At 60.8% G+C, this 53,361-nt stretch carries 43 protein-coding genes (1 of these 43 cut by a window edge); 24 read left to right on the top strand and 19 right to left on the bottom strand.

Going from position 1 to position 53,361, the window contains the following annotated elements; all coding sequences use genetic code 11:
* Window positions 1-260: 260 nt before the first annotated feature.
* The 5 genes from PMI01S_RS17120 to PMI01S_RS17100 all read right to left on the bottom strand — a co-directional run bounded on the left by PMI01S_RS17120 (window position 261) and on the right by PMI01S_RS17100 (window position 4,766).
* Window positions 261-488, bottom strand: a complete 228-nt coding sequence (locus PMI01S_RS17120) for an MbtH family protein (RefSeq protein ID WP_008033724.1) — start codon at window positions 486-488, stop codon at window positions 261-263.
* A gap of 81 nt (window positions 489-569) precedes the next feature.
* On the bottom strand, window positions 570-1,982 hold the full coding sequence (locus PMI01S_RS17115) for an aspartate aminotransferase family protein (protein WP_084321161.1): 1,413 nt from the start codon (window positions 1,980-1,982) through the stop codon (window positions 570-572).
* Between the two features lie 76 nt (window positions 1,983-2,058).
* The gene (locus PMI01S_RS17110) at window positions 2,059-2,544 is read right to left on the bottom strand and encodes a GNAT family N-acetyltransferase (protein WP_084321160.1); all 486 of its coding nucleotides are present in this window, start codon (window positions 2,542-2,544) and stop codon (window positions 2,059-2,061) included.
* A 216-nt stretch (window positions 2,545-2,760) separates the two neighbouring features.
* Window positions 2,761-4,086 (bottom strand): ATP-binding protein, encoded by a 1,326-nt coding sequence (locus tag PMI01S_RS17105; RefSeq protein WP_084321159.1) that lies wholly within the window; start codon window positions 4,084-4,086, stop codon window positions 2,761-2,763.
* Window positions 4,083-4,766: a response regulator gene (locus PMI01S_RS17100; protein WP_084321158.1), complete on the bottom strand. Its 684-nt coding sequence runs from the start codon at window positions 4,764-4,766 to the stop codon at window positions 4,083-4,085. Before PMI01S_RS17100 ends, PMI01S_RS17105 begins: the two co-directional genes overlap by 4 nt.
* A 153-nt stretch (window positions 4,767-4,919) precedes the next feature.
* On the opposite strand from PMI01S_RS17100, the gene dsbD reads away from it, so the two are divergent.
* The 3 genes from dsbD to dsbG are packed head-to-tail and all read left to right on the top strand — an operon-like array spanning window position 4,920 to window position 8,268.
* The gene (gene dsbD / locus PMI01S_RS17095; RefSeq protein ID WP_084321157.1) at window positions 4,920-6,656 is read left to right on the top strand and encodes a protein-disulfide reductase DsbD; all 1,737 of its coding nucleotides are present in this window, start codon (window positions 4,920-4,922) and stop codon (window positions 6,654-6,656) included.
* The gene (locus tag PMI01S_RS17090; protein WP_084321156.1) at window positions 6,656-7,522 is read left to right on the top strand and encodes a TlpA disulfide reductase family protein; all 867 of its coding nucleotides are present in this window, start codon (window positions 6,656-6,658) and stop codon (window positions 7,520-7,522) included. The genes dsbD and PMI01S_RS17090 overlap by 1 nt, the downstream gene beginning before the upstream one ends.
* A complete protein-coding gene (dsbG, locus tag PMI01S_RS17085; RefSeq protein WP_084321155.1) occupies window positions 7,498-8,268 on the top strand; it encodes a thiol:disulfide interchange protein DsbG in 771 nt (256 codons plus the stop codon). Before PMI01S_RS17090 ends, dsbG begins: the two co-directional genes overlap by 25 nt.
* A gap of 141 nt (window positions 8,269-8,409) precedes the next feature.
* Here dsbG and PMI01S_RS17080 read toward each other — a convergent pair whose 3' ends face one another.
* A complete protein-coding gene (locus PMI01S_RS17080) occupies window positions 8,410-9,222 on the bottom strand; it encodes an alpha/beta fold hydrolase (protein WP_084321154.1) in 813 nt (270 codons plus the stop codon).
* Window positions 9,223-9,425: 203 nt separating this feature from the next.
* The gene (locus tag PMI01S_RS17075; protein ID WP_084321153.1) at window positions 9,426-22,424 is read right to left on the bottom strand and encodes a non-ribosomal peptide synthetase; all 12,999 of its coding nucleotides are present in this window, start codon (window positions 22,422-22,424) and stop codon (window positions 9,426-9,428) included.
* A 388-nt stretch (window positions 22,425-22,812) separates the two neighbouring features.
* Between PMI01S_RS17075 and PMI01S_RS17070 the strand changes: the two genes are divergently transcribed.
* Window positions 22,813-23,361 carry an RNA polymerase factor sigma-70 gene (locus PMI01S_RS17070; protein WP_017339972.1) on the top strand — a complete coding sequence of 183 codons (549 nt, stop codon included), beginning with the start codon at window positions 22,813-22,815 and terminating at the stop codon, window positions 23,359-23,361.
* 126 nt (window positions 23,362-23,487) lie between these two features.
* On the opposite strand, the gene PMI01S_RS17065 is transcribed toward PMI01S_RS17070, so the two are convergent.
* The 3 genes from PMI01S_RS17065 to PMI01S_RS17055 form a co-directional block, all read right to left on the bottom strand.
* Window positions 23,488-24,492, bottom strand: a complete 1,005-nt coding sequence (locus PMI01S_RS17065) for a GNAT family N-acetyltransferase (protein ID WP_084321152.1) — start codon at window positions 24,490-24,492, stop codon at window positions 23,488-23,490.
* A 100-nt stretch (window positions 24,493-24,592) separates the two neighbouring features.
* Window positions 24,593-25,387, bottom strand: coding sequence for a substrate-binding periplasmic protein (locus PMI01S_RS17060; RefSeq protein WP_174602674.1), 795 nt, complete (start codon window positions 25,385-25,387; stop codon window positions 24,593-24,595).
* Between the two features lie 93 nt (window positions 25,388-25,480).
* The gene (locus PMI01S_RS17055; protein WP_084321150.1) at window positions 25,481-26,107 is read right to left on the bottom strand and encodes a TetR/AcrR family transcriptional regulator; all 627 of its coding nucleotides are present in this window, start codon (window positions 26,105-26,107) and stop codon (window positions 25,481-25,483) included.
* A 175-nt stretch (window positions 26,108-26,282) separates the two neighbouring features.
* Between PMI01S_RS17055 and PMI01S_RS17050 the strand changes: the two genes are divergently transcribed.
* From PMI01S_RS17050 to ppnP, 8 genes are all read left to right on the top strand, one after another.
* Window positions 26,283-28,073, top strand: a complete 1,791-nt coding sequence (locus tag PMI01S_RS17050; protein WP_167362935.1) for an acyclic terpene utilization AtuA family protein — start codon at window positions 26,283-26,285, stop codon at window positions 28,071-28,073.
* Window positions 28,074-28,085: 12 nt separating this feature from the next.
* Window positions 28,086-28,955 carry an SDR family oxidoreductase gene (locus PMI01S_RS17045; RefSeq protein WP_084321148.1) on the top strand — a complete coding sequence of 290 codons (870 nt, stop codon included), beginning with the start codon at window positions 28,086-28,088 and terminating at the stop codon, window positions 28,953-28,955.
* A 3-nt stretch (window positions 28,956-28,958) separates the two neighbouring features.
* Window positions 28,959-30,575, top strand: a complete 1,617-nt coding sequence (gene atuC, locus PMI01S_RS17040) for a geranyl-CoA carboxylase subunit beta (protein ID WP_084321147.1) — start codon at window positions 28,959-28,961, stop codon at window positions 30,573-30,575.
* Window positions 30,576-30,599: 24 nt separating this feature from the next.
* On the top strand, window positions 30,600-31,757 hold the full coding sequence (atuD, locus tag PMI01S_RS17035) for a citronellyl-CoA dehydrogenase (RefSeq protein ID WP_084321146.1): 1,158 nt from the start codon (window positions 30,600-30,602) through the stop codon (window positions 31,755-31,757).
* Complete coding sequence (locus tag PMI01S_RS17030; protein ID WP_084321145.1) at window positions 31,754-32,551, top strand: enoyl-CoA hydratase/isomerase family protein; 798 nt, start codon at window positions 31,754-31,756, stop codon at window positions 32,549-32,551. The genes atuD and PMI01S_RS17030 overlap by 4 nt, the downstream gene beginning before the upstream one ends.
* Window positions 32,552-32,689: 138 nt before the next feature.
* Window positions 32,690-34,651: an acetyl/propionyl/methylcrotonyl-CoA carboxylase subunit alpha gene (locus PMI01S_RS17025; protein WP_084321144.1), complete on the top strand. Its 1,962-nt coding sequence runs from the start codon at window positions 32,690-32,692 to the stop codon at window positions 34,649-34,651.
* Window positions 34,652-34,722: 71 nt separating this feature from the next.
* Complete coding sequence (locus PMI01S_RS17020) at window positions 34,723-35,265, top strand: 3'-5' exonuclease (RefSeq protein WP_084321143.1); 543 nt, start codon at window positions 34,723-34,725, stop codon at window positions 35,263-35,265.
* 69 nt (window positions 35,266-35,334) lie between these two features.
* Complete coding sequence (gene ppnP, locus PMI01S_RS17015; RefSeq protein ID WP_017339983.1) at window positions 35,335-35,619, top strand: pyrimidine/purine nucleoside phosphorylase; 285 nt, start codon at window positions 35,335-35,337, stop codon at window positions 35,617-35,619.
* A gap of 72 nt (window positions 35,620-35,691) precedes the next feature.
* On the opposite strand, the gene PMI01S_RS17010 is transcribed toward ppnP, so the two are convergent.
* Together PMI01S_RS17010 and PMI01S_RS17005 are read right to left on the bottom strand one after the other, a co-directional pair.
* Window positions 35,692-36,498, bottom strand: a complete 807-nt coding sequence (locus tag PMI01S_RS17010) for an MOSC domain-containing protein (RefSeq protein ID WP_084321142.1) — start codon at window positions 36,496-36,498, stop codon at window positions 35,692-35,694.
* Between the two features lie 204 nt (window positions 36,499-36,702).
* On the bottom strand, window positions 36,703-37,638 hold the full coding sequence (locus PMI01S_RS17005; protein WP_084321141.1) for a chemotaxis protein CheV: 936 nt from the start codon (window positions 37,636-37,638) through the stop codon (window positions 36,703-36,705).
* Between the two features lie 462 nt (window positions 37,639-38,100).
* Here PMI01S_RS17005 and PMI01S_RS17000 point away from each other — a divergent pair, with 462 nt between their 5' ends.
* The 3 genes from PMI01S_RS17000 to PMI01S_RS16990 all read left to right on the top strand — a co-directional run bounded on the left by PMI01S_RS17000 (window position 38,101) and on the right by PMI01S_RS16990 (window position 40,458).
* Window positions 38,101-38,568 carry a hypothetical protein gene (locus tag PMI01S_RS17000; RefSeq protein WP_084321140.1) on the top strand — a complete coding sequence of 156 codons (468 nt, stop codon included), beginning with the start codon at window positions 38,101-38,103 and terminating at the stop codon, window positions 38,566-38,568.
* A 340-nt stretch (window positions 38,569-38,908) separates the two neighbouring features.
* Complete coding sequence (locus PMI01S_RS16995; RefSeq protein ID WP_084321139.1) at window positions 38,909-39,802, top strand: sensor histidine kinase; 894 nt, start codon at window positions 38,909-38,911, stop codon at window positions 39,800-39,802.
* Complete coding sequence (locus PMI01S_RS16990) at window positions 39,799-40,458, top strand: response regulator (protein WP_084321138.1); 660 nt, start codon at window positions 39,799-39,801, stop codon at window positions 40,456-40,458. The genes PMI01S_RS16995 and PMI01S_RS16990 overlap by 4 nt, the downstream gene beginning before the upstream one ends.
* On the opposite strand, the gene yegS is transcribed toward PMI01S_RS16990, so the two are convergent.
* Window positions 40,442-41,359 carry a lipid kinase YegS gene (gene yegS, locus PMI01S_RS16985; RefSeq protein WP_084321137.1) on the bottom strand — a complete coding sequence of 306 codons (918 nt, stop codon included), beginning with the start codon at window positions 41,357-41,359 and terminating at the stop codon, window positions 40,442-40,444. The genes PMI01S_RS16990 and yegS overlap by 17 nt on opposite strands.
* 225 nt (window positions 41,360-41,584) lie before the next feature.
* Between yegS and PMI01S_RS16980 the strand changes: the two genes are divergently transcribed.
* Window positions 41,585-41,890, top strand: coding sequence for a hypothetical protein (locus PMI01S_RS16980; protein ID WP_084321136.1), 306 nt, complete (start codon window positions 41,585-41,587; stop codon window positions 41,888-41,890).
* A 66-nt stretch (window positions 41,891-41,956) separates the two neighbouring features.
* On the opposite strand, the gene PMI01S_RS16975 is transcribed toward PMI01S_RS16980, so the two are convergent.
* Entirely contained in the window at window positions 41,957-43,144 is a 1,188-nt protein-coding gene (locus tag PMI01S_RS16975; RefSeq protein WP_167362963.1) for a molybdopterin molybdotransferase MoeA, read from the bottom strand.
* 22 nt (window positions 43,145-43,166) lie between these two features.
* Window positions 43,167-43,706 carry a molybdenum cofactor biosynthesis protein B gene (moaB, locus tag PMI01S_RS16970; protein WP_084321134.1) on the bottom strand — a complete coding sequence of 180 codons (540 nt, stop codon included), beginning with the start codon at window positions 43,704-43,706 and terminating at the stop codon, window positions 43,167-43,169.
* Window positions 43,707-43,787: 81 nt separating this feature from the next.
* On the opposite strand from moaB, the gene mobA reads away from it, so the two are divergent.
* Together mobA and PMI01S_RS16960 are read left to right on the top strand one after the other, a co-directional pair.
* The gene (gene mobA / locus PMI01S_RS16965; protein ID WP_084321133.1) at window positions 43,788-44,390 is read left to right on the top strand and encodes a molybdenum cofactor guanylyltransferase MobA; all 603 of its coding nucleotides are present in this window, start codon (window positions 43,788-43,790) and stop codon (window positions 44,388-44,390) included.
* Between the two features lie 77 nt (window positions 44,391-44,467).
* Window positions 44,468-44,689 carry a YgdI/YgdR family lipoprotein gene (locus tag PMI01S_RS16960; protein WP_084321132.1) on the top strand — a complete coding sequence of 74 codons (222 nt, stop codon included), beginning with the start codon at window positions 44,468-44,470 and terminating at the stop codon, window positions 44,687-44,689.
* Between the two features lie 69 nt (window positions 44,690-44,758).
* On the opposite strand, the gene PMI01S_RS16955 is transcribed toward PMI01S_RS16960, so the two are convergent.
* The 3 genes from PMI01S_RS16955 to PMI01S_RS16945 all read right to left on the bottom strand — a co-directional run bounded on the left by PMI01S_RS16955 (window position 44,759) and on the right by PMI01S_RS16945 (window position 46,439).
* Window positions 44,759-45,649, bottom strand: a complete 891-nt coding sequence (locus PMI01S_RS16955) for a pseudouridine synthase (RefSeq protein WP_084321131.1) — start codon at window positions 45,647-45,649, stop codon at window positions 44,759-44,761.
* A 70-nt stretch (window positions 45,650-45,719) separates the two neighbouring features.
* Window positions 45,720-46,040, bottom strand: coding sequence for a transcriptional regulator (locus PMI01S_RS16950; RefSeq protein WP_017339996.1), 321 nt, complete (start codon window positions 46,038-46,040; stop codon window positions 45,720-45,722).
* Between the two features lie 162 nt (window positions 46,041-46,202).
* Window positions 46,203-46,439, bottom strand: a complete 237-nt coding sequence (locus PMI01S_RS16945) for a glutaredoxin family protein (protein ID WP_084321130.1) — start codon at window positions 46,437-46,439, stop codon at window positions 46,203-46,205.
* Between the two features lie 202 nt (window positions 46,440-46,641).
* On the opposite strand from PMI01S_RS16945, the gene PMI01S_RS16940 reads away from it, so the two are divergent.
* Window positions 46,642-48,354: a cation:proton antiporter gene (locus tag PMI01S_RS16940; protein ID WP_084321129.1), complete on the top strand. Its 1,713-nt coding sequence runs from the start codon at window positions 46,642-46,644 to the stop codon at window positions 48,352-48,354.
* Window position 48,355: 1 nt separating this feature from the next.
* On the opposite strand, the gene PMI01S_RS16935 is transcribed toward PMI01S_RS16940, so the two are convergent.
* Window positions 48,356-49,564 carry an ammonium transporter gene (locus tag PMI01S_RS16935; RefSeq protein ID WP_084321128.1) on the bottom strand — a complete coding sequence of 403 codons (1,209 nt, stop codon included), beginning with the start codon at window positions 49,562-49,564 and terminating at the stop codon, window positions 48,356-48,358.
* A gap of 305 nt (window positions 49,565-49,869) precedes the next feature.
* Between PMI01S_RS16935 and PMI01S_RS16930 the strand changes: the two genes are divergently transcribed.
* The 5 genes from PMI01S_RS16930 to PMI01S_RS16910 all read left to right on the top strand — a co-directional run.
* Window positions 49,870-50,184 carry an ElaB/YgaM/YqjD family protein gene (locus PMI01S_RS16930; RefSeq protein ID WP_084321127.1) on the top strand — a complete coding sequence of 105 codons (315 nt, stop codon included), beginning with the start codon at window positions 49,870-49,872 and terminating at the stop codon, window positions 50,182-50,184.
* Window positions 50,185-50,186: 2 nt separating this feature from the next.
* Window positions 50,187-50,576, top strand: coding sequence for a phage holin family protein (locus PMI01S_RS16925; protein ID WP_084321126.1), 390 nt, complete (start codon window positions 50,187-50,189; stop codon window positions 50,574-50,576).
* Window positions 50,573-50,914 (top strand): hypothetical protein, encoded by a 342-nt coding sequence (locus PMI01S_RS16920; RefSeq protein ID WP_084321125.1) that lies wholly within the window; start codon window positions 50,573-50,575, stop codon window positions 50,912-50,914. Before PMI01S_RS16925 ends, PMI01S_RS16920 begins: the two co-directional genes overlap by 4 nt.
* A 124-nt stretch (window positions 50,915-51,038) precedes the next feature.
* Window positions 51,039-52,202 (top strand): EAL domain-containing protein, encoded by a 1,164-nt coding sequence (locus PMI01S_RS16915; RefSeq protein ID WP_084321124.1) that lies wholly within the window; start codon window positions 51,039-51,041, stop codon window positions 52,200-52,202.
* 168 nt (window positions 52,203-52,370) lie between these two features.
* A protein-coding gene (locus tag PMI01S_RS16910; protein ID WP_084321123.1) for a deoxyguanosinetriphosphate triphosphohydrolase crosses the window boundary here: on the top strand, window positions 52,371-53,361 show its 5' portion. The gene runs 338 nt beyond the window's last position; the window shows 991 of its 1,329 coding nt (coding positions 1-991); it begins with the start codon at window positions 52,371-52,373; its stop codon lies beyond the right edge, outside the window.

Below are 53,361 nucleotides of genomic sequence, written 5' to 3'. Positions count from 1 at the left end.
CCCCCGCGGTTACGGATATGTACACCATCAAAACCTGCGTCGCCTGATGCTCAGCCATCGCTAGCAAGCCAGCTCCTACAGGGGTTCAGGGTACATCCGTGAGAACAAAGATCAGCTGTCAGGCCGCCATCGCGAGCAGGCTCGCTCCCACAGAGATCATGGTTTGCTCAGAAAACACACCTGCCAGACAACACAACGCCCAAAGCAAAAAAAGCCCGCTGACCTCCTCGGTCCAGCGGGCTTCTCTTTGCGCGAAAATCTTAGTGAGCCACTGCCGCCTGCTCTTCCATCTTCTTGCGCAAGCTCAACGGACGCATGTCCGTCCAGGTTTCTTCGATGTAAGCCAGGCACTCCTTCTTCAGCCCGCTTTTGCCCACAGTGCGCCAGCCTTCTGGCACGGCTTTGTAGTCGGGCCAGATCGAGTACTGCTCTTCGTGGTTGACCACGACCTGAAAGAGGATGTCCTCGCGGTCGAAAACTGACGTCATGCTGTCTCTCCATCGCTGTTAGGTAGGCTGCACGGCGTGCGCAGCCGTTATGTAGAAAGAACGTTCCGGAGCCCGGAAAATTTAAAGGCTGTCGGTAGCAGCAGCCATGGCCCGACCGAAAATCTCCGCGACCCGATCGATTTCCGCAGCGGTGATCACCAGTGGCGGCAGAAAACGCACCACACCACCATGACGGCCGCCCAGCTCAAGAATCAGCCCACGCTTGAGGCATTCACGCTGCACCAGCGGCGCCAGACGCGCAAAAATCGGCGGGTGACCCTGACCATCCGGCGCGCCCGTCGGGTCAACCAGCTCGACCCCCAGCATCAGGCCGCGACCACGAATATCGCCCAGTTGCGCAAAGTCCCGCTGCAGAATGCGCAAGTGTTCGCTCAAGCGGTCACCCATGGCGGCAGCGTGTTCGCACACCTTGTGCTCGACCAGATAACGCATCACCGCAGAGCCCGCGGCCATCGCCATTTGATTGCCGCGGAACGTTCCGGCGTGGGCGCCCGGCAGCCAGGTGTCGAGCCAGTCGCGATACACCACCACCGCCAGCGGCAAGCTGCCGCCGATGGCCTTGGACATCACCACCACGTCCGGAATGATCCCGGCGTGCTCGAAGGCGAACATCTTGCCGGTACGGGCAAAACCGCTCTGGATTTCGTCGACGATCAGCGCCACGCCCGCCTTCTCGGTGATGCGCCGCACACCGCGCAACCAGTCAAGGTCAGCCGGGATCACCCCGCCCTCGCCCTGGACGACCTCCACAATCACAGCGGCCGGCAATTGCACGCCGGCCTCGGGATCGTTCAGCAAATTATCGAGATAGTTGAGATTGACCTGCACACCCTGCGCGCCGCCCAGGCCGAACGGGCAACGGTAATCGTAGGGATACGGCATGAACTGCACCCCGCTGCTGAGCAACGCACCCAAGGGTTTTTTCGGCCCCAGGCTGCCCATCAGGCTCAACGCGCCCTGGCTCATGCCGTGATAACCGCCCTGGAAAGACAGCACGGTGCTGCGTCCGGTGGCGGTGCGCACCAGTTTCAGCGCGGCTTCCACGGCGTCGGTGCCGGTCGGACCACAGAACTGAATCTTTGCTTCAGCGGCGAGCTCAGGCGGCAGCAGACCGAACAGGTCCTGGACGAACTGGTCCTTGACCGGCGTAGTCAGGTCGAGAGTGTGCAGCGGCAGTTCATCGGTCAGCACTTGCTGGATCGCTTCGATCACCACCGGATGGTTATGCCCCAGGGCCAGCGTCCCGGCGCCGGCCAGGCAGTCAATGAAACGGCGGCCTTCAACATCTTCGACATAAATGCCCTTGGCACGCTTCAGGGCCAGGGGAATGCGTCGCGGGTAGCTGCGGGCATTCGATTCCTGCTGACTCTGGCGTGCCAGCAATGGCGATTCGTTGAACTGATACAGCGTCTCGGTCGGCGCCGGAGTGATCCGGGCCGACTGATCTTCCATAAGGCTGGTAGCGACTGACATCTCTCGACCCCTCAATAAGGTTTTCCTGTTCTGGAAACGCATCAGCGCGCCGAGGATTTAGACCCTTGATCAGCTTTTATGAAGGTGACGTCAGTGCCTTGTGCATGGGGATGGCGTGGAGCCCGGCGACGGTGAAGGTTTCGGCGCAGGGCTGATAACCCAGGTGACGGTAAAAGGCTTCGCTGGTTCGGGTGCTGTTGAGTCGGGCCTGCGCCAAACCGCGTTCAATCAGCCAGCTTTCGAGGTCGTGGACCAGCGCCAACCCGGCACCGCGTCGAAACCATTCCGGCTGCACGTAACAGAACGCTACCTTGCCGCTGATCGCCGCCATCGCAACGCCCACCGGTTTGTCCTGCAACAGGGCGATGTTCAGGTACAACCGTGGGTCGGTCAGCCACGCTTGAATGTGTTCAGTGGTTTTGCTGTGAGTCCAGGAGGAGACGGTTCGCGGGTCGTTGCGATGGTCGAGCGCACAGCCGACGCGGATCGAACGCTCGACGATCCGACTGATGATGCCGGCGTCGGCGGGGGTTGCCTTGCAGATGTGCAGGGGTGCATCCATGGCGCTGTGACCTCAATCCATTGAGAAAAAGCTGTCGGGGACGATAGCGTCGGTGGTGACAGAAATGCCAATGGAGAGAGGTTACATTTGATGTGCAACACAAACCCTTGTAGGAGCCGGCTTGCTGGCGATGGCGACCGCAGGGTCAACATCTATGTTGATTTTGAGGACGCTATCGCCAGCAAGCCGGCTCCTACAGGGGGATTGGGGTGTTGGTCAGACCGGTTGCAACGGCATGCTCAACTCAACCCGCAAGCCATCCGGGCGGCTGTCGAAATGCAGCGTGCAGCCACAACGCTGAACGATCGCCTGGACAATCGCCAGCCCCAAGCCGCAGCCGGTGCTCTGGCCGTTGCGCCAGAAGCGTTGGGTCAGGTGTTGCAGATCGTCTTCGGCAATGCCCGGGCCATGGTCGCGCACCACGAACTGCACACGGCTGCCGGTGGTCTCCAGGCTCAGTTCCACCGGACCGTCGTTCGGAGTATGGCGCAGGGCGTTGTCCAGCAAATTGCGCAGCGCGGCAATCGACAGCACCGCGGGCATTTGCACCGGGGCATGGGAGAGTACCGGCGGCAGCTTGAATTTGATCCGCTGACGATCACCACTGGCGGCATCCTGAATCGCCAGTTTCGCCACTTGCTCGGCGCTGCATTGCACACCATCGTCGAACGACAGGCTGCCCTCGACCCGCGCCAGCAGCAACAGTTGTTCAAGGGTCCGGTGCAGGCGGTCGGCACCCTCCTCCGCCCGGGCCAGCGACTGATCCCGCGCCGCGCCGTCGGTCATGCGCGCCACTTGCAGGTGTGTCTTGATCGCCGTCAGCGGGCTGCGCAATTCATGCGCCGCGTCACCGGTCAGGCGGCGTTCGCGCTCGATGGTCTTGCCGATGCGCTGGAACAACTGGTTCTGGGTATCCAGCAACGGTTGCAATTCGCTGGGCAGCGGCTGGATCTGCAAAGGCTCGAGCGAGTCGGCGCTGCGGCGCATCAAGGCGTCGCGCATGCGGTTCAGCGGCGCCAGTCCCTGGCCGATGCCCAGCCAGAGCAGGCACAGGCAACCGAGCAATGCCACGCCGACCGGCACCGAAGCGGCCAGCAGGATCGACATGTTCAGCGCTTCACGCTCGATCTGCCGGTCAGCGGTGGTGATGCGCAGGTCGCCACGGGCCAGGGTGAAGCTGCGCCACGGCGCGCCGTCGATCATCTGATCGTGGAAGCCCATTTTCTCGGCTTCCAGGGTTTGTTGCGGATCGGTGTGACTGCGGGCGAGGATTTCCCCGCGCAGCGAGCTGACCTGACACGCCATGCCCCCCGGAATATTCAGTTGTTCGGCGCTGAAATGGGTGCCCTCGCCCTTGGTCGGCAAGGCCGGCAATTGCTCCATCAGACCGGCGACCATGCGCGCCGACGCCACCAGCCGCTGGTCGAGGGAAAACATCATCTGGTTGCGCAGGTCGCTGAGCATCCAGGCTGCCGCCAGGGCCCAGATCAGCGCAAATGCGGCGCCGAGTGTCAGGCTCAGGCGCAAACGCAGGCTCATCACTTTTTCACGTCCTCTGCACCATCGGCCGGCCCCAGGCGATAGCCCAGGCCGCGCACCGTCTCGACAATCCCATTGCCGAGTTTGCGCCGCAAGTGATGGATATGCACGTTGAGGGCGTTGCTTTCCAGCTCGTCGTTGAAACCGTAGACGCTGTCTTTCAACTGCTCGGTGGACAGCACCCGGCCCCGGTTGTGCAGCAGAGCTTGCAACAGCGACTGTTCGCGACGGGAAAGGTCCACCGGTTGGCCGGCGAGCATGGTTTCGCGGCTGCTCGGGTCGTAGGTCAGGGCACCGTGCTCGATCAGGTTGACGCTGCGCCCCGCCACCCGCCGCAACAACGTGTGCAGGCGCGCGGCGAGTTCACGCAAGTCGAACGGTTTAAGCAGGTAATCATCGGCACCCGCTTGCAGCCCGTCGACGCGGTCGGTGACCGAATCCCGCGCGGTGAGAATCAGCACCGGAATCTCCAGACCGTTGTGGCGCAACTGCTGCAACAGCTTCAGGCCGTCCTCGTCGGGCAGGCCGAGATCGAGCACCATAACGTCGAACTCGGCGACCTTGAGCATGGCGCGGGCAGCCGAAGCCGTGGCTACGTGTTCGACCGTCAGGCCTTGAGCGGTGAGACCGGCGACAATGCCGCTGGCGATCAGCTCGTCGTCTTCGCAAACCAGTACGTGCATGGTCAACCCTGTTGAAAAAAGCTGATTAGGCCGGTGGCCGATTAAGCGGACATTATGCCGCAAGCGCCACGTCCACAAGGTTATCGCGGTTAATCATCGGTTAATCGCCGCCTCCCATTGTGCACCTCACTTGCAAAGGGATAAGGCTGACCCATGCGTCGACTGTTTTTGTTTTTTGTGCTCTTGATCTCGGGTGTGGCCCAGGCAGGGACCAATCCGTTCGAAACCAAACCTGAGTTCCTGCCGGTGGAAAAGGCGTTTGTCTTCACCTCCGAGCGCCTCGAATCAGGTGAAATGCAGCTCTATTGGCAGATCACCGACGGTTACTACCTGTATCAGAAACGCCTGAAATTCGATGGGTTGCCCGCCGAGCTGCATCCTGCGTTACCCGAAGGCGAGCCTCACAGTGATGAATTCTTCGGCGAACAGCCGGTGTATCGCCAGGGCCTGGAACTGAAGATTCCGGCCGGTGCGACGGGCACGATCAAGGTTGGCGTCCAGGGCTGTGCCGATGCCGGTCTGTGTTATCCACCGCAAACCCAGGTGGTGGATCTGGGCGGCAGTGCTGTCACTTCCGCGACGACCGAAGCCCCGGATCAAGCCCTGGCCAGCAGCCTGCAACAACGGGCGCTGGGCTGGAGTTTGCTGGTGTTCTTCGGTCTGGGCCTGTTGCTGGCCTTCACCCCTTGCTCGCTGCCGATGCTGCCGATTCTCGCCGGTTTGATCGTGGGCAGCGGCGCCACGCCAAAACGCGGGTTTGCGCTGGCCACCAGCTATGTCGTGAGCATGGCGCTGGTGTATGCGGCGATGGGCGTCCTCGCCGCGCTGCTTGGGGCGAACTTGCAGGCGCTGCTGCAAAACCCGTGGTTGCTGGGCAGTTTCGCCGCGGTGTTTGTGCTGCTGGCGCTGCCGATGTTCGGTTTTTTCGAGTTACAACTGCCGGTGGCGCTGCGTGACCGGCTGGAAAACGTATCGCGCAATCAACGCGGTGGCAGCCTGATCGGCGCGGGTGTGCTGGGCGCGTTGTCCGGTCTGTTGGTCGGTCCGTGCATGACCGCGCCGCTGGCGGGTGCTCTGCTCTATATCGCGCAAAGTGGCAACGCGCTGCACGGCGGGTTGATTCTGTTCGCCATGGGCATCGGCATTGGTGTGCCACTGCTGTTGCTGGTGACGGTCGGCAATCGCTTCCTGCCCAAACCCGGTGCCTGGATGAACCTGCTCAAAGGCGTGTTCGGCTTCCTGTTCCTCGCCACCGCGTTGCTGATGCTGCGGCCGGTGCTGGATGAGTCGTTGTGGGTCGGTCTGTGCGGTGCGTTGTTGCTGATTGCCGCCTACAGCGCCTGGAAACAGTCCGAAGGTTTCGGACGCGTCGCGCATCTGTTCGGTGCCAGCTCATTGCTGCTCGGCGTGTGGGGCAGTCTGTTGATGATCGGTGCGGCGGGCGGCAGTGATGACCTGTTGAAACCGCTGCAGGTCTATAGCACTGCCAATGCGAGCAATGTCACCCGCCCGGTCGGCCACGACGCCTTCACCACGATCAAGGACCCGACCGCGCTGCAACGGGAACTAGACGCGGCGCAGGCTCAGGGCCAGTGGGTGCTGCTGGACTACTACGCCGACTGGTGCGTGTCGTGCAAGGTCATGGAAAAACAGGTGTTCGGCAAAGCCAAAGTGCTCGAAGCCCTCAGCGAAGTGCGCTTGCTACGGCTGGACGTGACCGCCGACAATGCCGCCAGCCGCGAACTGCTCGGCCGTTATAAAGTGCCGGGGCCACCGAGTTTTCTGTGGATCGGCGCCGACGGCATCGAGCGTCGCAGCCAGCGCATCACCGGCGAGGTCGATGCCGACACTTTCCTGCAACGCTGGACCACCACCCGAGACGCCCGTTAATGCTGACTTTTACCCTCGGCACGTTTGCCATCGCGCTTAACCACCTGCTGCTGATCAGTGCCCTGGCGCTGGCGACGTTTGTCGGCTGGCGGGCGGCCAAGCGCGGTGGCGAGAATCCCGAGTCGGCGCTGTTCAGCCTGTTTCTGATCGGCATGCTGGCCGCCCGGGCCAGCTTCGTGGCGCTCTACTGGACGCACTATCGCAATGATCCGTGGCAAGTCATCGACTTGCGCGACGGCGGTTTCCTCGCATTGCCCGGGGTGATCGTGCTGTTGCTCGCCGCGTTGTATCGCGGCTGGCGTCGGCCGGGCTTGCGCCGTCCGTTGGGCTTCGGCGTAGCCAGCGGCCTGGCGTTCTGGGTGCTGGCTACCTTTTCGCTGACGATTTACGAACAAGGCACGCGCCTGCCGGACATTACCCTGCGCAATGCCGCCGGTGAAACCGTGCAACTGGCGGACTACAAGGGTGGGCCGCTGGTGATCAATCTCTGGGCGACCTGGTGCCCGCCGTGCCGTCGGGAAATGCCGGTCCTGGAAAACGCCCAGCAACATCGCCCGGACCTGACTTTTCTGTTCGTCAATCAGGCCGAAAGCATGCAAAGCGTCAGCACCTTTCTGGAAACACAGGGCCTGAGCCTGTCCAACGTGCTGTTCGACGGCAGTGGCCGGTTGGGCCAGGCCGTCGGCTCGATGGCATTGCCGACTACGCTGTTCTATAGCCCCGACGGTCGCCTGTTGGGCAGCCACTTGGGCGAGCTGTCGGAAGCCAGCCTGGCTCGCGCCCTGGAAAACTTCGAAACCCCGAATCCTGCCGTACCGGCCACCTCTTCAAGGAAACTGCCATGCCCCGCCTCCGCCACCTGCTGACGCTGACCCTGGGTGCCGCCCTGCTGCATCTGCCGTCGGTACAGGCCGCTGAAGAACTGCCCGAAGCGATCAAGAAAATCGAAGCCAAGGGCGCCAAAATTGTCGGCCAGTTCGACGCGCCCGACGGTCTGCGCGGTTATGCCGCGCAGTACCAGAACCGCGGCATGGCGCTGTACCTGACGCCCGATGGCAAACATGTGTTGCTGGGCAGTTTGTACGACGCCGAGGGCAATGACCTGAGCAGCGCGCCCTTGCAGAAACTGGTTTACGCGCCGATGGCCAAGGAGATCTGGGGCAAGATGGAAGCCAGCAACTGGATCGGTGACGGCAACAAGGACGCACCGCGCGTGGTGTACCTGTTCAGCGATCCGAACTGCCCTTACTGCAACATGTTCTGGGAACAGGCGCGGCCGTGGGTGAAGGCCGGCAAGGTGCAATTGCGGCACATCATGGTCGGTATCATTCGTGAGGACAGTCCGGGCAAATCCGCGGCGTTGCTGGCCGCCAAGGATCCGCAAAAAGCCCTGCAAGACCACGAAGCAGCCGGCAAGGCCAGCTCGCTCAAGGCCTTGAAAGATGTGCCGCCGGCGATTCAGGCGAAACTGGCGGCGAACATGCAGCTGATGGAAGACCTGGAGTTGCAGGCGACACCGGCGATTTTCTACATGGACGACAAGGGTGAGTTGCAACAGCAGCAAGGCGCGCCTTCGCCGGACAAGCTGGTGAAGATTCTCGGGCCGAAGTGATTTTTCCCGACTCTTTAGTGTTTTTGCCGGCCTCTTCGCGGGCAAGCCTCGCTCCTACGGGGTTTATGTCGATCACAATGTTTGCAATCGACATAATCCTGTAGGAGCGAGGCTTGCCCACGAAGGCATCAGCAGAATCAACTAATTTCTCTCAGCCAGAAACTTCAGCAAAACCTCAGTCACAAACAACGGGTTCTCCAGATTGGAGATATGCCCCGCCTCCGGCACCAGCACACACGGACAACCGATCAACCCGGCCATTTCCTGCGCCTCCGACGGCGGCCGCGGCTTGTCCTGATCGCCACACATCACCAGCGTGGCGTCAGCATTCAACTCGCCCAGACGCGGCAACAGATCATCCCGACCAAACGTAATCCGGCCCATCGGCACGATGCTTTGACGCAAGCGCTCCGGCGGCAGCGCGACCAGCTTCGCGCGAAAATCCTGATACAGCGCCGACTGCGGATCGATGCCCGGACGAAAGAAGATCGGCACGACGATGTCGAGCAATTGCGGCGCAATCACCCCGCTGTCTTCGATCTGTTTGAACAGCGAGAAGTAGTACTGGCGGGTCGGTTCCGGCTCGACACCGACGTAGGTGTCCATCAGCACCAGGCCATTGACTCGCTGCGGCGCCGACAAGGCCAGACGCACGCCCCACATGCCGCCTACCGACAGACCGACCAGCGTGACCCGGTCGATGTCCAGATGATCGAGCAACACCAATGCCTGACGGGCGATGTCATCCAGCGATTGCGTGCCTTCGGGTAGCGGGCCTGATTCACCATGCCCCCACAGGTCCAGGGCGATGACCCGGTATTGCTGCGACAGCGCGGCGATCTGCGGCGCCCACATGGTTTGGTCCCAGAGGTAGCTGCCGGCGAGCAGCACCGTGGGGCCGGTGCCTTGATCGATGTAGTGAAGGGGTTGTCCGTCAATCGTAACGAAGGGCATTGACTGGTTCCTTTGTGAAATGGGATTCAGCAAAAAAAGCAGGAGGAAGACTGAGTGGGTCCGAAGCGACAGTCAACGCGCAAATCTGCGCAAATTTCACCGACGCCATCGCGAGCAAGCCCGTTCCCACATTCGAACTGTGTTCGCAGGCCAAATGTGAGAGCGGGCTTGCTCGCGATGGGGCCCTCACAGACGCTGGAGAATCAAAGCCCCTCCAACTCCGCCATCAAGTCATTCAACCGGTCCACCTTCTCCTCGGTGATGTCACTCGCGGCCAACCCGTCGATGTACTCCGCCAGTTCCTCCACCGTGCTGCACTCGAACATCGCCCGCAGGGGTACATCCCGTTGCAGCGATTTCTGCACCCGCGAGGCAATCTGCGTCGCCAGCAGCGAATGCCCGCCCAGCTCGAAGAAGTTGTCGCGCACACCGACCTTCTCGACCTTCAACACCTCGGCCCAGATGTCCGCCAACGTCTGCTCCAGCTCATTGCGTGGCGCCTGGTAATCCTGGCTCTGCAACTGGCCGATCTCCAGCGTCGGCAACGCCTTGCGATCCAGTTTGCCGTTGGCGTTGAGCGGCATCCGCTCCAGCCACAACCAGTGCAGCGGCACCATGTATTCCGGCAGTTCAGCGCGCAGGCGTTGCTTGATGCGCTCCAGGCGTTCGGTCGGGCTCAGTGCCGAATCCGTTGCGACCAGATAGCCCACCAAGTGTTTGCCGTTCACGCCGTCCTGCACACCGACCGCCGCTTCGCGCACCTCCGGTTGCTCGTGCAGACGCGCTTCGATTTCACCCAGTTCGATGCGGTAACCACGAATCTTCACTTGATAGTCGATGCGACCGACGTATTCCAGCACGCCGTCACTGCGCCGACGGGCCAGGTCGCCAGTGCGATACAGACGGTCCCCGGGCTCGCCAAACGGGTTCGGCACAAACACCTGCGCCGTGCGCAGCGGATCGCTGACATAACCGCGCCCGACACCGGTGCCGGCCACGCACAACTCGCCCACCGCACCCAACGGCACCAGGTCCAGCGCGCCATCGAGCAGGTACAAACGGTTGTTGTCGGTCGGCGTGCCAATCGGCAAGTAACTGCCGCGAGTCGATGCCTTGTCGACACGGAAAAACGCCACGTCGTCCGAGCACTCCGCCGGCCCGTAAGCATTCACCAGCCCGATATCCGGGTAGCGCAGCAACCATTGGTGCGCGAGTTCCGGCGGCATCGCTTCACCCGTCGGCAGCATCCAGCGCAGGCCCTCGAGGCTCATGCGTTCCTGGGCGAGCATGCCCTGAATCAGCGAAGGCACGCTTTCCAGCACGGTGATGCCCTGGGCCGAGACATGCGCCAGCAAACCCTGTGGATCGTGGGCGATGGTGTTCGGCACGATGTCCACCCGCGCACCAAATAACGGTGCAGCGAGAAACTGCCAGACCGAAATATCGAAGCTTTGCGAAGCGGTCTGGGCGATCACATCGGCGTCGCTGAGGTTCAGGTACGGGACCTTGCTCAACTGGTTATTGAGCATGCCGCGCTGTTCGACCATCACACCTTTGGGCAGCCCCGTCGAACCCGAGGTGTAGATCACGTAGGCGAGGTTGTCCGGGCCGCTGTAGATGCCCGGATTGGCCACCGACACATGGCTCGCCTGCACCTCTTCCCACACCAGCAACCGCGGCCGATTGGCGCAACCGAATTCCTCCAGCAGCGCCACAGCCTGTTCGCGACAGGCCTGCGTGCACACCAGCAACGGCGTACGGCTCAGGTCGATGATCCGGCTCAGACGCTGACTCGGCAGCCCCGGGTCCAGCGGTAGGTAACCGGCGCCAGCCTTGAAGCTGCCGATGATCATCCCGAGCAGGTCGAGGTTACGTTCAGCCAGCAACGCCACCGGTTGATCCAGCCCGACACCCGCCGCAATCAACCCATGGCCGAGGCGGTTGCTGCGCTGGTTCAGCTCAACGTAACTGTATTGCTGATCGAGGCAACTGGCGGCGATCCGTTGTGGATGCAACGCGACCTGCGCTTCGAACAACGCAACGTAGCTTTGCTCCAGCGGGTAATCGTGTTCGCTCTGGTTGCAGCCATTAATCAGGAAGTCCTGCTCCTCGCCACCGAGCAACGGCAAATCAGCCATGTCGCCGTGGAAACCTTCGACCAGCGCCAACAACAAGCGCTTGAACTCACCGAGCATGCGCTCGACGGTCGATTCGTCGAAATAACGCTGGTCGTAAGACAGGTGCAAGCCCAGGTCATCGCCCGGATAGCACACCGCCGTCAGCGGGAAGTTGGTGTGGGTACGGCCCGAATCCGAGGTCGCGTTGAGGCTCTGCGCACGGTCCAGCACCGAGACTTCCACCGGCGCGTTTTCAAACACGAACAGGCTGTCGAACAGCGGCTGGCCTTTCGGCAATTCGCTGTTTTCCTGAATGCTCACCAGCGGCAGGTATTCGTACTCGCGCAATTGCATGTTGCTGTCGAGCAAGTCACTCAGCCACTGACGAACACTGCAACGCTGATCGTCCTCGGGCATTTTCACCCGCAGCGCGATGCTGTTGATGAACAGCCCGACAGTGCGTTGCATGTCCGGCATCTCCACCGGACGCCCGGCCACCGTGACGCCGAACAGCACGTCGCGATCACCGCTCAGACGCCGCAGCACCAGGGCCCACGCCGCTTGCGCGAAAGTGTTGATGGTCAACTGATGGGCCTGCGCCAGTTCACGCAACCGCGCGCCGTCGCGGGCATCGAGACGGGTGTAGCGGTCGCCGACGATCATGCCGCCGCTGTCGCCCGCATGTTCGCGCAGGAACGGTCGGTCGCTCGGAATCGGCGTGGTGCGTTCGAAGCCCTGCAGGTTGGTTTTCCACCACTGCCGCGCTTCGTCCAGGCTCTGGCGTTGCAGCCAACCGATGTAGTCGCGATAGCGCGGCGGCACGGTCAATCGGGCCTCGCGACCGTCGCCCAGCGCGGTATAAATCTCAAAGAAATCCGCCATCAACAGCGACCGGCACCAGGCATCGATGAGGATGTGGTGGTTGCTCATCATGAACCAGTAGCGCGCTTCGCCCACCTTGATCAAACGCAGGTGGAACGGTGCCAGGTTGAGCAGATCGAACCCGGCTTCGCGCTCGCTTTTCAGCAATGCTTGCAGTGTCGGTTCTTGCTCGGGCTCGGCGAGGTCGGTCCAGTCGAAGTACTCGATAGGCGTGCTGCCCGGCTTGTGGATAACTTGCAGCATGTCTTCGCCGATGTTCCAGCAGAACGACGCACGCAAGGCTTCATGACGGGCGATCACCGCTTGCCAGGCCTCGGCGAAACGCTGCGGATCGAGTTCGCTGTTGATGCGATAACGATCCTGCATGTAGTAGAGGCCGGTGCCCGGTTCCAGCAAGGTGTGCAGCAACATGCCTTCCTGCATCGGCGTCAGCGGGTAGACGTCTTCGATGGCGGTGGCCGGAATCGGTAGTGCGTCGAGTTGCGGCTGGGTCAGCTTCGCCAGCGGGAAGTCCGACGGCGTCAGGCCGCCTGCCTCGTCACGCAGGCAATGCTCGATCAGGCTCTGCAATTCGCCGAGGTAGGCGTCCGCCAGTTCGCTGATGGTTTGCGCGTCGTGGCGTTCGGCGCTGAAGGTCCAGCGCAGCACCAGTTCGCCACCGTAGACCTGACTGTCAACGCTCAGCTCGTTGGGCAGCGGCGCACGCGGATCGTGGGCGGCGCCGACGGCTTCATCCCGCGGACGGAACAACGCGTCCGCGCCGAAGCTCTGGTCGAACTGGCCGAGGTAGTTGAAGGTGATCGGTGCCACCGGCAACGCGGCCATGACTTCACGGCACGGCTCATCGGCGAGGTAACGCAGCACGCCATAACCCAGGCCCTTGTGCGGCACGCCACGCAGTTGCTCCTTGATCGCCTTGATCGACGGGCCCTGCCCCGCGGCCTCTTCGATGTTCAGCGGCGTCAGGCGCAACGGATAAGCGCTGGTGAACCAGCCAACGGTGCGGGTCAGGTCGATCTCGTCGAACAGCGTCTCGCGACCGTGGCCTTCGAGTTGAATCAACGCCGACTCATGACCGCTCCAGCGGCACAGCACGCGGGCCAGTGCCGTCAGCAACAGATCGTTGACTTGGGTGCGATAGGCGCTCGGTGCCTGTTGCAACAGTTGCCGGGTGTACTCGGCATCGAGGCGCACGCTGACGGTTTCGGCGTGACGATTCTGCCGGCCGCCCTCGGGCCGCTCGCATGGCAATCCGGCGCTCGGCCCGGCCAGTTGCGCCTGCCACCAGCTCAGCTCTTCACGCAGGGACTCGCTGCCGGCATACGCCTGCAAGCGTGCGGCCCAGTCCTTGAAGGCGCTGGTTTTCGCCGGCAGTTTGACCGACTGTTCAGCCGCCAGTTGGCGATACACCGTTTGCAGATCGTCGAGCAATACGCGCCAGGAAACGCCGTCCACCACCAAGTGATGGATCGCGAAGAACAGCCGTTGCTGGCCTTCGGGACCATCGACCAGCAGCACGCGCATCAAGGGCCCTTGTTCGAGGTCGAGGCTGCGTTGGGCATCGGCGAACAGTTCCGCGCACTTATCCATCGCCGACACCCGCACCTGCCACAGCACCGGCGCGCCCCCTACCTTGTGGTGAGCCGCCGTCCATTCATCCGCCGTTTCAGTGAAACGCAGGCGCAAGGCGTCGTGCTGTTCGATCACCGCCAGCAGCGCTTGCTCCAGACGATGAGGCTCCAGCGCAACGGTCGGCTCCAGCAACAACGCCTGGTTCCAGTGCTGACGCTCGGGCATGTCGGTGTCGAAAAACCAGTGCTGGATCGGCGTCAGACGCGATTCGCCGGTGAGCAAGCCTTGCTCGGCCTTGACCTGTTCAGTGCGACTGGCCACAGCGGCGAGTGCCTGTACGGTCTGGTGCTGGAACAGGTCACGCGGGCTGAAGTGAATGCCCTGCTGCCGCGCACGGCTGACCACCTGGATCGACAGGATGGAGTCGCCGCCCAGTTCGAAGAAGTTATCGTTGAGCCCGACCTGCGCAACGTTCAACACTTCACACCAGATCTGCGCCAGCGTCATTTCCAGCTCGTTGCTCGGGGCCACATAGTCCTGACGATTCAGCTCAGGGTCCGGTGCCGGTAACGCACGACGGTCGAGTTTGCCGTTGGCCGTCAGCGGCATGCTGGCCAGCAGGATCAGGTGCGTGGGCACCATGTAATCCGGCAGTTGCGATTTCAGGTAAGCCTTGAGGGCTTCGCGCAACTCGGTTTGTTGGGCTTCGTCCTGCTCAGCGACCTCGGTCACCAGATAGCCAACCAACTGTTTGCCGCTCGGTGCGTCCAGTGCCAAAACCACAGCTTCACGGATCGATTCATGTTCCAGAAGACGGGTTTCGATCTCGCCCAGCTCGATGCGAAAACCGCGAATTTTCACTTGATGGTCGATGCGCCCGAGGTATTCCACCAAACCGTCGGCGCGCTGACGCACCAGGTCGCCGGTGCGATAAATCCGCCCGCCATCCGCTGCAAACGGGTTGGCCACGAATCGCTCCGCCGTGATGCCCGGACGGTCGTGATAACCCTGCGCCAGACCGGCACCGCCGACGTACAGCTCACCGGTTGCGCCTTGCGGCACCAACGCCAGTTCGGCATCGAGGATGTACGCCACACGAGCGCCAATGACGCTGCCAATCGGCACACTGCCCAGCCCCTCTTCAAGCTGCTGCGGTGCAAGACTGGCCAACGGCATGACCACCGTTTCCGTAGGACCGTAGGCGTTGAAGAACAGGCTCGGTTTGAACGCCGCACGAATGCGCTGCAAGTGCTCGCCGGTCAGGGCTTCGCCGCCGGTGATGCACATGCGCACCGGCAAGGTTTCGCCCTGAGTCGCCAGCCACTGCGCCAGTTGGCTGCCATAGCTTGGGGTGAAGCCAAGGATGTTGATGTGGTGGCGACGGATCATTCCGCAGATTTCTTCCGCGTCCCACTGCCCTTGAGCACGCAAGACCACTTGCGCACCGCTCAACAACGGCACCAGCAAACGCTCGGTCGCGGCGTCGAAGTTGATCGAATAGAAATGCAGCTCGCAGTCGTCCGGGCGCATGCCAAAGCGCTCGATCACTGCTTGGCAGTGCATGGCGATTTCACCGTGGGACACCACCACGCCTTTCGGCTTGCCGGTGGAGCCCGAGGTGTAAATCAGGTACGCCTGGTGTTGCGGCAGGCTGATGAACGGCAACTCAGTGGCCGGGTAATCAGCCAGTTCCGCAGCGTCGTCCTCCAGGCACCAACGGGCGACGGTGGCTGGCAGATCACCGAGGGCCTTGAACATCGCCGCATCGCTGAGCAGCAAACCGACGCCGCTGTCTTCGATCATGTAATGCAGGCGATCGAGCGGGTATTCCGGATCGAGCGGCACATAAGCACCACCGGCCTTGAGAATCGCCAGCAGGCCGATGACCATTTCCAGCGACCGCTCAAGCGCCAGACCGACGCGAACCTGCGGCCCGACACCCCGCTCGCGGAGCATCCAGGCCAGACGATTGGCGCGGCTGTCGAGTTCGGCGTAACTCAGGGTTTCACCGGCGAACGTCAGCGCCGGCGCATCCTTGCGCGCCAGGGCCTGCTCGCTGAACAGGTGATGGATGCACTGGTCCAGTCGATGTTCGCCCGGCTCGACGCCGAGGCTGTCGAGCAGGTTTTGCTGCTCGGCAGTTTCCAGCAACGGGAGCTCGCTCAAGCGCTGTTGCGGATCGGCCAGCAACGCCTCCAGCAGATTGCGCCAGTGCCCGGCCATGCGTGCAATGCGCGGTTCGTCGAACAGATCGGTGCTGTAAGTCAGGCAGCAACCGAGCCGATGGTCGAGGTCGGTGACTTCCAGATTGAGATCGAACTTGGTCGCGCGCGCATCGTTGGCCAGGTACTCGACAGTCATGCCGGCGAGCGTGCGGCTTTGCTGGAACTCCCAGCGCTGCACGTTGCACATCACCTGGAACAGCGGGTTGTACGCAGCGCTGCGCGGTGGTTGCAAAGCCTCCACCAGATGATCGAATGGCAGGTCCTGATGGGACTGTCCTTCGATCACGGTGTGACGCACCTGCTCGAACAACTCACCGACCGACATCTGCCCATCGAGCTGGCAACGCAGCACCTGAGTGTTGAGGAACGCACCGATCAACCCTTCGCTTTCCGGGCGAATACGGTTGGCCACCGGCGCGCCGATGCGCAGGTCGGTCTGGCCGCTGTAGCGATAAAGCAGCACAGCGAGCGCGGCGGTCATGGTCATGAACAGAGTCAGACCGTTTTGCGCATTGAAGGCGCGAACCCGTGCGGCGAGGTCGTCGCTCAGGTCGAAACGGAACAGCTCGCCTTGATGGCTTTGCACCGCAGGACGCGGACGATCGGCAGGCAATTCCAGCAGCGGATGTTCGCGACCCAGTTGCGCGGTCCAGTAGTCGAGCTGACGCTGACGCTCGCCGGATTCCAGCCACTGACGCTGCCAGACGCTGTAATCCAGATAGTGCACCGGCAGCGGCGCCAGCGGCGATTCGCGGTCATCGACGAACGCCTCGTAGAGCGCGCTGAGCTCCCGGGCGAAAATGTCCATCGCCCAGCCTTCGGTGACGATGTGGTGCAGGGTCAGCACCAGGTAATGCTCCTGCTCGGCGGTCTTGACCAGGCAGGCGCGCAGCAAGGGTCCGGTTTCCAGATCGAAGGGCTTGTGCGCTTCGCTGTCGGCCAGTGCCTGCACCCGCTGTTCGCGCAGGTCAGCCTCCAGCGCCGAGAAATCCTTCCAGTCCATGCGCATCCCGGTTTCCGGGTGCACTCGCTGCTGCGCCACGCCATCAACGCTCGGGAATGTGGTGCGCAAGGTTTCGTGACGCATGATCAGCGCTTGCAACGCCGTCTCGAAGCGTCCGACATCCAGCACCCCACGCAACCGCGCCATGCCGCCGACGTTGTAGGCCGGGCTGTCCGGCTCCATCTGCCACAGGAACCACATGCGCTGCTGGGAATAGGACAGCGGCACCGGTTGGCTGCGGTCGACGTTCTCGATCGGCGGTTGTTTGTTGGTATTGCCGCTGGCCTGAATCCGTTGCACCTGCTCGGCAAATGCACCCAGTTCGCTGTTTTCGAACAAGGCTCGCAGCGGCAACTCGACGTCGCAAGCCTGCCGAGTGCGAGAGATGATTTGCGTGGCCAGCAGCGAGTGTCCGCCGAGGGCGAAGAAGTCGTCGCGCAGACCGAGCTGCTTCAAGCCCAGCACTTCACGCCAGATCGCGGCGATTTGCTGTTCAAGTTCAGTGACCGGCTCAACGTGTTCGCGCACTTGCCACTGCGGTTCCGGCAAGGCGCGGCGGTCGAGTTTTCCGCTGGGGCTGAGGGGCATTTCGTCCAGGCGCATCAGTTGCGCCGGGACCATGTATTCCGGCAGCTCGGCCGTCAGTGCGGCTTTCAGGCGTGCGGTTTGTGCGTCTTCGGTTTCGTTGTTTTCAGTGGCGGTGTAGTAACCGATCAATTGCCCGCCAGCGGCGGTTTCGCGCACCAGCACCACGGCTTGCGCGACACCGTCCTGCGCCAGCAGGCGCGCTTCGATTTCTTCCGGTTCGACGCGAAAGCCGCGCAGCTTGACCTGCTGATCGAGACGGCCGAGGTATTCGATCACGCCGTCGGCAGTCCAGCGTGCACGGTCGCCCGTGCGGTACAAACGTGCGCCTTGCTCGCTCAATGGATCGACCACAAAGCGTTCGGCGGTCAGGCCCGGACGCCCCAGATAACCTCGGGCCAGACCGATACCGCTGATGCACAGTTCACCGGGCACGCCGACCGGGACCGGGTTGAGCTCGCTGTCGAGCACCCGGCAGATAACGTTGCCCAACGGGCGGCCAATCGGTGAGCGCTCGCCATCGGCCCTGCGGCAATGCCAATGAGTGACGTTGATCGCGGTTTCGGTCGGGCCATAGCGGTTGTGCAGTTGCACGGCCGGCAGTTGCTCCAGCACGCGGTTGCGCAACTCGGCAGGCAAGGCTTCGCCGCCGGAAAATACGCGGCGCAGGCTGGTGCACTCGGCGGTGAGCGGTTCGTCGATGAACAACGAAAGCAGTGGCGGCACAAAGTGCAGCGTGGTCACGCCGAATTGCTGAACAAGTTGCGCGATGCGGTGCGGATCGCGGTGCTCGCCAGGCCCGGCAATCAGCAAACGCGCCCCTGTGATCAGCGGCCAGAAGCATTCCCACACCGACACGTCGAAACTGATCGGCGCCTTTTGCATCAGCACGTCGGTGTCGTTCAGGCGATAGGTGTTCTGCATCCATTGCAGGCGTTCGGCGAGGGCTGCGTGGGTGTTGCCGACGCCCTTCGGCTGGCCGGTGGAACCGGAGGTGTAAATCACGTAAGCGAGGTTGTCGCCGTGCAGATGCAGACCCGGCGCCTGGCTCGGCCAGTTCTCCAGGTGCAGCGCATCCATCGCGATCACACTGACGCCGTGGGTGGCCGGCAGTCGGTCGAGCAATCGGGTTTGGGTCAGCAACAATTCCACGCCGCTGTCGCTGAGCATGTAGGCCAGGCGCTCGGCCGGGTAATCCGGGTCCAGCGGCACGTAGGCGCCACCGGCCTTGATGATTGCCAGCAGACCGATCAGCAACTGTGGCGAACGCTCGGCTGCGATGGCCACGCACACATCCGGGCCGACGCCTTTGTCGCGCAGGTAATGGGCGAGACGATTGGCCTGGGCGTGCAATTCGGCGAAGTCCAGGCTGCCGCCGTCCCACAGCAGCGCGGTGCGTTCAGGCGTCAGGCGGGCCTGATCGTTGAGCCGTTCCGGCAGCCATTGGCTGGCTGGCGTGCAGGGTGCGGCGCTCCAGTTTTCCTGCTGATCGTGCTCATTCGGCGCCAACAGTTGCAGGTCGCCGACGGCCGTATTCGGCTGCTCGCAGATGGCGCGCAGCAGATGGCTGAAATGCTCGGCCAGTCGCTCGATGGTGGTGGCGTCGAACAGTTCGCTGGCGTAGTCGAAGGACAGGCTCAGGCGACCGTTACGGTCTTCTTCGCTGTGCAGTTGCAAGTCGAACTTGGCTTCGCGGCTGTGCCACGGCAGTTCTTCAGCGAGCAGGCCAGGCAAGCGACGCAGTGCGCTCAGGTCCCGTTGTTGATGGTTGAACATGACCTGGAACAAACCCTGTTCACGGGCTTGCGGGAAGACTTCCAGCAGTTGTTCGAACGGCAGGTCCTGATGCGCCTGTGCGCCCAACGCGTTTTGACGGGTTTGCGCCAGCAACTCAACAAACGGCAACCGCGAATCCACCTCGGCCCGCAGCACCTGGGTGTTGATGAAGAAGCCGATCAGGCCCTGGGTTTCCAGGCGCGGACGGTTGGCGTTCGGCACGCCGATGCGAATGTCGCGTTGGCCGCTGTAGCGATGCAACAGACTCTGGAACGCTGCGAGCAGCAGCATGAAGGTCGTGGCGTCGTGGGCCTGGGCAGTCTGGCGAATCGCCTCGCTGAGGTGTGCAGCCAAACGCACGGTGTGACGCGCGGCGCTGTGACAGTGTTGCGCCGAACGCGGGTGATCGGTGGCCAGGCTCAGGGTCGGATGCTCGTCGCCCAACTGCGCTTTCCAGTAGGCCAGTTGCCGCTCGCCCTCGCCTTGCGCCAGCCATTGACGCTGCCAGCTGCCGTAGTCGGCGTATTGAGTCGGCAGTGGCGCGAGTGTTGCCGTTTGCCCTTGGGACGCAGCGGCGTACAGGCGCGAGAACTCGTCGATCAGCACGTTCAGCGACCAGCCATCGGCGATGATGTGGTGCAGCGTCACCAGCAGTTGGTGATCCTCATCATCGAGGCGCACCAGGGTCACCCACAGCAGCGGGCCTTTTTCCAGATCGAACTGGGTGTGCGCTTCGTCCTCGCGGATTTGTTGCGCGCGGGCTTCACGCTCGGCGACGGGCAAATCGCTGATGTCGATAAATTGCAGGTTGAATTCGCCGGCGGCGTCGACCTGTTGCAGCGCTACACCGTCACGCTCGAAAAAACGTGTGCGCAGGGATTCGTGGCGTTCGATCAGTTGCTGGAAGCAGGCGCGCAAGGCGTCTTCGTCCAGCTCGCCACGCAGGCGCAAGGCGCCAGGAATGTTGTAGGCGCTGCTTTGCGGCTCGAGCTGCCAAGTGATCCACAGACGGTTTTGCGCCAAGGATTGCGGCAGCGCTTCGTTGCGCGACAGCGCGCTGATCGCACCTTGGGCCAGGCCGCCGTCCTGTTGTTGCTGCGCGACCGCGGCGGTAAATGCGCCGAGGGTCGGGGCTTCGAACAGCAGGCGCAGGTTCAGCTCCAGACCGAGCTCTTCGCGCAGGCGCGCAACCACTTGAGTGGCAGCGATGGAGTTACCGCCGAGCAGGAAGAAGTGGTCATCGGCATTGACCTGTTTGACCTGCAATTGCTCGGACCATATCTGGCCGATCAGGGTTTGCAGTTCGGAACCCGATTCGGTTTTCGCCTCGTTTTCAGTGGTCGCCGACGGGAACACTGCGTAGCTGTCGAGGCTGCCATCCGCCAGGCGATTGCGGCACGCCGAACGTTGCAGTTTGCCGCTGGAGGTCTTGGGCAATGCGCCCGGATTGAGCAACACCACCACGCTCGGCGCTTCCTGATACGCCTCGGCCACGGCTTGGCGAATGGCCTTGATCAGCGCCTCGGGCGGCAGGATTTTCTGCACGCTACGGCTGATTTCCGCGGCGATGCCGATGCCTTCCTGACCGTCGATGTTCACCGCGAAGGCCGCGACGCGACCTTTGCGCACCACTTCCACTTCACGCTCGATGGTCTGTTCGATGTCTTGCGGGTACAGGTTGTGGCCGCGAACGATCAGCATGTCTTTCAGGCGCCCGGTGATGAACAGTTCACCGTCGCGCTTGAAACCCAGGTCACCGGTGCGCAGCCAGGTTTTTCCGGCGTGCTGGACGAAGGTCTTGGCACTGGCCTCGGGGTTGCGCCAATAGCCGTGGGCGATGCTCGGCCCGGCGGCCCAGACTTCGCCGATCGCGTTGTCGGCCATTTCGTTGAGCGCCAATGGATCGACAATCAGCACCGCGTGATTGGGCTGACTGATGCCACAACTCATGATCGCGCTGCCCTCGCCCGCTTCGGCACGGTTTTGTGCCAGCGCCTGATCGTCCACCCGCAGATTGCCGATGCCTTCACCACGCGGTGTGCCTGCGACGAACAACGTGGCTTCCGCCAAGCCGTAGGACGCCATGAAACTGTCCGGGGTGAAACCGCAGCTCGCGAACTTCTCGGCGAAACGTTCCAGAGTGTCGAGTCGAATCGGTTCGGAACCGGAATACGCCACGCGCCAGCCGCTCAGGTCGAGGCGCTCCAGCGCTGATTCGCTGACCCGTTCGCTGCACAGTCGATAGGCAAAATCCGGCCCGCCGCTGATGGTGCCGCCGTATTCGCTGATCGCTTCCAGCCAGCGCAGCGGCCGGCCGAGGAAGTACGCCGGCGACATCAACACGCACGGCACGCCGCTGAAAATCGGTTGCAACAGACCGCCGATCAAACCCATGTCGTGGTACAGCGGCAGCCAACTGACGATCACGTCATCCGGGTTCAGGTCGATGCCGAAACCGTGGCGAATCAGCAGTTCATTGGCCACCAGATTGCCGTGGCTGACTTGCACACCTTTAGGCAGCGCCGTGGAGCCGGAAGTGTATTGCAGGAACGCGATGTGATCGCCTTCAAGGTTCGGCTCGCCCCAACGCTCCGACAGCGCGGTATCAAGGGTGTCGACACACAGCAGCGGCGGCGCGCCTTCGATTTGCAGCAAGGCGTCGCGCAGGCCGGCGCTGGTCAATAGCAGACGCGGTTCGGCGTCGCTGATGATCGACAGCAGGCGCTCCTGATGATGACGCTTGGCCGACTCCGGCGGATAAGCCGGCACCGCAATCACGCCCGCATACAAACAACCAAAAAACGCCGCGACGTAGTCCGGACCGCTTGGAAACAACAGCACCGCACGATCACCGAAATCCGCCTGGGCCTGCAACGCACCGGCAATGGTGCGCGCCCGTTGATCCAGCTCGCGATAACTGAGCACCACTGCCTGATCCGGTGTTTCGGCGAGAAAACGCAAGGCCACCCGGTCCGGCGTCAGGGCCGCGCGGCGCTGAAGGGCTTGGACCAGTGTGCCAGGTATTTTGAACGCGTCGGTCATGAGGTTTCCTGCCTGAATTCGGCTTGTAAATGGAATCGGTTTTCTGACGTCACGCCCCTTCGGGGGGCATGCAGGACGCGGTCTTCGCCGACCGCGCAAGGCATTGGGAATGCTGTTTTGGCCGGGGCTGGCGCCCGGAGCCATTCACCAATGAGAACGGATGGCGTCTTGAAATAATTAGTCGGCAGGCGTGATCGTCAACGGGGGCGCGGCTGCCGCAAGCGGGCGCGACAGCGTGTCGCAGTTCTCACTGCGCACCTTTGAAGAGCATTACTTCTCTTTCTCAATTGACAATCATTATCATTCAGAATAATTTGTCGCTCGATGTGTAGGACGGCTCCGATTCTTCCAGTCGTCCCACGACCCTATTTGCAGCAAGGTGATTTCCATGACGGAACAAGTATCCACAAGCAGGTGCGATTCACCGCTACTTCAGGCATTCGTCGACAATCGACTGATTCTGGTCAAGATTGCTGCCCGTATCACCGGCTGCCGGTCACGTGCCGAAGATGTGGTTCAGGATGCGTTCTTCCGCCTGCAATCGGCGCCGCAGATCACATCCTCGATCAAGGCTCAGCTCAGTTACCTGTTCCAGATCGTGCGCAACCTGGCGATCGATCACTACCGCAAGCAGGCGCTGGAACAAAAGTATTCGGGGCCTGAAGAGGAAGGGTTGAATGTGGTGATTCAAGGCGCTTCGCCGGAAACCTCGCACATCAATTTCTCGACCCTGGAAAACATCGCCGACGCGTTGACGGAGCTGCCGAGCCGCACCCGCTACGCCTTCGAGATGTACCGCCTGCACGGTGTGCCGCAAAAGGACATCGCCAAGGAGCTGGGCGTTTCGCCAACCCTGGTGAACTTCATGATTCGTGATGCGTTGGTGCATTGCCGCAAGGTGTCGGGCAGTCGCGCGGATACCTTCGCCCGTCGGTAAGAGCCGACATTTGCATCGCCCCCATCGCGGGCAAGCCCGCTCCCACAGGTTCAGCGCTAACCCTGTGGGAGCGGGCTTGCCCGCGATGACGGACTCAAGAACGGTGCAGGTCTTGAGCCTTGTCAATCAAGCCAACACACACCGCTCAAAAAACCGCTCCCGCCCCAACACCATCAACGCAGCACGCTTGTGCGGGAAGTCGAACTCTTTCTCGCAATGAAAACGCTGCCCCTGCATATACGCGATCATCTTCGCGTTATCGGCGCGCGGTTCGGCGACCACCCGCTGGGTGCGTGGATCGTCGAGAAACAGGTAATGCGTCAACGCCGATAACCAGCTCGCCACCTTGTGCGGACCGCGATGATTTTCTTCGCCGACCAGCATGTGAATGCCACGGTCGTAATCGCTCGCCTCGTAGAACGGCGCGATGCGGTCTTCCTTGGCCCAGTAGGCTTCGAAATAGGCAAACGGCTGATCATCGAAACAGCCGATCAGCGTCACAGTGTGTGGATCGGCTTCGAGTTTGCCCAGGTACTCGCGATGCTGTTCGAGGCTGCCCTCTTCCTGCCAGAAACTCGCCACCCGCGCACTGTTCTGCCAGCGGTTGAATCGCTCAAGGTCGAGACCGATGTCCACCGTCCGCAGGGAAATCCACGCGCCCAGTCGCGCATCAAAACGCCGATAGACCTCACCGCGAGGCTTCACTGGTCGCAACGGATGACGCTTGCCGCCGCTGATCACCATCTGTTGTGGATAGCTGCCGGTCATCGACGCCCCCACCCAGGGCTGCGGCAACTGCCAGAACAACGCGCGCTCGCAGCGATACTGGCCAGCAGTTTCGCTCGCGATCAGTAATCCACTGAGCAAGGCTTCAACGGGAGCTTCATCGAGGTGCCACGCCAGGTGCTGACACGCAGGGTCACGGGCAAACAACCAATAACAGGCAGCCCACAACGCCTGAGTATCGGGGCGTGCCTCGACCTGCACCTGCAACTCGGGCTCGCGCGCCAGGCGCAGGGTAATCAGGGGTTGCGCGTCCAGGCTCAGTGTCAGCCGGTTTTCGCTTTCTTCAGCGACAAGGCGACGCCCTGTCGGCAAGGCCAGGGCAGTCTGGTCATTCAGATCGGGCATGGGTCGGGCTCACGGTAATCGTCGACAGTTCAACGATGTGACGTCAGCCAGCGCGGAAAATTTAAGCGGCACAGGCAAACACGCAATCTTTGACGCGTGTTCAACTGCCCGGAACCGGAACCACGGCGATCTTGTACGGATCGAAAATCTTCAGCATCTGGCCGTTGTTACGCAATCCTTGCAGCAACTTGCCGAATGCCTCGCCGCTGATGGGCGCCGTGGGACGGAGAATGGCGTAGTGGTGATAGACCTGATCGATGCGCTCGGACACCAGCAACTGATCAGCAACCTTCTCGTTGCGCAGCAGGTAATCGCTCAGGTAGGAGCGCGTCACCAGGGCAATGTCGGCGCGCCCGCGCAGCACCATCAGCAGGTTGCTGTCATGGGAATAGGTCAGTGTGGCGTTGTAGTTTTGCGCGAGGACTTTCGGGTCGGCATTGAAATTGGCGAATTCGTAGTGATAACCGCTGAACAGCGCCAGTCGCTTGCCGGTGAGGTCGGAAAAGTAGTTCTGCTGACGATTCGGGATTCGTTGCGCGACAAAGATTTCCGCGTCCTCCAGCCCCATGTCGACGCTGACGTGAGGGACGTCCTTCCAGCCCCAGCCCGGGTTCTCGAAAATCGCCATGTCCACCCGGCCCTGCTTGAAGTCACCGAAGCGTCGCGGAATGGAAGTCGGCACCAGCTCGAACTGATAGTCGCTTTGTAACGCATTGAGCGCTTCGACCAACTGCGGCAACAGACCGGTGTCGGCCCCGGATTCCGGGCGCACGGTATAAGGCGGGAAATGTGCGGCACCGACCCGCACCAGCTGTGCAGCGGGGGACTGCAATACCCAAAACGCCGCAAGCGCCGCCAGCAAAAGCCGCGAGGCCGTCCGAATTGGCGAAGACATCAAAACTTCCCACTCCCCAAAAAAATACGCATCAATCAATTCAAGCTAGGCGGTTTCCGCCACTTAGCCAGTTTATTGCCGCCCTGTGCGAAATTATTGTTTTTCTTCCAATACCAGAATCAACGCCTCATCGGCCAATTGATCGAGGTTCATGCTGCCATCCGCGCGATACCACGTCGTGGTCCAGGACAGCGCACCGGTCAGAAAACGGCGGGTGATGAACACGTCCCCACGAATGAATCCCGCGTCCTTGGCCTCTCCCAGCACCTGCAGCCAGAGGTCCTCATAGATGTCGCGCAGTGCCAGGACCTTCGCCTGGCCGTCTTCGGACAGCGAACGCCATTCATACACCAGCACCGCCATGGCCTCGCCGCTGCCGCCCATGATCGACTGCAATTCGCAGCGAATCAGCGCCAGCACCCGCTCGCGCACGTTATCGGCTTCAGCGATCGCGGCACGCATCAACGCGGTGTTGTAGCGAATGGTTTCCTCCATCACCGCCCGCAGGATCTCGTCCTTGCTTTTGAAGTGATGAAAAATACTCCCCGACTGAATGCCCACGGCACCGGCCAGATCGCGCACTGTGGTGCGTTCAAAACCTTTATTGCGGAACAGGTGGGCCGCGACTTGCAGCAGTTTGCCGCGGGCGCTGTCCGGGTCGGTCAACTGGCCGCTGTCGACCAGTTCGCGCATGACCCTCAGGGCTTTTTGCTCGTCCACCCGTTCTCTCCTACAGTCGTATTCACCGCTGAAACTGCGGGGTTGCGCGGGCAATTTAAGCTGACAATGGCAACCAAGCAAGCGCTCGGGTCGAAGATATTTCAGCCGTTTACAAACCAAGCGCTTGCTTGGTAGTCTCGTTGTACTTCTGTTGGAGGTGGCTATGGAGAGCGTTGTGCCTGAAACCATTCGCATCGGTTGCGCCAGTGCCTTCTGGGGCGACACCTCGACCGCCGCCGCGCAACTGGTGGAAGGCGGGCGCCTGGACTATCTGGTGTTCGATTATCTGGCCGAGATCACGATGTCGATCATGGCCGGTGCGCGGATGAAAGACCCACAGGCCGGGTACGCCAGTGACTTCATCGAAGTCCTCAGCCCTCTGCTGGCGTCACTTGCCGAACAGAAAATCCGCGTCATCAGCAACGCCGGGGGTGTCAATCCACACGCCTGCGCCGCTGCGCTGCAAGCGGCCTGCGACAAGGCTGGCGTGTCGCTGAAGATCGCGGTGCTGCTGGGTGATGATCTGCAACCGCAGTTCAAACAGCTGAGCAGCCGCGGCCTCCACGAAATGTTCAGCGGCGCACCCTTGCCGCCGATGTGCGTTTCCACCAACGCCTACCTCGGCGCGCCGGGCATTGTCGAAGCCTTGCGCCTGGGCGCGGACATCGTCATTACCGGGCGCGTGGTCGACAGCGCCGTGGTCAGCGCTGCGCTGGTGCATGAATTCGGCTGGTCCTGGCACGACTACGACAAACTCGCTCAGGCCGCCCTTGCCGGGCACATCATCGAATGCGGCGCCCAGTGCACCGGCGGCAACTTCACCGATTGGCGCGACGTGCCCGACTACGAACACATCGGTTTCCCCATCGTCGAAGTCAGCGCCGACAGCCAGTTTATCGTCAGCAAACCCGAAGGCTCCGGTGGCCTCGTTACGCCCCTCACCGTCGGCGAACAAATGCTCTATGAAATCGGCAACCCGCAGGCTTATCTCTTGCCCGACGTGGTTTGCGATTTCTCTCAGGTCAAACTTCAGCAACAAGGCAGGAACGCGGTTCAGGTGCACGGCGCAAAAGGCTTGCCGCCGACCGATCAGTACAAAGTCAGCGCGACATATCCGGACGGTTTCCGCTGTACCGCCAGTTGCCTGATCGCCGGAATCGATGCCGTGGACAAGGCGCGACGAGTCAGCGAAGCGATCATCAACAAGACCTCGGAAATCTTCAGTCAGCGCGGCTGGGCGCCCTACAGCGAAGTGAACATCGAACTCCTTGGCAGCGAGGCGACCTACGGCCCCCATGGCCAGCGACAGGACAGTCGCGAAGTGGTGATCAAACTCGCCGTGCGCCACCCCGGTAAACAGGCCTTGATCGTGTTCTCCCGGGAAATTGCCCAGGCCGCCACCGGCATGGCGCCGGGGCTGACCGGGATCGTCGGCGGCCGGCCGACGGTGTATCCGCTGATCCGGCTGTTTTCGTTCCTCATCGACAAAACGGCCTGCACGCTGGACATTGATATCAACGGTCAGCGTCACCCGTGCCCCCTGCCCGCCCTCGACGCGCTCGCCACCGCGGACCTGCCGGTGCCGTTCGAACCACCGAAACCCACCGGTCGCGCCGATGCCAGCGTGGCGCTGATCAAGCTTGCGGTCGCTCGCTCGGGTGACAAGGGCAATCACAGCAACATCGGCGTCATGGCGCGCGAGCCAGAGTACCTGCCGTGGATTGCCGAAGCCTTGACCCCGGCAGTGGTCGTCGACTGGATGAGCCACGTACTCGACCCGGTTCACGGGCGCGTCGAGCGCTGGTATCTGCCCGCGACCCACAGCCTTAATTTTCTGCTGGAGAACGCCCTGGGCGGGGGCGGCGTGGCCAGCCTGCGGATCGACCCGCAAGGCAAAGCCTTCGCCCAACAACTGCTGGACATCCAGATTCCGGTGCCTCAGCGCATCGCCGACCAGGTCAACTAGAGGACTGCCGCCGTGGCCTACGATTCGATTTTCAAAGCTGATCTGTTTGCCGGCCAAAACATCATCGTCACCGGTGGCGGCAGTGGCATCGGCCGCTGCACCGCACATGAACTGGCGGCGCTCGGTGCCCATGTGCTGTTGATCGGGCGCAATGCCGACAAACTCAAATCCGTGACCGCCGAAATTGTCGAGGATGGCGGCAAGGCCGATTGGCAGACCTGCGATATTCGCGACGAAGAAGCGGTCAAGCATCTGGTCAGCGAACTGATCCGCAAGCACGGTCCGATTCATGGACTGGTCAACAATGCCGGCGGCCAATTCCCTTCGCCGCTGGCTTCGATCAATCAGAAGGGTTTCGAAACCGTGGTGCGCACCAATTTGGTGGGCGGTTTCCTGATGGCCCGGGAAGTGTTCAATCAATCCATGAGCCAACACGGCGGCGCCATCGTCAACATGCTCGCCGACATGTGGGGCGGCATGCCCGGCATGGGCCATTCGGGCGCAGCGCGTTCGGGCATGGACAACCTGACCAAGACCGCTGCGTTCGAATGGGGTTACGCCGGTGTGCGGGTCAACGCGGTGGCGCCGGGCTGGATCGCCTCAAGCGGCATGGACACTTATGAAGGCGCGTTCAAGGCGGTGATTCCGACCTTGCGCGAACACGTGCCGCTGAAACGCATCGGCACCGAATCGGAAGTCAGTGCCGCGATCGTGTTCCTGCTCAGCCCGGCAGCGGCGTTCATCAGTGGCAGCACCTTGCGCATCGACGGCGCCGCCAGCCTTGGCGGCCGGGCGTGGCCGATCCACAAGGCGACCAACAGTGAGTCGTACAACGGTTTCCACCGCGCGTACTTACCGGACGTGCTCAAGGACAAGGAATAACTCATGCCGGTCATTGAGTCGCAAGTCGACCCGTTCAGCGAACAGTTCGCCCGGAACCGCACAGCGATGCTGGCCGGTATCGAGCAGGTCCGTCAGCTCGAACAAAACCTGCTGGACAAAGCGGCCGAAGCCAAGCCCAAGTTCGACAAGCGCGGGCAATTGCTGCCCCGTGAACGTCTCAACCTGTTGCTCGACCCCGGTGCGCCGTTCCTCGAACTGGCAAGCCTGGCCGGTTACAAATTGCATGACGACAAGGACGGCAGCTCGGCGGGCGGCGGCTTGATCGCCGGGATCGGCTACGTATCCGGCGTTCGTGCCTTGGTGGTGGCGAACAACAGCGCGATCAAGGGCGGAACCATCTCCCCCAGCGGTTTGAAGAAATCCCTGCGCCTGCAACAGATCGCCATGGAAAACAAACTGCCGGTGATCACCCTCGCTGAAAGCGGTGGCGCCAACCTCAATTACGCAGCAGAGATTTTCGTCGAAGGCGCGCGCAGCTTTGCCAATCAGGCGCGGATGTCAGCCATGGGGTTGCCACAGATCACTGTGGTTCACGGCTCGGCCACGGCAGGCGGCGCGTATCAGCCGGGGTTGTCGGATTACGTGGTGGTGGTGCGCGGCAAAGCCAAGCTGTTTCTCGCCGGCCCGCCCCTTCTCAAGGCGGCCACCGGCGAGGTCGCCACCGATGAGGAACTGGGCGGTGCCGAGATGCACGCGCAAACCGCCGGCACCGCTGAATACCTGGCCGAGAACGATGCCGATGGCGTGCGTCAGGTGCGGGAGATTGTCAGCTTGTTGTCGTGGAATGATCAGTTGCAGTGGGTCCCCGAACGTCACTATCAGGAACCGCTCTACCCCATCGACGAACTGCTCGGGCTGATTCCCGATGACCCGAAAAAACCCTATGACGTGCGCGAAATCATCGCGCGAATCGCCGACGGTTCGAACTTCCTCGAATTCAAGGGTGAGTTCGATCAACAGACCGTCTGCGGTCATCTGCAGATTCAGGGTCGCGCCTGCGGGTTCATCGGCAACAACGGCCCGATCACGCCCAAAGGCGCGAGCAAGGCTGCGCAGTTCATTCAGCTGTGCGATCAGAGCCGGACGCCGTTGCTGTTCTTCCACAACACCACCGGGTTCATGGTCGGCACCGAATCCGAACAACAAGGCGTGATCAAGCACGGCGCCAAAATGATCCAGGCGGTGGCCAACGCCCGGGTGCCGAAACTGACGATCGTCGTCGGTGGCTCCTATGGCGCCGGCAACTATGCGATGTGCGGCCGCGGCCTCGACCCGCGCTTCATTTTCGCCTGGCCCAACAGCCGCACGGCGGTGATGGGCGGTGCCCAGGCCGGCAAGGTCCTGCGGATCGTCACCGAAGCCAAACAGCTCAAGGACGGTCTGGTACCTGACCCGAAAATGCTCGACATGCTGGAGCAGGTCACCGCGCAGAAACTCGACAGCCAGTCCACCGCGCTGTATGGCAGCGCCAATCTATGGGACGACGGTTTGATTGATCCCCGGGATACCCGGACGTTGCTCGGTTACGTGCTGGACATCTGTCATGAGGCGGACATGCGGCCGCTGCAAACCAACAGTTTTGGCGTGGCCCGGTTCTGAACCGGCCAGAGGAGAACAATAAAAATGATCTTCACCCAGGAACACGAAGCACTGCGCCGCACCGTTCGCCAATTCGTCGAGCACGAGATCAACCCGCACGTCGAGGAGTGGGAAAAGGCCGGGCGTTTTCCAATCCACGATCTCTTTCGCAAGGCGGGTGAGCTCGGCTTGCTGGGGATTTCCAAACCGGAAAAATTCGGCGGCATGGGGCTCGACTACAGCTATTCGATCGTCGCCGCCGAAGAGTTCGGCACCATTCATTGCGGCGGGATCCCGATGTCCATCGGCGTGCAAACCGACATGTGCACGCCAGCGCTGGCACGCTTCGGCTCCGATGAATTGCGTGAAGAATTCCTGCGGCCGGCGATTACCGGCGAACAGGTCGGTTGCATCGGCGTGTCGGAAGTCGGTGCCGGTTCCGACGTGGCCGGCTTGAAAACCACCGCCCGCAAGGACGGCGACGACTACGTGATCAACGGCAGCAAGATGTGGATCACCAACTCGCCGAGCGCCGATTTCATCTGCCTGCTGGCCAACACCTCGGACGACAAGCCGCACATCAACAAGTCGCTGATCATGGTGCCGATGAACACCCCCGGTATCAGCCTCAGTTCGCACCTCGACAAACTCGGCATGCGCAGTTCGGAAACCGCCCAGGTGTTTTTCGACAACGTGCGCGTACCTCAGCGCAATCGTATCGGTCATGAAGGTGCGGGGTTCATGATGCAGATGCTGCAATTCCAGGAGGAACGCCTGTTCGGTGCCGCGAACATGATCAAGGGCCTGGAATACTGCATCGACAGCACCATCGAGTACTGCAAGGAACGCAAAACCTTCGGCAATGCACTGATCGACAATCAGGTTATCCACTTCCGCCTCGCCGAGCTGCAGACCGAAGTCGAATGCCTGCGGGCGCTGGTCTATCAGGCTACCGAGCAATACATCAAAGGTCAGGACGTCACCCGCCTGGCGTCGATGGCCAAACTCAAGGCCGGGCGACTGGGCCGCGAAGTCAGCGACAGCTGCCTGCAATACTGGGGCGGCATGGGCTTCATGTGGGACAACCCGGTAGCCCGCGCCTACCGCGACGTGCGGCTGGTATCGATTGGCGGCGGCGCCGACGAAATCATGCTGGGGATCATCTGCAAACTCATGGGCATCCTGCCGGGGAAAAGGAAATGAGCACCCTCCCGGTTTGCCAGACGTTGTTGCTCGAACCGCATAACGGCGTGCTGCACATCACCCTCAACCGACCGGAAAGCCGCAATGCCATGAGCTTGCAGATGGTCGCCGAGTTGCGTTCGGTGCTGTCTGCAGTGCGCGATGACCGTGAGATTCGGGCCCTGGTGATCGGCGGTGCCGGCGGGCACTTCTGCGCCGGGGGTGACATCAAGGACATGGCCAATGCCCGAGCCCAGGGACCGTCGTCGTACCGTGATTTGAATCGGGCGTTTGGCGCACTGTTGCAGGAAGTACAGCACGCGCCGCAAGTGGTAATCACGGTGCTGCAAGGCGCGGTGCTCGGCGGTGGATTGGGGCTTGCGTGCGTCAGCGATGTCGCCCTGGCGGACCACCAGGCGCAATTCGGTCTGCCGGAAACCAGCCTCGGCTTGCTGCCCGCGCAGATCGCGCCGTTTGTGGTTCAGCGCATCGGTTTGACCCAGGCTCGACGGTTGGCACTGACTGCATCGCGATTTGATGGCACCCACGCCCGGCGCATGGGGCTGGTGCACTTTGTCGAGCATGACGCGCAAGCGCTGGCCGAGCGTCTCGATGAAGTCCTGGCCCATGTGTTGTGCTGCGCGCCGGGGGCGAATGCGACGACCAAAAAACTGTTGCTGGCGAGTGCCGGGCAGCCTTCGGACGCGTTGCTGGATGAAGCGGCTGATTGGTTCAGTGAGGCGGTGACCGGGGCTGAAGGGGTCGAAGGGACCATGGCTTTCGTGCAGAAGCGTAAACCGGGGTGGGCCTCCTAAAAGCATCGCGGGCAAGCCCGCTCCCACAGGGATCTCCAGCGGTCATTCATTTCTGGACACACCCGAGATCCATTGTGGGAGCGGGCTTGCCCGCGATGAGGCCATCACTTTCACCGAACAACTTGAGCGAAGACCCTGATGCCCGCCCTAAAAAAAATCCTGATCGCCAACCGCGGTGAAATCGCCTGCCGCATCCAGCGCACCGCCCAGGCCCTTGGCTACCGCACCGTCGCCGTGTTCAGCGACGCAGATGCCGACGCGCTGCACGTACAGATCGCCGACGAAGCCATCAACATCGGCCCGGCCCCGGTGCAGCAATCCTATCTGAACATCCCGGCCATCCTCGATGCCGCCCGCCGCACCGGCGCCGACGCGATCCACCCCGGCTATGGTTTCCTCTCGGAAAACGCCGGGTTCGCCCGCGCCTGCCGAGACGCCGGCTTGACCTTTATCGGCCCCAGCCCTGAAGCCATCGAACTGATGGGCAGCAAGCGCCTGTCGAAACTCGCCATGCTCGACGCCGGCGTGCCGTGCATCAAAGGCTATCAAGGCGCCGAGCAGGACGATGCGACCCTGAGCCGCGAAGCCGAACGCATCGGTTTTCCGCTGATGATCAAGGCCAGTGCCGGCGGTGGCGGACGGGGCATGCGTCTGGTGCACGAGGCCAGTGAGTTGCTGGCGCAGATCCGCACCGCACGCTCCGAGGCATTGCATGGGTTTGGCAGCGATGAGCTGATCCTCGAACAAGCGTTGATCGACCCGCGCCACGTTGAGGTTCAACTGTTCGGCGACCAACAGGGCAACTTGATCTACCTCGGCGAACGCGACTGCTCGATCCAGCGTCGCCACCAGAAAGTCATCGAGGAAGCGCCCTGCCCCGTCATGACCGCCGAATTGCGTCAGGCCATGGGCGAAGCAGCATTAAAGGCCGCTCGCGCGGTGAACTACGTCGGCGCTGGCACCGTGGAATTCCTGCTGGATGCACGCGGACAGTTTTACTTTCTGGAAATGAACACCCGGCTGCAAGTGGAACACCCGGTAACAGAACTGATCACAGGCCTCGATCTGGTGGCCTGGCAACTGCACGTCGCCGAAGGTCTGCCGTTGCCGTTGCGCCAGGAGCAGGTGCAACTCAGCGGCCATGCCATGGAAGTGCGCTTGTACGCCGAAGACCCGACCCAAACGTTTCTGCCTCAAACCGGGCGGATCGCGGCTTGGGAACCGGCATCTCAGGGCGGCGCACGGATCGATCATGGCCTGATCGAGGGGCAGCAGGTCAGCCCGTTCTACGACCCGTTGCTGGGCAAGATCATCGCCCATGGTGCCACCCGTGAAGAAGCCCGGCGCAAGTTGCTGCGGGCGGTGCAGGACAGCGTCTTGCTGGGCCTCGCCAGTAATCAGCGTCTGCTTGCCAGCCTGCTCGAACATCCGCGATTCATCAGTGGCGAGTTCAGCACCGGGTTCATTCCGACGTATTTTGCCGACCATCCCTGCCTGCATCCTTATGTACCCGACGCCGAAGAACTGGCGATTGCTGCTGCGCTGTTCTATCAGGCTTCTGCCCAGGCTCATCCCGCCGTGCTGGCCGGTTGGCGCAATAACGCCAGTGTGCCACTGCACTATCGCATCGGCCTGGAGGATCAGGACTGGCCGGTGCAATTGAACGCGGTGCCGGGCGAACCGTACCGGGTTGAAGCCGCCGGACAGGCGTTCGAACTGAGCATCATCCAGTGCGACGGACGCTGGGCCAGCCTGGAGATCGATGGTATCCGCCGGCGTCATGCCTACCGTCTCGACGCCGGGGAACTCTGGCTCTTCACCCGTCCCGGAAGTCTGCGGCTGATGGATTGCACACAGGCGCTGGTCAGCAGCGCGGCCAGCGCCAGCTCCGGCACACTCAAGGCGCCAATGGACGGCGCCATCGTCGATGTGCTGGTCACTGAAGGCAGCACGGTCAGCAAAGGCCAGCTGCTGGTGGTGCTGGAAGCCATGAAAATGGAACATCCGTTGAAATCAGGCATCGACGGCGTGCTCAAACGTTTGCAGGTCAGGGTCGGCGACCAGGTGAAAAATCGTCAGATTTTGTTGGAGGTCGAATAAGCCGCTAGGCGGATCCGCCGGGTTTGGCTACGCTCAAGCCCTATCAGGACGCGGATACCAGGAACCCTGCAATGCCTCACTGGCTGGTCATTGATCTGGAAGCCACCACCGATGAAGGGGGTTGGCCGGTTACAGAAATGGAAATCATCGAAATCGGTGCCACGCTGGTGGACCGCCAGGGTCGGGAGCTGGATCATTTCCAGCGTTTCGTGCGCCCGTTGCGCCGGCCCCTGCTCACGCCGTTTTGCCGCGAGCTGACCCGCATCACCCAGGCCAATATCGACAGCGCACAGCCGCTGACCGAGGTCTGGCCAGCCTTCGAACGCTGGCTCGGCCAACATCATTCACGCCTTGAAGGCTGGGCCAGCTGGGGCGATTACGATCGCAAGCAACTGCTGCAGGAATGGCAGAAGCTGCAACTCGACAGCGAACTGAGCCGCGTGCCGCACATGAACCTCAAACAGCGCTTTGCCAAGGCCCGACGCCTGGAACGCCCGCTGGGGCTCAACGGTGCGCTGCAGCTGGCGGGCATGCAGTTCACCGGCCAGCAGCACCGGGCGCTGGAGGATGCGCGCAATACAGCGCGTCTGTTACCACTGATTCTGCCCCTCTAGAGAGGTGACGGCGCCAAAGGCCTTGTGCATACTGGCCGGCCCTTTTTAGCCCTTTTCGAGGAATCGCCCATGTTTAAAGTCAACGAGTACTTCGACGGCACCGTCAAGTCGATCGCCTTTGGCACCGCTGAAGGTCCGGCGACCATCGGCGTCATGGCTCCGGGCGAGTACGAATTCGGCACCAGCCAGCGTGAAATCATGCACGTGGTAACCGGCGCCCTGACCGTCAAACTGCCGGACAGCACCGACTGGGAAACCTTCGAAGCCGGCAGCCAGTTCAACGTGCCAGCCAACAGCAAGTTCCAGCTGAAAGTGGCCGTCGATACCGCTTACCTGTGCGAATACCGCGGCTAAAACCCCGGGTTTTCACAGCGTAAAAAAAAATGCCCGTGTTCTTGGACACGGGCATTTTTCATTCAGGGTCGTTTATTCCAGCACCGTGACCGGCATGCCGACTTCGAGTTGGCCATTGCCATCGTTGACCAGATTCTGGCCGAACATCGCGCCGTCTTCCTGAGCACGGTACTTCTGCAAGGTTGCGAGCGGTTCACGGTCATCGCTGCGCAAACCGGTTTGCGGATCGATGGTAGTCAGAATGCAACGTGAACACGGCTTGACCACGCGGAACTCGACATCGCCGATGCGGATACGCTTCCAGCCATCCTCGGCGTACGCCTCACTGCCCTCGATGACCAGATTCGGCCGAAAGCGCAGCATTTCCAACGGGCGCCCGACGCGTTGCGAAAGATCTTCCAGAGATGCCTGCCCGATCAGCAACAACGGGAAGCCATCGGCGAACGCGACCTGGTCATCATCCTTGCCATAGCCCGCCTGAGTGGTACGCGCGCGATCCAGCGGTACTTGCACCAGGCGAGTCGGCTTGCCGATGAATTGGCTTACCCAGGCACCCGCCTCGTCACCGGCATCGGGGACGCGCAAGGTGTCGCGCCAGATGGTCACGCCACGCAGCTCAGCGTCACTGTCGGGCAAGGCGATATCGATCGGCGAACGGCCCGGAGCGCAGAGGGTCAAGCCACCGTCGGAATTCCACAATGCCGACAACTGACTCATCTGCGCCACCGCACGCTGGGTCAGGAAGCGCCCGCTGGCCTCGTCCACCAGCATCCAGCGTCGATCCCCATCCAGCCCCAGTTTGTCGAGGCTAACCTGTTGCAGGGACTCGCCCATGCCGGATTTCAACGGAAAACGATAAAGCGCGCTCAGACGCAGCATGTCCAGCTCCCTAGTGGGCAAAAAACGCCACCCTATATGAGCTTGATCGCCGAATCAAAGATTGAGAATTGAATAATGCACACCTAGTGGGAGCGAACTTGCTCGCGAAAGCGGTGGAACAGTCGACATAAATGTTGACTGTAAACCGCCTTCGCGAGCAAGCCCGCTCCCACAGTTTGACCGTGGCTAGCCTTTGAATCGTTATCAGGCAGGCACTTCGTCGAGCATCAGGCGCTGGCGCACCACGTCGACCAGTTTGTCCGGCTGGAATTTGGAGAGGAAGTTGTCGCAACCGACCTTCTTCACCATCGAGTCGTTGAAGCTGCCGGACAGCGACGTGTGCAGCACAACGTAAAGACCACGCAGACGCGGATCGTTACGGATCTCGGTGGTCAGGCGATAGCCGTCCATTTCCGGCATTTCTGCGTCGGTGAAGACCATCAGCAGCTTGTCGGTCATGTTCACGCCGGTATCGGCCCAGCCCTTGAGCATGTTCAGCGCTTTCAAGCCGTCGCTGGCGATGTGCATCTTCACGCCCAACTGGCCGAGGGTGTCGCGCAATTGCGAGAGCGCCACGTTGGAGTCGTCCACCAACAGCACTTCGCGGCCACGGGCGCGCTCCAGGACCGGATCGTCGAGCTTGTCGCGGGACACCTTGGCGTTGTACGGGACGATTTCGGCGAGGACTTTTTCGACGTCAATGATTTCCACCAGCTGATCATCGACCTTGCTGATGGCAGTCAGGTAATGCTGGCGGCCGGCGCTGGTCGGGGGCGGCAGAATAGCTTCCCAGTTCATGTTGACGATGCGGTCCACGCCACCCACCAGGAACGCCTGCACCGAGCGGTTGTATTCGGTGACGATGATCGTACTGGTCGGGCTTGGCACCAGCGGACGCATGCCGATGGCCTGAGACAGGTCAATCACCGGGAGCGTCTGACCACGCAGGTTGACTACACCGCAGACAAACGGATGGCGCTGGGGCATCAGGGTCAGCTTCGGCAGCTGCAACACTTCCTGCACCTTGAAAACGTTGATCGCGAACAATTGCCGCCCAGCCAAGCGGAACATGAGAATTTCCAGGCGATTCTCACCCACCAGTTGCGTGCGTTGGTCTACCGTGTCGAGAATGCCGGCCATCAATGACTCCTGAGCTTGTTCGGATGAATTCACTAAAGAAGGTTATCGGCTGTTTTTGCCGGACCTTGACCCCCATACAAAATGCCACGCGCAGGCATTGATGTCACATTAACATCATGCTTTACTGGACACCTCAATTCATCTGCTTCACTCCCTGCGGCGCGACAACAGTTCGCACGTTAGGTTCCCCTGTGTAAGGGATTCCCCTAGTAACAATCAGGCCCAACCTGATATTCGCAATATCCAATAGCCATTAATGTGACGCCATTCTCATTGCATGAACGGAGTCAGGCTTTTGTGTGTGATCGCAGGTCAGTGGCCATCCACCCTCTCGAATTCCCCTGCCTGCATCCGCGCCGGCCGGAGCGCGATCTCACAACGGCACTGCAACGTCGGGGCCCTGATGGTCCTGGCCGACACACACGACATTCCCTCATTTGACATGACGTTGTGGAGATAAGCATGCCGAACCATAAAGAGTGGGCCCAGCGACTCCCGGTGTTTCTGGTCGAGGCTGAAACGCTCCTGGCCAAATCCGAGGAATGCCTGAGCCATCTGCAACTGATCAGCAATGACAAGGACGCCATCGACTGCATGATGAGCACCCTCCTCAAACTGGCCAACAAGGCTGACGCCCTGGCTTTGGTCGCGGTTTCGGAGTTTTCGCTGCACATTCACGGCCTGCTGAATCATGCCCAGAATCACGTAGACCTGCATGATCAGGCATTGAGCGCGCTGAAAGACTGTTTCACATTGATGGCGTGGCAGCTCGAACTGATCGATCAAAACACCGGCCAGCTCAGCCTGGATGACAGCGAACAGACATCGCTGATCGAGGCCTTTGCCTTTCAGGTCGGACAAAGCCAGTTTCAGCCACCCGCCCACTCAAAACCGTTCAGGCTCGTTTCTTTTTCGGAACAACAGGCTTAATTTTCTGATAACTACGCGATAGCTCGTATTGTTATTGCCATGAAGCCACTCTTTAACTTGAGCACGCTCATGTCGCAATTGAATACTTCATATCTGTCAACGACAGCTCAATACAAATACCCCTCTCCTGCCGCCAAACATTTTCCATTGTGGAACTAACGTCCAAATCCATAATTTCCTGACTGTACGGACATATATACCAAACGCGACCAACGGTTTCTTAAGTGGTATTATGCCGCCCATTAGTTGACGTCAATTAATGGCAGAGTGACTCAGACAGAGACCCGTCAGTCAACATGACCGGTCTGCCCGCAGCGAACATCCATTGGCTCCATCCGCTATGTACGCCAGCCTCAAGTCAATCACCACGTGGCCACCCTCCCGAGAAAACGCGCGCCGGTTCACGCTGTTGCTGTGTACCTGCTCGGCGCTCGGCAGTCTGGCGATCTATAGCCTGTCCATACGCCTGCCACTCAGTCTGCTGCTGCTCAATATTGCGGCGCTGGCTTGCGTCCTGGTGCAGTATTGCCTCTCGCGTAAATCTATAAAGTTCGAACCACAAGAGCTGGCCGACCGATTATTGAAGGTTCAGGAAAACGAACGTCACCGGCTCAGTCGGGAACTGCATGACGATATCGGCCAGTTACTGACTGCGGCGAAACTTCAAAGTGAATGGCTCAAACGCCGAATGCCCGAAGAGCTGCAAGATCAATGCGCGACGCTCTGTGACACGCTGGAAGAAACCCTGACAAAAGTTCGTGATGTATCGGCCATTCTCAATCCCAGGCAGCTGACCAGCCTTGGGCTGGAAGCCAGTCTGCGTGCGCATTTGCTCAAGACGCTGGCTAATACGCAGGTGCACTGGAGCCTGGAGTGCCACTCACGATTGACCGGCATACCGGAAGAAATGGCCGTCGCCGCCTTTCGAATCACCCAGGAAGCGGTGACCAATATATTGCGTCATGCCGAAGCGAAAAATCTGTTGGTTCGCCTGCAACGCCAGCCTCAAGGCCTGACGCTGTTGATCAGCGATGACGGCCAGGGTTTCGCGCCGGCGACGGATCCCGGCCGTGAGGGACAACGTGGAATGGCCGGGATGTCGGAACGGATCGACCAGTTGGGCGGCACCCTGAGCGTGACCAGCGAGCCGGGCAAAGGTACTCAAATCGAAGCTCTCTTCCCGTGGGCGCCACGTGCGCTGGAACGGGCCAGTACGAATAAGGTTATGCATTGACTTGTAACTTACTTTTGGTGGATGACCACTCGCTGATCAGAGCTGGCGTGCGTGCTCTGGTACTGGATATTCCCGGTTACGCGGTAATCGGTGAGGCCAATGACGGTTCGCAGCTGCTCGAGATGGTCGAGCGACTGTCCCCGGACATCGTGCTGCTGGATATTTCCATGAAGGAAACCGGAGGCCTTGAAGCCTTGCAGCGACTCAAGCGAGTACGCCCGCAAAGCAAAGTGTTGATCCTGTCGATGCACACCGACCCGGCGCTCATCATGCAGGCACTGGAATCCGGTGCCCACGGCTACCTGCTCAAAGACACAACGGCCACCGAACTCGAACATGCGCTGGACGCCCTGCGTAACAACGAGCGCTACCTGAGCCCGGCCATTGCCCATACCGTCATCAACCAGGCGCTGACCCGAAACCAGAAGCACCAGCCGGAACCCGCCGACTCGCACAACCTGACGGCGCGCCAGCTGGAAATCCTGCGACTGATCGTTCGCGGAAAATCCACCCGGGAGATCGCCAACGGCCTGGGCCTGAGCATCAAGACGGTTGAAACCCATCGCTCGCAAATCATGAAGCGCTTGCAGATCTACGATGTGGCAGGCCTGGTCCTGTTCGCAGTGCGTGAGCAAATCATCAGCCTGGACGATTGATCGCTGCAGGAATACTCAGCAACGGCGAATGCTCGGGCAAATGCACCCGCAGTGCCGCCGGGCGCGCCGAGAAGCGCAGGCTTTCACCTTCCAGCGGTTCGCCATCAAGGTTGATGTAGAGGCCTTCCGAGACCTTGATCTCGACCCATGGCAAGCGAGCGCGCACAAACATGTTGTCGATGCCGAAACCATCGGTAAGCAAGCTTTTCAACGTACCCACCACTTCCTGCGGCGCAGGCAGAATGCTGATATCCAGCAGACCGTCGTCTGCCAGTGCGTGCGGGCACAGCACATGACCACCGCCCGCCTGGCGTCCATTGCCGATGCCCAATGCCAGAAGCTCGCCACTCCACTGAAAGTCCGGGCCATGCAGCTCACCATAAGCCGCATGCAATTCACTGAAGCGTGATAAACCGGTGAACAGATAAGCCGCGCCGCCCAGTACTTTTTTCAAGTCTTCCGAGGTGTTCGCCGTCACCTGGCTACCGAAGCCGCCCGTGGCCATGTTCAGGAACACCTGTCCACCGACCTCGCCCAAATCGATGGCATGCGGTTCAGCGTCCAGAAGATTCAAGGCCTGAGCGGGTTCCAGAGGTACACCCGCGGCGCGGGCGAAATCGTTGGCGGTTCCCAATGGCATCAGCACCAGACTGGCCTGCGTCGAATGCGCGGCCATGGCCTCGGCAATATCGCGCAACGTCCCGTCACCACCGCCGGCGATGATCTGCGTGTGGCCTGCCGCCAACGCTTCGTCTACCAACCGCTGTGCGTCGCCGGCCTCCCAGGTCAGTCGGACAGCCAACTCCCACCCTTGTGCGCGCCGTTCTTCGACGGCAGCCCGGACTTCCTCGTTGAGCGCCTGCTTGCCGTGCAGAATCAACAGTGCCTTGCGTTCGCCCATTGTGGTCACTCCCATGATTGAATCCCGTATGGGAAATGTGACCCCGTTGCACCCCATAAAAGTCGCAAAAAAATGAATTATTTCAAGCCGAGCGGTATTGAGGTCCTACAAGGCGGGATTTTTTCTTACAAAACGTGAGGAATCGGCTCAATTGACCCCCAACGCCGATTAGTACAACTTGGCGGTACGTTTATCCGTCATCAGCAGGAACTACAGGGACGTATCATGCAAAACCTTGACATCAGGTTGCCGGTGACTTCGGTCACTCCGCTCGCAGACAGGCGGGCCAGCTATCAAGTCGAATTCAAATGCGCAAAACCCAATGGAGAAGTTGAAATGGAACCTCGTGTCGCTGAACTGGAAACACACCTCAAATATATCCGCAGAGACATGGAAGAAGTCCGGGGTGACGTCAAGTCCATCAAACACAGGCTCGCCTACTCCGCCGGCGGAACAGCTGTGGTTCTGGGGCTTCTGGGGTGGATCGCCAACAGCCGTTTCGACCAGTTGGTGGCACTTCTCGCTCGATAGGAAGACGCCAGGAATGCAAAACCCGGTTCAATGAACCGGGTTTGTGTGACAGGTGTGCGGCAGGGGTCAGCCCAGGACTTCACTCAGCGGGATGAAGCCGACGCTGTCACCTTCCACCAATGTGCGATCTTCCCCCACTTCGACCAGACCATCGGCCCACGCGGCGCTACGCAGCACACCCGAACTCTGATTCTTGTAAATGATTGCCCGGCCGTTCTCCAGACGTCCTCGCAAATACTCGCGTCGATTGCCGGCCTTGGGCCAGACAAACCCTGCAGGCACCTGCACCTTCAAGGGTTCGACATCTTTTACCCCCTGACGGCGCAAGAGATAAGGTCTCGCCAACAAGGCAAAGGTCACCAGCGTCGACGCCGGATTACCGGGTAACCCGATCACCGGAACCCCGCGAAAATGCCCGAACGTCAGCGGCTTGCCCGGTTTGATCGCGAGTTTCCACAACGTGAGCTCCCCCTCTTCCCGCAGGGCAATGCCCAGAAAATCGGCTTCACCTACCGATACGCCACCGGTCGACAGTATCAAGTCGACATCCTTCAACTCGCCGAGGCGAGCACGAGTCGTCTCAAGGTTATCCGGAAGAATACCGGCGTCGATCACTTCACAGCCCAAGCGCTGCAACCAGCTGCAGAGCAACACTCGGTTGCTGTTGTAGATCTGGCCTGGCCCCAGTGCCTGACCCGGTTCAACCAGTTCATCGCCGGTGGAGATTACCGCAACGCGCACCTTGCGAATCACCTCCAGCTCGGCGCATCCCAGTGATGCAGCGAGCCCCTGCTCGATCGGTCCAAGGCGTGTGCCCGCAGGCAGAATCAACTCACCGACGGTGGTTTCCTGACCTTGTGGACGGATGTTCTGCCCTGACGTGAGGACCTCGAGAAAACGCACTCGCTCATCCGTCAGGACCTCGGCGTTTTCCTGCATCTCGACGCAGTCGGCACCCGCAGGCACCGGCGCACCAGTGAAGATTCGCGCGCAGGTGCCTGGCTTTAGAGGCTCCGGAGCGGCACCTGCAAAAATCTTCTGGCTGACGGACAACGGCTCCCCCGTCCAGTCGGCCATGCGCAGAGCGTATCCGTCCATCGCACTGTTGGGCCACGGCGGCAAATCAAGGGTCGAGACCAGGTCAGCAGCCAACACACGACCTTGAGCCTGCGCCAACGGCAGGCGTTCACGCTCGGCAATCGGCGTGGCTTCGGCCATGTCCAGCAAGCGCGCCAGTGCCACCTCGACGGCCATCAGGCTGCCTGTCTTGCCTGGCTTACCCGCGGGATTCACAGGGTGCCGCCTGTTTCAGATGAGCGACGAAATTGCACGGGCGGTGCCGGGAATCCAGTTGTTCGGCAAGAATGCCATCCCACCCGGTGCGCACGGCGTTGGTGGAGCCCGGCAAACAGCACACCAGCGTGCCGTTGGCGAGACCGGCCAGCGCACGGGATTGCACAGTGGAGGTGCCAATATCCGCCACCGAAATCTGGCGGAACAGCTCACCAAAGCCGTCGACCTGCTTGTCCAGCAGGCAGCTCACCGCTTCAGGGGTGCTGTCGCGCCCCGTGAAACCGGTGCCACCGGTGATCAAGACCACCTGCACGACATCGTCGGCAATCCAGTTGGCAACTTGCGCGCGAATTTTGTAGAGGTCATCTTTAAGCAGAACCCGGAAGGCCAGGTTATGGCCCGCAGCACTCAAGCGGTCAACAAAGAGCTGGCCTGATGTGTCGGTTTCCAGGGTACGGGTATCGCTGACCGTCAGCACCGCGATGTTGAGCGGCGCGAAAGGTACATCAGCCTTGGCTTTCATAGGCTCGTCCAGTTGTAGGAGAAACAGCCCGGTGTTATATCACAGCGCCCCTTTTTTTTGCCGCCCCCATGGAGACCAGCCATGACCTTGAATACACAGTTGTCGCCCTGCTCCATTCTGCTCCTGGCAGGTGGTCGCGGCCAACGTATGGGTGGTCAGGACAAAGGATTGATCGAGTGGCAGGGTGAGCCACTGATTGCGCATCTCCATCGCAAAACCCGACCGCTGAGCGACGACCTGATCATCTCCTGCAACAGAAACCTGGAAAAGTACGCGCCCTACGCCGACCAGTTGGTCCATGACGATGAAGGTGACTTCCCGGGGCCCTTGGCCGGTATTCGTGCAGGCCTGAAGGCCGCTCGCCATGAGCATCTGATGGTATTGCCGTGCGATGTACCACGCATCGATGCTGCGCTGCTCAACAGCATGCGCGAATCGGCCAGCCAGCACCCGGACAAACCCACGATGTTGCGTCATGGGGAGCACTGGGAACCTTTGCTCTGCATCATCCCCGTAGCCTTGAGCCAAGCGTTCGAAAAGGCCTGGCAGGAAGGCGAACGCAGCCCGGGCCGCCTCATGCGAAAACTGGGCGCAATTGCCCTGCAATGCCCTGACAACGATCCCCGCCTGGCCAACCTCAATACCCCGGAGTTGCTGAGTGCCCACAACAACGTGTCAGATTGACACTAGCCACGGAACTTGCACGCGTTGTATACGTCTCACGCTCAGTAACCAAAGAATTCCAATTCGGAGACACACCCATGACACAACGGACCCTCGCCACTTTCATGCTCGCACTGGGCCTCGCGACCCTTGCAGGTTGCTCATCGCCTGCTGTGATCACATTGAATGACGGTCGCGAAATCCAGGCCGTCGACACGCCAAAATACGACGACGACGCTGGTTTCTACGAGTTCGAGCAATTGGACGGCAAGAAAACCCGCGTCAACAAGGATCAGGTTCGTACCGTCAAAGAGCTGTAATCCTTGCGGTGATACCGGATACAGAAAAGCCCGCTTTACGCGGGCTTTTTCATGGCTGAAAAACGACCATCACCATTGCAGGGTGATGGTGCTTTCGAAGTCTCTTTGCTCACCGGTAACCGGGTCCACAAATCGCAGCCCCTGTGCCAGAAGCTTCAACGGGTTGGCATAGTCGTCTTCGACATCCTTGAGCACGTGCGGATAGAACGGGTCATTGCAAATGCTGGCGCCCAGCGCCGTCATGTGTACCCGCAACTGATGCTTCTTGCCCGTCACCGGGTAAAGCCCGTAGCGCCAGAGATCACCGTTCTTCTCCCTGACTTCGACAGCCGTCTCGGTATTGCTGACACCCGGTCCTTCCTGCATGCGGAAGAAAGGCTCGCCATCGATGAGCCGACTCTTGTGAACCAAGGGAAAGACCCTTTCAGGCAATGCCTTGGCAATGGCTTCGTAGCGTTTATCGATCTGCCGCGTGGGAAACAACGACTGGTAGACGGAACGGCTCTGAGGGTTGGCAGAGAACAGCACCAGCCCCGCCGTATGCCGGTCGATGCGATGCAAAGGCACCAGATGCGGGTTATCGAGTCGGCGAATCAACCGCCGCAGCAATGTCTGCTCTACATATTCGCCCGCCGGCGTCACTGGCAGAAAGTGCGGCTTGTCTGCCACCACCAGATGTTCATCCGCATACAGAATCGACTCGATCACAGGGATCGGCTTTTCGTCCGGCACTTCCCGAAAATAGTGAATCCGCAGACCTTCCTTGTAGGCAAGATCAAGGGCGATTGGCACGCCATGCCCGTCCAGCACACGGCCACGAGCAATTCTGTCCAGCCATTGTTCACGACCGATGGCGCCAAAGTGTTCACACAGGCAATCGAGCACGGTCTGCCACGGCCCTGGCGGCAAGTAGAGTGTGCTGGCCTGGTTGTGCGCAGCAGAAAAAGATGAAGTGGACATACGAAGCTCTGACTCTCGACACAGGGCGGCATTATCCAGCAGTGGCCGGAACGAACCTAGAAGAGAATCCTCAGGCCGGAATCGACTGCGAGCGCGCCGCCGCTTCGGTGAACTCCTTGAGCCAGCGCAACACATCGACCGCTTCCCAGCGCCCCGGATCATAAAGTGCGTACAACAACCCCTGATAACCCACGACATCCAGCTGCCGGTGATAGCCCGCACGTTGGAAAAGTGCCTCGATTTCGGCGAAACAGGTATTGAAATGCAGCTTGTTGAACGGGGTTTTCCCTTCCGTGACCAGACCATCCAGTTGCAACTCGAGGACGGCTTCACGCACCACGTCCACCGACATCCGGTTAACGCTGTTCTTCAATTGTTCTACATTGACCACGACTCACCCCTCTCACGCCCGGCTTGCCCCTATCCGATTAACGGAAACTGCAAGGGCAGGCTTCTGAATAACTGTATGCGCATACAGTACCCGAACACGAAGACTTAAGCCAAGGGATCAATCGTAAAGCTCGACCGCCGGGAAGATTGTTGTAAAACCCGATCAGCGCAGGAAGCTCACCACCTGATCGGCACTGAACGGCCAGTCCAGCTCAGCACCGGTATCGATTCGGCGTAATACCGGAATACGCAGGCTGTAGGCTTCGAACCATGTTTCGTCGTCAGCGATATCTACCAACTCCACCAGCAGGCCGCGTTCGACGAACTCCATCAGCATGGCTTCCGCCACTTCACAGAGGTGGCACCCAAGGGTGCCGAACAGCTGACATTCAGGAAGCATGAGCGCTCAACCGAAAAATTAAGTGATTATTCTAGGCTTGCCCCGAAAAACCGTCGAGCCATTGAATCGTCGGCTGGGGCATGATCGGAGCGGCTGCGGTAAAACCCTGATGCACATCAATCGCCCGAAATGTCTTTTACGTGATGCTCTCGGCTTTTTTGCCTCTACGCTAGAGTAGCCAGCGCCTGTCATTGGAGTTTTCGTGTTCGCCAACCTGTTGATCATTCTCGCCTCCTCCCTGGTGGTGATTGCACTGTTCCAGCGCCTGCGCCTGCCGCCGGTGCTGGGTTACCTGTGCGTGGGGCTGATGATCGGCCCCACGGCATTCAACTGGATCAATGAAAGCGAAGAGTTGCCCGACCTCGCCGAACTCGGGGTGGTGTTCCTGCTGTTCACCCTCGGGCTCGAGTTTTCCCTGTCGAAAATGCTCGAATTGCGCAAAGTGGTGTTCAGGCTCGGCAGCCAGCAAGTGGTGATCACCGCGATACTGCTGGGGAGTTTGCTGATGCTGTTCGGCATGTCGGCGACGCCCGCGCTGCTGCTCGGAGCCGGTCTATCGTTATCTTCTACAGCCATTGTCAGCAAGGAACTCGGGAGTCTCGGCGAGATTTTCAGCAGCCACGGCCAGAACGCCATCGCCGTATTGCTGTTCCAGGATATCGTGGCAGTGTTGCTGTTGACGCTGGTGCCGGTGTTCGCCGGCAACAGCGATCAGGTCTGGTACTGGGCGTTACCACTGACGCTCGGCAAGACCGTCGTGCTCTTCGTCGGCCTGCTGATGGCCAGTCGCTGGTTTCTGCCACGGCTATTTCATGAAGTGGCGGCCGCCCGCTCTGCAGAATTGTTTGTACTGTTGGCACTGGTGATTGTTTTGCTGACGGCCTGGCTCACTCACCTGCTCGGACTCTCCCCTGCCCTGGGTGCCTTTCTCGCCGGCATGTTGCTGGGAGAAAGCCACTACCGCCATCAGATCGAAGCCGACATCCGCCCGTTTCGCGACATTCTGCTCGGGGTGTTCTTCGTCAGCATTGGCATGCTCATCGATTTGCAGCTGTTCCTCAATCACGGCTTGCTGATCCTCGGTCTGACCGCTGGGTTGCTGCTGATCAAGGGGTGCGTGGTCGCGCTGCTGGTCAAATGGCGCGGCAGTGATGTTGAAACTGCCTGGCGCAGCGGACTGGCACTGGCCCAGGGCGGCGAGTTCTGCTTCGCGTTGATGGCCCTGATGCAACAGAACAGAATGATGCCCGCCGACCTCGGCGGGTTGCTGCTGGCCGCGACCTTCTGCTCGATGCTACTGACGCCGCTATTGCTGCGCGCGGCGCCCCGCATCGCGACACGCCTGCACCGCAAGCCCAACGAAGAAGCCAAACTCGAGAAAATAAGCACGCTAAACGCCGGTTTGCACAGCCACGTGGTGATCTGTGGCTACGGTCGCGTGGGTCAGTCGATCGGGCGAGCGCTGCGCAATGCGCTGCAGCCCTATATCGCGCTGGACACCGATCCGGTGCGTGTCCAGGAAGCCGCTGTGGGTGAAACCTGTGTGCACTATGGCGATTCACGGCGCGGTGAGCTGCTGCTGGCGGTAGGGCTGGCACGCGCCAGGCTACTGGTGATTGCCGTGGACCAGGCCGATATCGCGTTACTGATTCTCAAGGAGGCGCGCCTATTGAATTCGACCGTTCCAATCCTGGTACGCACTCGGGACGACAGCCAACTGGCCGAGTTGAAAGCAGCCGGCGCCAGCGAAGTCGTGCCCGAGTTACTGGAGTCGAGCCTGATGCTCGCCTCCCACGCGTTGATCATGCTGGGTCTACCCGCACATCAGGTCCAGGAGCGGGCTAACCAGATACGGCGTGACCGCTATCGCTTGCTACACGGCTTTTATCCCGGCGCCAACGATGAAGAGAACTGACTCAATCCTGGCTCACGGCGCCGATCTTGTGCACCGACAGGTCTGCGCCGTAATACTCTTCTTCCTGGCTCAGGCGCAGGCCATGAAGCGCCTTGATCACGCCATACACCGCGAAACCACCGGCCAGCGCTACGACCACTCCCAGCGTGGTGCCGATCAACTGGCTGATCAGGCTTACACCGCCCAGACCACCCAAGGCACTTTGGCCAAAGATGCCGCAAGCGACTCCGCCCCAGACACCGCACAGGCCATGCAATGGCCAGACACCCAATACGTCATCGATGTGCCATTTGCCTTGGGCCGCAGTAAAGCACCAGACAAACAGCGCCCCGGCGATGGCGCCTGTCGCCAGCGCTCCTACCGGGTGCATCAGATCGGAACCGGCGCAGATTGCCACCAGCCCGGCCAGCGGGCCGTTATGCAGAAAGCCCGGGTCATTGCGCCCGACGATCAGCGCCGCCACAGTGCCGCCGACCATGGCCATCAGCGAGTTCACCGCCACCAGCCCGCTGACCCCTTGCAAGGTTTGCGCGCTCATCACGTTGAAACCGAACCAGCCAACGATCAGGATCCACGACCCCAACGCCAGAAACGGGATGCTCGAGGGTGCAAACGCCACCAGTCTTCCGTCGCGATAGCGACCTTGTCTTGGACCGAGCAACACCACCGCCGCCAGCGCCAGCCACCCGCCCATGGCGTGAACCACCACGGAGCCGGCGAAATCATGGAAACTGGCGCCAAAGCGCTCCAGCAACCAGGCTTGCAGGCCATAGTTACCGTTCCAGATCATGCCCTCGAAAAACGGATAGATGAACGCCACGATCAGCGCCGTCGCACACAACTGTGGTACGAACCGCGCACGCTCGGCGATGCCGCCGGAAATGATCGCGGGTATCGCCGCCGCGAACGTCAGCAGAAAGAAAAACTTCACCAGGCCATAACCATGATCGGCATTGATCACCGCCGCCGGTTGCAGGAAGGTCACTCCGTAGGAAATCCAATAGCCTATAAAGAAATAGGCCAGGGTCGAAATGGCGAAGTCGCTGAGGATCTTCGACAAGGCGTTGACCTGATTCTTCTGTCGAACCGTACCGACTTCGAGAAAGGCAAAACCGGCATGCATGGCCAAAACCATGACAGCACCAATCAAGATGAACAACGTGTTGGAGCTATGGACCAGACTGTCCACAGCGCTTTGCAGATTTTCCATGGTGTTGGCAGACCTGAAGGCTAAAAAAGCACCAAAGCAGTTCGCGCAGACAATTCGTGCACCAAGTTGCAACCTTTCAGGATCTACACATTGATCCTGATGTGCCGCTTTGGCGCACAAGGCGGGAACCTTTGCGCGGGTTTTCATTATTTGAGATAAGGTTTTGCTCGAATCCTGCCCGGCAACAGCGCAATCACGCTGGCCGGCGCACCACGACAAAGCAAAAGTTGTACCAGTGATTTGCACTGAACCTTCACGCAAGGCTCATACTCGAACGCAACAGAAGCCACTTACGGAGATCACCAATGGCCAGCATCAAGGCAAAGACTGCTCAAGAAATCCTGATGAATGATTTTCAGACACTGGTCAGCGACACTGAACGGTTGCTGGAACACACCGCAACCTTGGCTGGCGATCAGGCTGATGAGTTGCGTGAGCAAATCCACGAAAGTCTGCTGCGTGCACGCGAAACCTTGAAACTGACCGAAGACTCCCTGCGCGAACGCGGCAAGGCCGCCGTTACCGCCACCGAAGACTATGTACAGGCCAACCCATGGCAATCGGTCGGGATCGCAGCCGGTGTGGGTTTCCTGATTGGTCTGCTGGCAACCCGGCGCTGATTATGGCGATCGGCGAATCCGGCTCGTCCGCGACGGGCCCAAGCTCTTCACCGCGGCGCCTGGGTGCCGCATTCCTTGGATTGCTGCACAGCCATGTCGAGCTGTTCGGCATCGAATTGCAGGAACAAAAGGCCCGTACCGTCAGCCTATTGCTGTTCGCAGGCCTGGCGTTGGTGTTTGCCTTGCTGTTGCTGGTGGGATTGTCGACGCTGGTGTTGATCCTCTTTTGGGACACTTATCGCCTGACGGCCATCATCGGGCTCTGCGTGTTCTACACCCTTGCCTGCATCTTTTGCGGGATGCGTCTGAGGGCGGCGATCTTCGATGAATCCTCGCCCTTCCATGGCACCCTGGAAGAATTGGCCAATGATCGGGAGCGCCTGCTGCCATGAACCTGCCTGAACTGCCTCACAACAGCTCGCGCACGGAAATGCGCAAGGCGCTGATTCGCTTGCGCATGGAAATGCATCGCCAGGAAATTCGTCACGAATCGGCGCAACTGCTGCAACCCTTGCAGCGGGTGCGCGGGATGACGCAAAACCTGCAAGACGGTTTCGGCATCAAGCATGCCCCGCTCTGGGGCGTGGCGGCCGTGACCCTGCTGGGCTTTTTGACTGGCAAGGGCACCAGGAATGGCGGCGTGAGCAGCCTGACTCGACTGGTACGCCTGGGCACCACATTGGGGCCGTTGATCAAACTGATCATGCAAGGCAACTCGCCCAAACACTGAAGCCGCTATCTGGCTGCATTCTTGCAATATCACCGGGATGAACCTCTTTATCGAGAGGTTCACACCTGCCTGCCTACCCGGCCATCAGGTTTCATCCAAAAACAAGACCTACTAAGGAGGCCTCGTGATCGACGGGCAACCGCTTGCCTGCTTTCAACCGTTCATCGATACCGCCACCGGCCGTATCGCCGGCGTCGAGGCATTGGGCCGACTGCGTCAAGCCGACGGTCAACTGACCTCCGTGGGACCGCTGTTTGCCGACCCGCGAACCCCGGCCATCGCGCTCCGCCGTCTGGATCGCCAGATCCGTGATAACGCCCTGAGCCGTCTGCACGAAGCGCCCGCCGACTGGTTTCTCAGCCTGAACATTTCGCCGCGCTGGATCAGTCGCTTGCGCCCGGACCAGGCGCTGCCCAGCCTCAAGCAATTGAAGCAGCATGGCGTCGACCCACAGCGAATCGTTTTCGAAATCACTGAACTGGGCGGCGACATCCAGCGGCTGGCAGATGTGGTGGCGCGATACCGGCAAGCCGGTGCGCGGATCGCCATCGATGATTTCGGCGCAGGTTACTCACAGCTCGATCGTGTGCTCGCTCTGCAACCGGACATCCTCAAGCTGGATATGCGGCTGTTCCAGGCCGCTGCGTTGGGCGGGCCCAGCAGTGACGTGGTCAAGGCCCTCGCGCTAATGGCGGAAAAAACCGGCTGCTGGATCATTGCCGAAGGGGTGGAAACCGAAGCGCAACTGAATTTTGCCCTCGAGTGCGGCTCGCGCTACGTGCAGGGTTTTCTGTTCGCCCGCGCGCAAGTGGACTTCTTTGCCACCGACGCTTTTGTCGAGCGTTTCGCCCAACTGCGTCAGCGCTATGTCCAACAGAAACTGGCTGAACGCGGCCGACTGATGATCATGCGCCAGCAACTCAGCGAACTGATGGCGATCCTGCAAACGTGGGCCCAGACGTGCGCGCCGCTCAGCGCCTTGCCACAGCTGGACGCCTTTCCCTGGCTGTTGCGCTTCTATCAATGTGACCGCCACGGCACGCAACTGACGCCGAACCTTGAATGGCGCAACAACGGCTGGGAAGCCGACGATCGCTACCTGGGACACAACTGGTCATGGCGTCCGTACTTCTATCACTTGCTGGCTGAGGGTTGGGATGAGCGCCGGCTGACGCTTTCCAACACTTACCGCGATGCCACCAGCAACCAGTATTGCCTCACGGCCGGGCAGTTTTTCAACAACGGCGAGCGACTGCTACTCATCGATATCGACGCCGCCGGGCTATAGGCGCCGAGCTTGCTCACGATGAAGCCAGCTCACTCGATACCGCAACGCCTGACATACCGTCATCGCGAGCAAGCTCGGCGCCTACAGGTGCATGCGTGTTTTTCCCTTGCAGGCCATGGCGCGAACCCTGAAGCTTAAGGCTCAGTCACCTGACGGAGAGAACCAGCCTTGGATTGGCAAACCCTGCTCACCCGCGAACGCCTCGGAAAGCCTCTGCACAGCCCGGAAGAACTCGGCCGCAGCCCTTTTCACAAAGACCATGACCGAATTATTTTCTCGGGCGCGTTTCGCCGCCTCGGGCGCAAGACCCAAGTCCATCCGGTCTCCAGCAACGATCACATCCACACGCGCCTGACCCACTCACTGGAAGTCAGTTGCGTCGGCCGTTCGCTGGGCATGCGCGTCGGCGAAACCATTCGCAGCGCCCTGCCCGACTGGTGCGAACCCAGCGACCTTGGCATGGTGGTGCAATCGGCTTGCCTAGCCCACGACATTGGCAATCCACCCTTCGGTCACTCCGGTGAAGACGCGATCCGCCACTGGTTCCAGCAAGCCGCCGGCCGCGGATGGCTGGAAGCAATGAGCGAAGTCGAACGTGATGACTTCCTCAACTTCGAAGGCAATGCTCAAGGCTTCCGCGTGCTCACCCAGCTGGAATACCACCAGTTCGATGGCGGCACACGACTGACCTACGCCACCCTGGGCACCTATCTGAAATACCCCTGGACGGCCAAGCACGCCGACTCGCTGGGTTACAAGAAACACAAGTTCGGCTGCTATCAGAGTGAATTGCCATTGCTGGAACAGATCGCTCATAAACTCGGCCTGCCGCAACTTGAGGAACAACGCTGGGCACGCCATCCGCTGGTGTATTTGATGGAGGCCGCCGATGACATCTGCTACGCGCTGATCGACCTCGAAGATGGCCTGGAAATGGAGTTGCTGGAGTACGCCGAAGTCGAGTCCCTGTTGCTGGACCTGGTGGGCGACGATCTGCCGGAAACCTATCGCCAGCTCGGCCCGCGGGATTCGCGTCGTCGCAAACTGGCAATCCTGCGGGGCAAAGCCATCGAGCACCTGACCAACGCCGCAGCCCGAGCCTTTGTCGAGCAACAGGACGCGCTGCTGGCCGGCACGCTGCCTGGCGACCTGGTGGAAC

The sequence above is a fragment of the Pseudomonas migulae NBRC 103157 genome (genome assembly GCF_002091715.1).
Taxonomy (GTDB): Bacteria; Pseudomonadota; Gammaproteobacteria; order Pseudomonadales; family Pseudomonadaceae; genus Aquipseudomonas; species Aquipseudomonas migulae_A.
Note: the sequence above shows the minus strand (reverse complement) of the source record. Positions and strands in the feature narration are given on the sequence as shown.

What these genes read in the sequence shown, in the direction of transcription:
- PMI01S_RS17120 (WP_008033724.1), bottom strand. Translation starts at nt 488, where the DNA reads ATGACGTCAGTTTTCGACCGCGAGGACATCCTCTTTCAGGTCGTGGTC.
- PMI01S_RS17115 (WP_084321161.1), bottom strand. Translation starts at nt 1,982, where the DNA reads ATGTCAGTCGCTACCAGCCTTATGGAAGATCAGTCGGCCCGGATCACT.
- PMI01S_RS17110 (WP_084321160.1), bottom strand. Translation starts at nt 2,544, where the DNA reads ATGGATGCACCCCTGCACATCTGCAAGGCAACCCCCGCCGACGCCGGC.
- PMI01S_RS17100 (WP_084321158.1), bottom strand. Translation starts at nt 4,766, where the DNA reads ATGCACGTACTGGTTTGCGAAGACGACGAGCTGATCGCCAGCGGCATT.
- dsbD (WP_084321157.1), top strand. Translation starts at nt 4,920, where the DNA reads ATGCGTCGACTGTTTTTGTTTTTTGTGCTCTTGATCTCGGGTGTGGCC.
- PMI01S_RS17090 (WP_084321156.1), top strand. Translation starts at nt 6,656, where the DNA reads ATGCTGACTTTTACCCTCGGCACGTTTGCCATCGCGCTTAACCACCTG.
- dsbG (WP_084321155.1), top strand. Translation starts at nt 7,498, where the DNA reads ATGCCCCGCCTCCGCCACCTGCTGACGCTGACCCTGGGTGCCGCCCTG.
- PMI01S_RS17080 (WP_084321154.1), bottom strand. Translation starts at nt 9,222, where the DNA reads ATGCCCTTCGTTACGATTGACGGACAACCCCTTCACTACATCGATCAA.
- PMI01S_RS17075 (WP_084321153.1), bottom strand. Translation starts at nt 22,424, where the DNA reads ATGACCGACGCGTTCAAAATACCTGGCACACTGGTCCAAGCCCTTCAG.
- PMI01S_RS17070 (WP_017339972.1), top strand. Translation starts at nt 22,813, where the DNA reads ATGACGGAACAAGTATCCACAAGCAGGTGCGATTCACCGCTACTTCAG.
- PMI01S_RS17065 (WP_084321152.1), bottom strand. Translation starts at nt 24,492, where the DNA reads ATGCCCGATCTGAATGACCAGACTGCCCTGGCCTTGCCGACAGGGCGT.
- PMI01S_RS17060 (WP_174602674.1), bottom strand. Translation starts at nt 25,387, where the DNA reads ATGTCTTCGCCAATTCGGACGGCCTCGCGGCTTTTGCTGGCGGCGCTT.
- atuC (WP_084321147.1), top strand. Translation starts at nt 28,959, where the DNA reads ATGCCGGTCATTGAGTCGCAAGTCGACCCGTTCAGCGAACAGTTCGCC.
- atuD (WP_084321146.1), top strand. Translation starts at nt 30,600, where the DNA reads ATGATCTTCACCCAGGAACACGAAGCACTGCGCCGCACCGTTCGCCAA.
- PMI01S_RS17030 (WP_084321145.1), top strand. Translation starts at nt 31,754, where the DNA reads ATGAGCACCCTCCCGGTTTGCCAGACGTTGTTGCTCGAACCGCATAAC.
- PMI01S_RS17025 (WP_084321144.1), top strand. Translation starts at nt 32,690, where the DNA reads ATGCCCGCCCTAAAAAAAATCCTGATCGCCAACCGCGGTGAAATCGCC.
- PMI01S_RS17020 (WP_084321143.1), top strand. Translation starts at nt 34,723, where the DNA reads ATGCCTCACTGGCTGGTCATTGATCTGGAAGCCACCACCGATGAAGGG.
- ppnP (WP_017339983.1), top strand. Translation starts at nt 35,335, where the DNA reads ATGTTTAAAGTCAACGAGTACTTCGACGGCACCGTCAAGTCGATCGCC.
- PMI01S_RS17010 (WP_084321142.1), bottom strand. Translation starts at nt 36,498, where the DNA reads ATGCTGCGTCTGAGCGCGCTTTATCGTTTTCCGTTGAAATCCGGCATG.
- PMI01S_RS17005 (WP_084321141.1), bottom strand. Translation starts at nt 37,638, where the DNA reads ATGGCCGGCATTCTCGACACGGTAGACCAACGCACGCAACTGGTGGGT.
- PMI01S_RS17000 (WP_084321140.1), top strand. Translation starts at nt 38,101, where the DNA reads ATGCCGAACCATAAAGAGTGGGCCCAGCGACTCCCGGTGTTTCTGGTC.
- PMI01S_RS16995 (WP_084321139.1), top strand. Translation starts at nt 38,909, where the DNA reads ATGTACGCCAGCCTCAAGTCAATCACCACGTGGCCACCCTCCCGAGAA.
- yegS (WP_084321137.1), bottom strand. Translation starts at nt 41,359, where the DNA reads ATGGGCGAACGCAAGGCACTGTTGATTCTGCACGGCAAGCAGGCGCTC.
- PMI01S_RS16980 (WP_084321136.1), top strand. Translation starts at nt 41,585, where the DNA reads ATGCAAAACCTTGACATCAGGTTGCCGGTGACTTCGGTCACTCCGCTC.
- PMI01S_RS16975 (WP_167362963.1), bottom strand. Translation starts at nt 43,144, where the DNA reads ATGGCCGTCGAGGTGGCACTGGCGCGCTTGCTGGACATGGCCGAAGCC.
- moaB (WP_084321134.1), bottom strand. Translation starts at nt 43,706, where the DNA reads ATGAAAGCCAAGGCTGATGTACCTTTCGCGCCGCTCAACATCGCGGTG.
- mobA (WP_084321133.1), top strand. Translation starts at nt 43,788, where the DNA reads ATGACCTTGAATACACAGTTGTCGCCCTGCTCCATTCTGCTCCTGGCA.
- PMI01S_RS16960 (WP_084321132.1), top strand. Translation starts at nt 44,468, where the DNA reads ATGACACAACGGACCCTCGCCACTTTCATGCTCGCACTGGGCCTCGCG.
- PMI01S_RS16955 (WP_084321131.1), bottom strand. Translation starts at nt 45,649, where the DNA reads ATGTCCACTTCATCTTTTTCTGCTGCGCACAACCAGGCCAGCACACTC.
- PMI01S_RS16945 (WP_084321130.1), bottom strand. Translation starts at nt 46,439, where the DNA reads ATGCTTCCTGAATGTCAGCTGTTCGGCACCCTTGGGTGCCACCTCTGT.
- PMI01S_RS16935 (WP_084321128.1), bottom strand. Translation starts at nt 49,564, where the DNA reads ATGGAAAATCTGCAAAGCGCTGTGGACAGTCTGGTCCATAGCTCCAAC.
- PMI01S_RS16930 (WP_084321127.1), top strand. Translation starts at nt 49,870, where the DNA reads ATGGCCAGCATCAAGGCAAAGACTGCTCAAGAAATCCTGATGAATGAT.
- PMI01S_RS16925 (WP_084321126.1), top strand. Translation starts at nt 50,187, where the DNA reads ATGGCGATCGGCGAATCCGGCTCGTCCGCGACGGGCCCAAGCTCTTCA.
- PMI01S_RS16920 (WP_084321125.1), top strand. Translation starts at nt 50,573, where the DNA reads ATGAACCTGCCTGAACTGCCTCACAACAGCTCGCGCACGGAAATGCGC.